Genomic DNA, 57,671 nt, shown 5'->3' with positions numbered 1-57,671 from the left:
AAGAACGTGAATTGGGTTTGGAACCGCTCCACCGTAAAGCCCTGAATGTAAATCTCTGTTTGGACCTTCGATCTCAACTTCAACATAGCTCAATCCTCTTAAACCTGTGGTTACCGTTGGCTGTTCATTACTATAAATATGAGTATCTGAAATTAAAATACAGTCGCATGATAATTTCTCTTTGTTTTCATTAACGAAATCTCCTAAGCTTACAGAGCCTACTTCCTCCTCACCTTCTAAGATAAATTTAACATTACAAGGAAGAGAATTGGTCTTCATCATCGCTTCAAAAGCCTTCAGGTGCATGAAGAACTGTCCTTTATCATCAGCAGAACCTCTTGCGAAGATTGCCCCTTCAGGATGAAGTTCAGTCTTCTCTATATATGGCTCAAAAGGTGGTTTTGTCCACAGTTCTAATGGGTCCGCAGGCTGAACATCATAATGTCCATATACCAAAACGGTAGGTAGGTTACTGTCTAAAAACTTCTCACCAAAAACAATAGGATACCCTTTTGTTTGGCATACTTCAACATTGTCGGCTCCAGCTTTTGTTAGATATTCTGCAACAACATCTGCACATTTCAATACGTCATCTTTATAAGCAGGGTCTGCAGAAATAGAAGGAATTCTTAGTAACTCAAATAATTCATCTACGAAACGTTGTTTGTTTTCGTTAATGTAATTTAATGTCTCTTGCATTGTAAAAATTTGTTTCGATAAAATTAGAAAATATGCACAGCAGGAGCAAATAAAAACATATGATTTTCTATAAGATAGTTAACTTTTGAAAGTTAAGCGTTTAACTAAATAAAAAATATCCTACATTTCTGCAGGATATTCTTTATATTTTTCTAAAATAATTAGTGTTCAGCTTTCGCTTTATCAGCTTCTGCAGGTTTTACAGCAGCTGTACTATCTGCTTTTGGAGCTTCAGCCCCGTGTTTTTCAGCGGTAGCCGCTTCTTTATGCTCTGCAGCACCTTCGTGACCGTGAGCTTCAGTACCTCCCTGGTGATCATCAGAATATCTTTCTGCTCCTTCTTCCAATTTAATGATATTCTTATTTCCTCCAGCTTGTATCTTTTTACAGCTTACAGCTACAGTTGCAATAGCTAAACATATAATTAATTTTCTCATGCCTAAATTTTTGATTGCCCAAAATTAAGAAAACTTGCTTTTTTCGGCAACATTTTTATATTGATTTTAAAATAATTTTACCTTTTTTGGATTGTGTAAAAATAAGGTAGTGCTCACCACCGTCTTTTAGTCCGTATTTCTTTTTGAGTTCTTCCGGTTTTAACGGGTAATTTTTAGAGATAATATTAAACTGCTCTTTCTTTTTAATCTCCTTACTATCAATTACTTTAACTTCAATTACTCTTCCAGGAAAATTATTTATTTTCTCGTCAGAGGTATAAAAATGACTATTAGGATGAAGTTTTTTCAGATTAAATTTTTCTGAGATCAAATTAAAAATTCCCGCCTTTAAAATAGAGTGATTAGGAATATAAATGAATTTTTCAGGTTCAGAATACGTTGCATTTGCATTTTCTTCATCTCCAAACTGATATTCAAGGTCAGATTCTCCGCTTTCTAAGTTGATACATTTACAAATAATCTTTCCAAAATTTTCATTGGATAAAAATACTACAACTTCTTTTACATCATTTTTCAATGCAATAATTTCAATTCTGAAAATATTCGGCAATACAGATACAAGATATTTCAAATCAATCAATGGAGATAGTTTAATCACCACTTCATTTGAAATCGAAAGTAATTTTTTTTGAATTTCAAGAATATTAGGCGAAAGATCTTCCAATAAAAAGACTTTGTTTTTATTATTATCCCTTCTTGCAGGGTCTAAATAAACAACATCAAAGCTTTCTTTATTTTTAGTAAGGAAATCTTCTAGTTTCTGATTGATAAATTTCGCTTTCTTTTCTAAGACAGTCCAATTATGTTCAACGATCTCCAAAAGCTCAGAATTCTGTTCAATGAGGGTAATTTCATCAAAATTTCGAGAAAGATAATAAGCATCAATTCCGAAACCACTGGTCAGATCAATGAACTTCTTTCCTTTTAAAATTTCAGATTTATACAACGCTGTTTTTTCTGAAGAAGACTGCTCCAAATTAAGCTGTGGTGGAAAAACAATCCCTTCTTTTAGTAAAAATGGAAATTTCCTCTGCGCGACTTGTTTTCCTTTGATTTGTTGAACAATTTCCTGCATAGAAACCTCAGGAAATGGAGATTTTTTTAATAACAGTGAATGCAAGTCTGTGGTTAGATTTGCATTGATGTAGTTTTGGGTTTCTTTGTTTAGTGTTTTATTTCCCACAGATCTCACAGATTTTCACAGATGATTGTGCTTATTTTTTAGAACGTTTCATTTATTTTTCGGAAAATATTTTTGTCAATATAATCGGTATTAAAATTGACTAATATTCCTAATTTTAATCCTGTTAGTTTTAAATATGTTAGTAGCTGTTTGTCGTGGACATTATTAATTTCCGGAATCTATTTTATTTCAATAATTACTTTTTCATTTACAATAATATCAGCAATAAAACTTGATTCTATAAAAATACCTTTATATTTTATTGGAATAGGAACTTGATAGTTAACATTTAATCCTAAATCTTTTAATTCATGAACTAATATTTTTTCATAAACCTTTTCTAATAATCCTGGTCCCAGCTCATTATACACAGAAAATATAGATTTTCTGATATAAAAACTTATTTCATTTTCAGTCATTCTTATATGTTTACAGCAAATGTGAAAAATCTGTGAAAATCTGCGAAATCTGTGGGAGTAAAATTTATCTTTTATAAAAAATATAATCCGTTAATATAGGAGCAATTCCGTTTTGTTTCAACAGAGCATTAATTTGCCCTCTATGGTATGTTGAATGATTGATGGCTTGAAAAAGCATTTCAAAAATAGTGTTTTCAAACTTTGTTCCTTTTGAATTTTGATATTCAATTCTCTGGTCAAAATCTGAACTTTCAATAATTTGAATGCTGTTTTTAAGGTTTTGCTGATTAATTTCCTGTAGATTTTCAAAAGGATTCATCTGCCAAACTTCGAAAGACGCTTCTCCTAAAACTCTTGAGTTCCAGATTTGCTGGGCATTTAAAGTATGATTAATTAAACTGATGGTCTTCTCATCTACTTTTGAGATATTTTCAGAAATAACTGTAATCATTTTTTGGTTAAAATGATAAGTATATTCAAATAAATCAATTAATTTTTCTTTCATTATTCAAACATTTCAGCCCAACGAACAGCCTTTATTTGCTTTTCGTCATACAGCTCAGTAATAGATTTTTTAACGTCTAATTTTGGATATAAATTAACTCCGATGATCTTTATCTTGCCTTCTTCTACCCATTTTTGCTCTTCAATAGCCTGATCGTAAATCTTTTTCTGAAGTGTTCCCTGCTTTAAAAGTTCCAGATACCCTCCTGCTTCTTCAATTTCTACAAAGAAAGCCCAAGACTTTTCTGCAATCTGCTGGGTAATATCTTCAACATAATAACTGCCGTTAGCAGCATCTTCAAAGACATTGATAATACTTTCATATGCTAAGACAATCTGTTGCTTGAAAGATATTTCTTCTGAATTTTCCGTACTTTTTTCAACAGCATAATTCGTACTGTAAACAGCATCAGCCCCTCCAATCATCGCAGAAGCAAGCTCTAATGTTGAGCGAATAAGATTATTTTCACTGTCTACAGTTGCTTTATTTCTCAATGAAGTTTCTGCAAAAATATAAGGAATCTCATCTAATCCATATTCTTTAGAAAGCTGGTTAAAAACCAGTTTAAAAGCTCTCAATTTCGCTGTTTCAAAGAAATAATTTCCTCCTACCGCAATTTTGAATATCAATTTATTTACAATTTCCTGTCCATAAACTTCTATCAGTTCTTTTGCTTTCGCCAAAGCAATCCCTAATTGCTGATAAATTGCAGCTCCGGCATTTTGATGAAGAGAAATATCAACGCAAATGTTTCTTTTAAATTCTTTTGCTAATAATTCTCTTGCCAGCTGATCATTAATTGTTCCATTTTTCTCATCAAATACATCAATCAACGAAAAATACTGATCGCTATCTTCAGGGCTTATATGTTCCGCCAGATCTTTATTATTAATGAAAATCGTTTTTTCATCAAGATTTTCAACATTATGATCCAATATAAAAGCGAAAACATCATCTTCTAAGCTTTCATGATACTTTGCCACCAAATGCGTACTTTCTTCAACTTTTGGAAGGTTTACTAAAGGTTTTTGAACCGAATCGTAAAAAGGTTTCACCTCAATTCCTTCTAAATTTTCTTTTTTCAGAATAGTGTAAATATCTTCTGTCTTAAGTTGCTTTTTTACTAAATTTTCCCAGTTGGGAAAAGTATTTGTATTTGACATATCAATTATGAGTAATAGGTAATTAGTAATCCAATAAATCTTTAAAAATTGACTAGCAAAACGAATTGACTCATCATCATTCGCTTTTTAAAATTATTTTTTAGCAACATTTGTGCTGTCAACAACCAAAATAAAGATTTCTTCATTTGGTTTTTTCATAAAATAATTTTCTCTTGCGTATTTTTCTTTTTCCGATTTATTGTTCATTAGCTTCTTATAAAACGTATCATTTTTTGCATATTCAGTTTTATAATATTCTAATTGTTCTTCGTATTTACTGATCTCACCATTGAGTTCATTAATAACCAAGAACGAAGTTTTATCAAAGAAAACCATCCAAACCAAGAAGAGACAGATCGTAAGCACGTACTTATTAAAAATATAATTCTTAATAAATATAAAAGTCTCTGACTTTGGTTTAATTTCTTTAATAAGTTTATTTTCTTCCATTTTAGTGTTTTCTCAACGAGTTTTTGATAACGGTAGTTAAAAAATCAATCGCTACGGAATTTTGTCTCATATTTGGAATAATAAGATCAGCCTCGTTTTTAGAGGGCTCAATAAATTCCTGATGCATCGGTTTTAAAGTAGTCTGATAACGGTGTAATACTTCACTCAGATCTCTTCCCCTTTCCTGGGTGTCTCTCCTGATACGCCTTATTAACCTTTCGTCCGAGTCTGCATGAACAAATACCTTCAAATCAAACTCTTTCAATAGTTCTTTATTCGTAAGTACTAAAATACCTTCTACCACCAATACATTTTTAGGTTCTACGGTAACATGATCTCCAGTTCTGGAATGGGTTACAAAGCTATAAATAGGCTGTTCTATTGCTTCATTGTTTTTCAGCGCTTTTACGTGCTTCAGCATGAGTTCAAAATCTATAGACTTTGGGTGATCATAATTCAGTGCTTCTCTTTCTGTTAGCGTTAAATTATGATTATCATGGTAATAATTATCCTGAGATAAAATATTCATTCCTTCGATATCAAGCTGTTGAATAATTTTATCCACAACCGTAGTTTTGCCGGATCCTGTACCTCCTGCAATTCCTATTACTAGCATTCTTTTTGTTTCTATATAGTTTTTACAAATATACCATTTTAGATCAATGCAAATAAAATAATGGTGACGGAATTTACCCAATAAAAAAATCCGATGCTCAAAACACCGGATTTCAATAGATATTTTACACTCTTATTTTTTGATAAATTTGGTAGATAAACCTAGTCCTTTACTACTCAAAATATAGTCACCTGTTTGAAGGTGAGAAACATTAATTGTATTTTTACCATTATTAATGGTTGTTTCTAAGACTTTTCTTCCTTCCATATTGTAGATCTCTACTTTTTCCTCTTTATTTATTTTCATTGAAATATTCAAAATATCAGAAACAGGATTCGGATAGATAGCAATTACTTCTTTTTTAGCAACATCATCTACGCTTAGTACACAATTGTACGCCGGTAAAACATATCCTGCAGCAGTAAATTCTTGGGTCATTGTTGTGATATCCCCACACGCGAATCCGAATTGCCCAAGCATATCAATAGCAGCCTGTCTTACTGCAATAGCTGCATTTTGCTGATTCGTACTTGAATCCGTCATTGTTAATCCTTCTAAAAAGGCTCTATCCGTTTTTGCTCTTCCAATCTTATCATATATTCTCATCAAAGCGGAAGCCCATATTTGCCCTCTTGTATGGATTGCTCCTGATCCCGGATACAAAACAGAATAGTTTGTAATTCTTCCTGACCAATATTCATTATGCCCATCCCAACTGAACATCCAATTATAAGCTGGTGTAGATGAAGGCCACTGACCTAAGCTTCTGCTGTATGATTGCGCCCAATAGTCTCCGCAGCCTTCACTTAGCCCCTGAACCTGAGACAAACTTCCATTGGTTAACCAATCGTGGAGCCCATGCCCTAATTCATGCAAAACAACGTCTGCATCTTCAGCATCATCTACCCCTCCTTCTCCAAAAACTAATCTTCCATTATTGTAATAAGAATTATCATCCCCATCCAAACCATGTGGATCATACCATAATATTCCTTCATTGGTTAATGGTTTACAAACAATATTTAATGTTTCATTAATGTAACGTAAGCTGTTATCGATATGCCAATAGGCATTTACAGCTTCAAATCCCTGATCATTTCTATTGAATAAGAATTGATTCGTAGCCTGAGTAAATAGCCCTGTAGAAGGTGTCTCAAGATCTTTAATTTCAGCATAAGATCCTTTTAACTTATATACTCCTGCTGTAAAATCTAATTCTGGAATGGTAACTAAAGATCTGGCCGCATCAAGGCTAGGATTGGTAGCATCATTATTATCTACATACTGCCCTCCATAAGCCATCTGCATTTTAGAAAGCGGATCCGGATTGAAAATATATCCCGAACCTGAAACAAGAACTTTCTTAGCGCTTATTTCTTTCTTTTGATTTTTTTTTGAAGGTTTTGGATTCTCATTTTTATCATGATGATAATTGGCGATATCTTTTACGCTCAATACATTTCCGTTTTGTGCATCTACAATTGTTTCCCAGCTTCCCGGATGATCATGAGAACTTGTAAGAACTCTGTAAACAAGCTTTGTATCACCTGCTTCTGTAAGATAAACGAACAGTTTGTTTTCTTCAAAAGTTATTTCTCCTTTCGTGTTTGAAGCTACATGAGCCTTCTTAAGAGCTTCTGAATTTGTAAAAGAAGGGTTTATATTAATATCTTTTATCTGTTTTTTCAAACTTTCCGAAGAAGTATATGTAATCTTTCCTTCTTTATTAAAATGTACTACAATTTCTGATTGAAAAACAGGCACATTTTTAATCATCTGCTGGAAGCGCAAAGTCTCGCCCGCATTTCCTTTCTTTACAAAGTTTAATTGTAGTTGGCTGAAGCTTTGAATACCCAAACTTCTCGAATTTTCATTAATCCATCTTTTTGCCGGAGCTTCTAAAGATGATTCCTGAGCTAGTAATCCTGAACAGGAAATAACACAACCCAAGATTAAAGAATTAATTTTTAATTTCATATAATGCTTTTTTAAGTACTCTAAAATAGTAAAACATTATTGAAATTCATTTATTTCAATAATATTATTTCACATAAAAATGAATTTAATTAAAAAAACAAAAAAACTCTAACAATTGTTAGAGTTTAGATTTATACGATTTCACTTGTTAATTCCCTCGAAAGCAGTCTTTCATGCATGGGTTTTAAAACATCCATAGATCCTGTTTTCACCGTGCATTTTCCTTTATAATGTATCAAAATAGTGCATTGTTCGGCTTGTTCTAAAGTATGTTTGCAAATTTCCATCAAACAATCAATCACATAATCAAATGTGTGAATGTCATCATTATGTAAGATTAGTTTATAAACATCATCTGTTTCATCTAGTACGAGGACTTCTTCTTCATATTGACGTTTCGGATCTTCGTAATCTTTTATACTGTTATAAAAAATCATTATTTAATTATTTTTAAGCTTCTCCTAATTTATCTGCGAGATCACTCACAGTGTTTGGTCCTTCGTAAACCAATTCTACAAGCTCTACGCTTTTATTATTCATTTTCAAAATTTTGAAATGATAATTCAACAAGTCAAATTCTTGGTTCTCTTCCGGGATATCTTGCAATTCATGAAGAATAAGACCGGCCAATGAGTTATATTCACTTTCTTCAGAAAGAGGTAATTTTTTAGGCAAATGCTCGTTGATCTCGTCTAAAGGTTGTGTAGCCTGTACCCAATATGTGTTTTCAGCAATCTTATCTACTAATTTTTCTTCATCATCCTCTTCATCCTGAATTTCGCCTACCAATTCTTCTAAAATATCTTCAAGTGTGATGATTCCTTCGGTACCACCAAATTCGTCAATTACAATAGCTAAATGCTGTTTCTTTTGTTGGAAAATCTTTAATAAATCAGAAATTTTCTTACTTCCTACCACAAAGAATGCATCACGCATCATTTCTTTCAGATCATCATGATTAATTTCGCCTTTTCTTTTAACAAACTCTCTGATAATTTCTTTTGTATATAAAATACCAATCACATTATCAATAGAATTAAGATAAACAGGAATTCTAGAATACCCGCTATCCATAATTTTATTAATTATTTCATCAATAGCTTCCTCAAAATCAATTGATGTAATATTCTGTCTGGGAACCATGATCTGCTTTGCAGAATGATCTGTAAAATCAAATGCATTTTTAATGATCTCATAGTTCTCTTCTTCAATTTCACCGCTATCAGCACTTTGTTTTACCAAAAGCTGAAGTTCTTCAGTAGAGTGAATTTCCTGTTCAGATGCAGGATGTATCTTTACTAATCGTAAAAAAGTATTAGACATTAAATTCATCAACCAAATAAATGGTTTAAACACTGTATAAAAAACTCTCAACGGAACTGCTGTTGCCATTGTAGTTGCTTCCGATTTTCTGATGGCAATTGATTTTGGAATAAGCTCTCCAAATACAATATGCATCACCGTAATTAAAACAAAACTGGTAACCACCGAAATTGTGGTGATTGTTGTTTGAGCCAATTCTACTTCCAACGTGTGGAAAATATTGTCTACAACATGGTGGAGAGCACTTTCTCCTACCCAACCCAATGCTAGCGATGCCAATGTGATACCTAACTGAGTAGCAGAAAGATATTCATCAAGATGCTTGATAATATGCTCTGCCTGCTTAGCCATAGAATTACCTTCGGCTGCTTTTAATTGGATTTGTGAATAACGAACTTTAACAATTGAAAATTCTGCGGCTACGAAAAAGCCATTAAGTAATACTAGAAACAAGGCTAACAAAAGCCTGACTATGTCCGAGTCCATTTAGAAATTATATATATTTAATTGACTACAAAGATATACAAAATAAAAATAACAAAAAAAGCATCGAGGATATCGATGCTTTAATAGTATGTTAAATTAATTCTTTACGAATTTTTCAAGGCTTCTGCTCCAGAAACGATCTCTAGGATCTCATTTGTAATAGCAGCCTGTCTTGCTTTGTTGTAATAGATTACTAAATCATTTTTCATAGATTGAGCATTGTCTGTTGCTTTGTGCATTGCAGTCATTCTCGCTCCATGTTCAGATGCTACAGAATCTAAAACACCTTTGAAAACCTGAGTTTTAATAGACTTTGGAATCAAATTATCTAAGATCTCAGCTTTGTTTGGCTCAAAAATATAATCTGTTTCTACTTGAGGTTTTGTTGCATCAACTTCTGCCATATGAATAGGAAGAACTTGCTCAGTAGTAACTTCCTGAGTAGCAGCATTAACAAATTTATTATAAATTAAATAAACTTCGTCAAACTTACCTTCCACGAAACTACTCATTACTGCTTCAGTAAGATTAGAAACTGCTTCAAAAGTCAAATTATCAAAAACATTACTTCCATTAGCATATACTGTACGAGTTCTTCTTACAGCATCATGAGCTTTTTTACCAATTGTAAGAACTTCAACATCGTATTGAGCGTTCTTATCAAACTGAATATTAAGTTCTTTTACAATAGATGAGTTGAAAGCACCCGCCAAACCTCTGTTTGAAGTAACAGCGATGAAAAGTACTTTTTTAACTTCTCTTTTTTGAGCATAAATAGAAACCTGATCAGGATCTGAACTAGAATTTACATTCTGGATAATCTCCTGTAGTTTTTCAGAATAAGGTCTTAACATTACGATTGCATCCTGTGCTTTTTTAAGCTTCGCTGCCGAAACCATTTTCATAGCACGCGTGATTTGCATCGTAGATGAAATTGAACTGATTCTTCCTCGTATTTCTTTTAAGTTTGCCATATTGGGTTAGTTGTTGGTTGTCGGTTGTTGGTTGCTAGTTTTAGAAAATTCCGTCAACTATCAACCAACAATCATCAACTAATTTTAGTTATATTTAGAAGCTAAATCGTTAGCCGCCTGCTTAAGAACAGCTGTAATATCGTTGTCGATCTTTCCAGCTTTAAGAGCAGCCATTGTTTCAGGATGCTTAGATCTTAAGAACGCGATATACTCAATTTGGAATTCTTTTACTTTTTTGATAGGAACGTTTCTCATTAAGTTCTCTGTACCGGCATAAATCATAGCAACTTGGCTATCTACAGGAAGTGGAGAATTTACTGGTTGCTTAAGAAGCTCTACGTTTCTTTCTCCTTTAGAGATAACTGCTAAAGTAGAAGCATCAAGATCAGAACCGAATTTAGCAAACGCTTCCAATTCTTTATATTGAGCCTGGTCTAATTTAAGAGTACCAGAAACTTTTTTCATTGATTTGATCTGAGCGTTACCTCCTACTCTCGATACAGAGATCCCTACGTTGATTGCAGGACGAACCCCTGAGTTGAACAAGTCAGACTCCAAGAAGATCTGTCCGTCAGTAATAGAGATTACGTTAGTTGGAATATACGCAGAAACGTCACCAGCCTGAGTTTCGATAATTGGAAGTGCAGTTAATGAACCACCACCTTTTACGATTGGTCTTAAAGACTCAGGTAAATCATTCATTTGGCTAGCAATTTTATCATCAGCGATTACTTTTGCAGCTCTTTCCAATAATCTTGAGTGAAGATAGAAAACGTCTCCAGGGTAAGCCTCACGTCCCGGTGGTCTTCTCAATAGAAGAGAAAGCTCACGGTAAGCTACCGCTTGTTTAGATAAATCATCATAAATGATTAATGCCGGTCTACCAGTGTCTCTGAAGAACTCACCAATAGATGCACCTGCCATTGCAGAATATACCTGCATTGGAACTGGATCTGATGCGTTAGCAGCAACGATTACAGTATACGCCAAAGCTCCTTTATCAGAAAGCGTTTTAACGATTTGTGCTACTGTAGAAGCTTTTTGCCCAATTGCAACATATATACAATATACTGGTTGCCCAGCGTCAAAAAATTCTTTTTGGTTGATGATCGTATCAATAGCAACAGTAGTTTTACCTGTCTGTCTGTCACCAATGATAAGCTCTCTCTGACCTCTTCCTACAGGAATCATAGAGTCAATAGCAACGATACCTGTTTGTAAAGGCTCAGTTACCGGCTGTCTGAAGATAACTCCAGGAGCCTTTCTTTCCAATGGCATTTCATATAACTCACCAGAGATAGGACCTTTCCCATCGATAGGATTACCAAGAGTATCAACTACTCTACCTAACATACCTTCTCCTACTTTAATAGAAGAGATTCTGTTTGTTCTTCTTACGGTGTCTCCTTCTTTTACTAATTTACTTTCACCAAGTAAAGCAACACCTACGTTGTCTTCTTCAAGGTTAAGTACAATACCTTCTACATCACTAGAAAATTTCACCAACTCTCCGTATTGTACGTTTTCTAACCCGTATACACGAGCAATACCATCACCGATGGTTAAAACTGTACCTACTTCCTCAACGTTTGATTGAGTATCGAAGTTGGCCAATTGCTGTTTTAAGATCGCAGATACTTCTGCCGGATTTATTTCTGCCATTGTATGGTTGTTTTTGTCTTAATTTAACTGAAAATCTTTTTTAATGTGATTAAGCTTAGTTTTCACAGAGGCATCTACCTGCTGATCTCCTACTCTTAAAATGTAACCTCCTAAAAGATCAGGATTTACATTTAGCTTCAAATCAAAGTTTGAACCTGCTTTTACTAAGTTTGTAGAACTTAATATCTGATCGATATTTTCTTTCGAAAGTTGAGTTGCAGTCGTAAGAGTTATTCTTTGTACCCCATTAATATCTTCAACTTTGTTGATGTATTCCTGAGCAATATTTTTCAATTGGTTTTCACGACCATGTCTGATAACCAATGTGATTAAATTTTGAGAAGAAGCCGACAAGCTTTTGAAAATCTCTTTTGCTACCTCTACTTTCTTTTTAGCATCAATGTAAGGTGTTAAGAAAAATTTGTTCAAATCCGTAGATTGAGACATCAATTTCGCAACATCTTTCATTTCAGAAAATACAGTAGCTGTTTGACCTGTTTCATTAGTGAACTCAAGCAAACCCTGCGCGTATCTTTTAGCTACTTTAGATGTAAGCATTCTTAGTTAAGATTAGATTTGTTTAAATAATTTTGAACCAACTCGTTCTGAGCTTCGTTGTTGTCTAATTTTTGCTTCAAAATAGATTCAGCAATGTTTACAGATAAAGTACCAATTTGAGATTTGATGTCTGCCATTGCAGCATTTTTCTCAGCATTGATAGTCTGTTTCGCAGCTTCGATCAATTTATCTCCTTCAGTTTTAGCAGCATCTTTAGCTTCACCTACGATTCTATCTTTAATTTCTCTAGCTTCTTTAAGGATAGCATCTCTTTCGATTTTAGCTTCGCGAATGATTCTTTCGTTATCTTCTTTTAATGTTTCCATTTCTTTTCTAGCCAATTTAGCTTGATTCAAAGCGTCAACAATAGAAGTTTCTCTATCATTAATAGATTTTAAAATAGGTTTCCAAGCGAATTTACCTAACAGAAATAATAGTGCTAGAAAAATAACAGACTGGATAATAAATAATCCTGATGAAAACTGATGAATTAATTCCATTATATTAATGTATAAAAAATTATTACTTTTTTCTTAAATAACCATTACCTGTAACCAACCGTTACGGGTAATGGTTTAATTTTAATTAGTTTACCGCGAAAAGAGCAGCAAACGCAACACCTTCAACAAGTGCAGCAGCGATAAGCATAGCTGTTTGAATTTTTCCAGATTGTTCTGGTTGTCTAGCGATAGCTTCTAGAGCAGCAGCTCCGATTTTACCAAGACCAATACCAACACCTAATACAACGATACCAGCACCTACAATTTTAGGAATTTCCATAATATATAATTTTAAAAAATTTGTTTTACTATTTTATTTAACTCTTTTATTAGTGAGCAGCATGGTGTTCATGCTCATGCTCTTGTACAGCCATTCCGATAAACAAAGCTGATAGCATTGTAAAGATATAAGCCTGTAAGAAAGCTACTAATACTTCCAATAAATAGATTACTAATGTTAAGAATGGGAATGCAACACCTGCTGCAAAATTCTTAAATACATAGATCAATCCGATCAAACTCATTACTACAATGTGTCCTGCGGTCATGTTTGCAAAAAGACGAATCATCAATGCGAAAGGCTTAGTTATTGTTCCCAATAATTCAATTGGTAACATGATCAATTTCATTGGTACAGGAACTCCCGGCATCCAGAAGATGTGTTTCCAATAATCTTTATTCGCAGAGAATGTAGTAATTAGATACGTAAGGATAGCCAAGAAGAATGTCATTGTAATATTACCTGTAACATTAATCCCGAAAGGCATTAATCCTAATACGTTTAAGAATAATATAAAGAAGAACACTGTTAATAAGTATCCCATGAATCTTTTATACTTATGTCCGATGTTTGGAATAGCAACTTCGTCTCTTACAAAGATAATCAATGGCTCGAAGAATCTAGCAGCTCCTGTAGGAACAACTGACTTCTTATATGACTTAGCCATTCCTGCGAATAAAACTAGCATAAAGATTGATACTACTATAAGGATAAGAACACTCTTTGTAATTGAAAGATCTAATGGTTTTTCATTAGTAGGATAACCATCCTTATCTAAATCTAGTTTTCCAGTTGCATCTGTTTTGTAGATTTTTTCGTGATGTAATACATAATGTGAACCATCAACTTCAGTAGGCTTACCGTGGATGAATCCTTCTTTACTATTACTCATGAAAGAGTGGAAACCGTTATCATAAAAAATAACAGGAAGTGGAAAACCAAGGTGGTGACCGTCTTTGTCAACCATCAATGTAAAATCGTGAGCATCCAACAAGTGATGATTGATGTACTCTCTGTTTTCTTTACTTACTTTGTCTTTTTCTGACAACTCTTGAGTTGGAGCAGCTACAGCATTCGTCTCGCCATGTTGCGCAGACACTAAACTTAATACAAAAATACTGTAGAATAAAACTGCAAATTTCTTTAACATTGATAGGTTTTTTTCGTTGTGCAAAAATAGAGTTTTTTTTCTATTTTCAATAAATAATTTTACTGTTTTTTGTCATGATTAATAAGCTTAATCGCATAATACGTAAGCAGCGTTGTCAGGACAAAATATGGTATTATAAAATGGAATTTGTACCCAGGAATCACTTCAAAATTCAATTTCTTCCTTATAAGGTACATTAATCCGAATTTTAAAAGGATCAATCCTATTACTGATAAGCCTAAAAATTCCGGTGCTACTCTATTAATTAAAATAATTAAAGTAATCATCATTGTAAACATTACACTTAAGAAAAGATAAAATTTAATAATAATGAGTTCATCTAAATGGTAAACAAATTTCCATAAAGAAAAATGAATTAAAAAAGTTAAAAAGAATACTAGTACAACTAGAATATTAGGATTAAGTTTCATTATAAAATTTATTTACAGTTTATAGAGGCTGTATAAACCGATACGTATTTCTATTTTGCGCAAAAATAAGATTTTTAATTATAATATAACAGCCTTTAACCACATGATTTTATCCTTATATATAATATTACGTGTTCTATACTTTACATCTACCAAAAATTCCTTATTTTTGCAACCTATAATTTACAAATAAATATGTTTAATAGTTTACAGGATAAATTAGACAAGGCGCTTCAAAATATTTCCGGACGTGGAAAAATTACAGAAATCAATGTTGCGGAAACCGTAAAAGAGATTCGTAGAGCATTGGTAGATGCCGATGTTAATTATAAAGTTGCAAAAGACCTTACGAAAAGAGTTCAGGATAAAGCTTTAGGACAAAACGTTCTTACGTCTCTTACTCCAGGACAATTGATGACAAAAATCGTTCATGACGAGCTAGTAGAACTAATGGGGGGTTCTCAGGAAGGAATTAACCTTTCAGGAAAACCATCTGTTATTCTTATCGCTGGTCTTCAAGGTTCCGGGAAAACTACTTTCTCAGGAAAATTAGCGAGTTATTTAAAAACGAAAAAAAATAAAAAACCTTTATTGGTAGCATGTGACGTTTATCGTCCGGCTGCTATTGAGCAGTTGAAAGTTTTAGGTGGACAAATTGGTGTTCCCGTTTTCACTGAAGAAGGTTCTACCAATCCATCTACCATTGCTGAAAATGCAATTGCTTTCGCAAAATCAAATGGTCACGATGTTGTTATTGTGGATACTGCAGGTCGTTTGGCGATTGATGAGCAGATGATGAACGAGATTAAATCTGTTCATTATTTCATCAAGCCTAGCGAAACTCTATTTGTAGTTGACTCTATGACTGGTCAGGATGCTGTAAATACAGCTAAAGCGTTCAACGATGCTTTAAATTTTGACGGGGTTGTTTTAACGAAATTAGATGGTGATACACGAGGTGGTGCTGCATTGACAATTCGTTCTGTTGTAGAAAAACCAATTAAGTTTATCTCTACTGGAGAAAAAATGGAAGCTTTAGATCTTTTCTACCCAGAAAGGATGGCCGACAGAATCTTAGGAATGGGGGACGTTGTTTCCCTAGTAGAAAGAGCTCAGGAGCAGTTTGACGAGGAAGAAGCTAAAAAGCTTCATAAAAAAATTGCTAAAAATGAATTTGGTTTTGATGATTTCTTAAAGCAAATCAATCAAATCAAAAAAATGGGTAATATGAAAGACTTGATGGGAATGATCCCGGGAGTTGGAAAAGCCATTAAAGATGTTGAGATCAGCGATGATGCATTCAAACATATTGAAGCAATTATTCATTCTATGACTCCGGATGAAAGAAGAAGACCTTCTATCATTAACTCCCAAAGAAAGCAGAGAATTGCAAGAGGTGCAGGAAGAAAAATTGAAGATGTAAACCAATTGATGAAGCAATTTGATCAAATGGGTAAAATGATGAAGATGATGCAAGGACCTCAAGGAAAGCAGATGATGCAGATGATGAGCAAAATGCCTAATATGCCTGGAATGGGCGGTATGATGGGAAAATAAAATATTGAAACAATATATAAAAGTAAAATCCGACTCAAAACTGAGTCGGATTTTTTATTTTTAATCTAAAATAAATCGATTATTTATCAGATTTTTGAGCTTTAGCTTTAATGAAATAAGAGAAACCTACATTTACACCAAAGTTATTTCTTGTTGTTTTAACTTCTGTGTTATAGTAAGTATTCTTAGTATAGAATTGGTCAAAACCAAGACCTAAGTTGATTCCTAAAGACTGCGTAGCCATATAAGTTACCCCAGCTTTAGCTTTCCAAGTTAAACCATCTTCTTTTGTGTTTGCATCAAAAAGTATTGGATCAACAATTGAATTTGAGAAGTTGTATTTTGTTTTGCTTGTAGCATATCCAATACCCGCTCCTACGAAAGGAAAAAATTTACCACCAGTATTGAAATAATAAGTTGCCGTTGGCATTACAGAAAACCTAGTATAAGTTCTCTTATCCCCTTCATACTTATTTGTTTCGCTGTCAAATCCAAGATCAATTCCTACAGCCAATCCGTCGATTACGAAATATCCAACAGATGGAGTGATAGAAAATTTAGAAATTTTAGGTCCGTCTTCAGACTTTCCGTTAGCCTTTACGGTAGAGCTTGTTGTATTGAAACCTAATCCTGTGTTCCCACTTACTACCCAGTCACCTTTAGTCATTTGAGCATTTGATAAGCTGAAAAGTGCAACTGCGCCAGCTACTAATAATTTTTTCATGTTTATTAATTTAAATTAAAGTTTTATTATAGAGAAAAAGCCCTAAGAAATATATCTTAGGACTTTATTTTTTGAATGCTTCGTTAATTATTTAGCGAAAACATATTTAACTCCGAAAGTTACTGAAGATAAGTTCAATCCAAAGTTATAGTTATTTGTTGCATCACCATCTTTTGGTTTGAAGTTACTGTAACCGAATTCACCGATTGTAGCTTCAATAGACCAGTTCTTGTTTAAGAAATAATCCAAACCTGGCTTAACAGTAACACCAATTTTAGTGTATTTAGCTTCAGTAGAAGTAGAGTTTGTAACTACTGAGTTTCCTGTAGTAGCAACAGAGCTGCTTTCTACTTCAGTTTTTCCAAACTGCATTGGTACTGCTAATTGTCCGAAAACAAATAATTTTTCAGATAAATTCCAGTATTTTCTTACGAAAGGAGCAACAACAAAAGCTGGCTTTTTAGTTACATTCTCGTTTACAACTGTAGTGTTAAATAAAGTTGTAGTAGTAGTTGCTGTATTTTTTTCAGTTTGGTAACCAATTCCAAGACCAACTGCTAAGTTTGTTCCTACGAAATATCCAACTGTAGGTAATACGTTGAAGTTTTCTTTTTTAAGATCACCATTGTTGCTTTCTTCTTGAGAATAACCAACTGATCCTGATAAATATGTAGTTCCTTTTGCAATTTGAGCATTAGATAAACCGAAAAGTGCAACAGCACCCGCTAATAATAATTTTTTCATTTTATAAAAATTTTAATACTTTCTGAGGGCAAATTTACAGCGGGCACCACGAATATTAAAATTTGTTAATGTGATTAATATCATTCCTAAAAATTGCCAATTTTAGATATAAAATACACTAAACACTTGTTTGCATTTTTTCAGCAATGTTTTTCATAAAAAAACTCCAATTCTGCAATCGGAGTCTTAAAAAGGTTCTATTTAAATATATTACTTTAAGAAGAAGTTAACACCAAAGTTAACAGCTCCAAAGTTAAATTTGTCATCACCAAACCAATAATGGTCATGGTTTTTATATTTGCTGCTGATATTTTGGAAGCCTAAATACAATTCTGTTCTTTTCATTTGATAACCCACTCGCGGCGCAATATACAAGCCACTATTGATATAATCTTTAGTAGAAATCGCTGCTCCTAAATCTAATCCTACGAAAAGAGGAATTTTAGCAAATTTATATTTTCCAGAAGCCGCAATAGGAATAAAACCAAAATCATCTACATGATCCTTCCCAAAAAAGTGAGAATATCCTGTAGTAACACCAATGTCTAGACCTTTGGTGATATTCCACATATAAGCAGCATCAACACCTATCGTAACACTTGCAGCATCTGAAGCATCACCCAGTGGAGCACCAACATGACCACCTAGTCTAAATCCTTCCTGAGCCTGTGCAGCACCTCCTAAAAGGGCAAAAGCTCCTAATAACAATAGTTTTTTCATTTTAATAATTTTAAATTACTTCATGCAAAACTACTAATTATTTTCTTTTTTTTAATTGAAGTCGTTTACCACATTCTTCATTATAAAGAAAAAGGCAAAACAAGTAAACCTGTTTTGCCTTTTATATTTTTTAACTATTTGGAAATATTAGTTCCCTCCAAATTTGAAACCTACACCTATTTGTAAGAAACTGTTAGTTGTTTTTTCTCCATCCATAGGATCTTTAGCTAAGTTAGAGATACCCATGTTATATCTAGCATCAAAGAATAATCCGTTTTCCAACATATATTCAGCACCAACGAAAGGCGCAATGTTCAATTTATTTGTTTGATCTTTGATATCACTTTCGTCACTACCACCAATTTCTAATCCAGGAACAATACCTCCCAAACCAAGATCACCAACTGTTTTAGATTTTGCAGAAAGAATATATCCGAAGCTAGCACCTGCAGAAACAGATAAACCTTCAGTAATAAAATATTTAGCAGAAACAGGAACCATTAAAGTACCGAAAGTCATTTTATTTTGAATTTTGAAAAAACCATCTTCATCTTCAACACTTTCAGTTATTTTACCTCCTAGTTGAGAATACAATATCTCTCCTTGAACACCAAATTTATCACTGATTTTATATTCTACCAAACCTCCAACATAGAAAGTATGTAGTGGATCTGTACTTGCAGAACCTGAATTATCTTTATATTTAAGAGTAGACATTGAATAACCTGCTTTAGGTCCAAATCTAAGTTCTTGTGCATTTGCAGAAATTCCCATAACAGCTAACACTGCAACTAGTAATAATTTTTTCATACTTATTAGTTTAAATTTTAAGATGCCGCAAAACTAATATTTTTTTCTCAATTAACAAATTTTAACAAAAAAAATATTTTTATCAATCACTTATTAACGAACAAACTCATTGTAATTTCCATAACCATAACCCTATTTTTCAACATTAACAACGCTTCAAAATACAAGGAGTTGCTTTTTATTCATTAAAAGCAACTCCTTGGTCTTTTTTCGTAATATGATAAATCACCTAAGTATATTCTAATAAATATTCTCAAGGTATTTTATATGATTAAAAAATTAATCTTTTAATCTCTTATCTTCTTCATTGTAAGCTAAAATAATCTTCCTTACTACCGGATGTCTTACAACATCTTCATCAGTAAGATATACAAAACCTATTTCCTTTACATCTTTAAGAATTCTCATTGCTTCTTTCAAACCAGATTGCTGCTTTGGAGGTAAATCTATCTGGGTTGGGTCTCCTGTAATGATAAACTTAGCGTTCATCCCCATTCTGGTTAAAAACATTTTCATTTGAGAATGAGTGGTATTTTGAGCTTCATCTAAAATAACAAAAGCATCATCTAACGTTCTTCCTCTCATAAAAGCCAAAGGAGCGACCTCAATAACCTTCTTTTCAATAAAACCTTCCAGTTTTTCATGTGGGATCATATCTCGAAGTGCATCATATAATGGCTGCAAATAGGGATCTAACTTTTCTTTAAGATCTCCCGGCAAAAAGCCTAAACTCTCCCCTGCTTCTACAGCCGGTCTTGTTAAAACAATTCTTTTAACCTCTTTATCTCTTAATGCTCTGGCTGCTAAAGCTACACTTGTATAGGTTTTACCTGTTCCCGCAGGACCAATAGCAAAAACCATATCTTTTTTCTCAGTTTCTTTTACTAATTTTTTAAGATTAGCCGTTTTAGCTTTAATTATTTTACCATTTACTCCTTTTACAATAATATCATGATCAAAAATCAATTGCTTTTCATTCTCGTCTTTTATTTTAAGAATGTTTTCAACATCTTTTAATTCTATAGAATTATTCTTAGAAATAAATCTTACAATATCGTCCAGTTTTAGTTTAAAAACATCTAAAGTTTCCTGGTTACCCATTGCAAAAATATAATGATCCCTTCCCGTAATTTTAAGTGTCGGAAAGCTAGATTTTATTAAATTGAAATATTGGTTATGAACGCCATAGAAGATCTTTGCATCAATACCTTCCAAATCAAATGTTAATTCAAACATGCAAATATTTTTTATTAGAATCTAAATTTAGAGTTTTTTTTCAAATACAACTTCATCTTTTCCCCCTTAATTGTGATTTTAATCATCATGTAACAAACACTGCTATCTAAGTAAAACAATATTAAATCATTATCTTTTTCATTCTAATAAAAATGAACTAAAATAAATTCTTCGTAAGTTTACAAATATGTATACAAAAACAAAGTGTATTATGTTAAAAGGTAAATTTTAAATCATTTTGTTTAAATTACACAAAGTTTAAAAGCTATTACATTCACCTTTAATTCAATATATTAAGAAATAATAATCTTCTATTCCTGCCATTTTTAGGATATTTTTAAGGATTTAAATCCTACTTAATTCCTTTATTTTAAATAAATTTGCAATACTATCATTCTACAAATACAAAATGTCAATCATTACCCTTACTTCGGATTTCGGAAATTTAGACTACAGAGTTGCTGCTATGAAAGGCAAGATTCTGTCTCTAAACTCGAAGGTTAATATTGTTGATATTACCCACGACATCCAGGCGTTCAACCTTATACAAACTTCATATATCTTTAGGAATGCTCACAAATATTTTCCTAAAGGCAGCATTCATATTTTATCCGTAGACAGTTTTTTTCATAAATCAAGAAAAAATATTGTGTACAAGTCGGACGGATCATATTTTTTGGCCGCTGATAATGGACTTTTAAGTCTTATTTTCTTCGATATTAAGCCCGAAGCAATTTATGAAATCACGCTAAACAGCAGATTTGATGACATCGTAAGCTTTACATCAACAGACATTTTTGTTCCTGCAGCGGTGCATTTAGCTAACGGTGGTCTTCCAGAAGTTATCGGCAGAAAAATAGATTCCGTAAAAGAACTTTTATTCCCGAAACCCGTTCATAATGAGTCGGAAAGAATGATCATTGGTGAAGTGATGTATATTGATAATTTCGGAAATATAATTTCAAATATCAACAAAGAAATTTTTGAAGTTGCCAGTAAAGGAGCTCAAAATTTCACGATAAAGTTCAGAAATCTAAGCCTTTCAAAAATCTTTTTAAGCCATACGGAAGTGGTTTCCGATTGGGAAAGAGAGACGGAGTACCATGGTCAGTCTGCTGCAATTTTCAATGACAGTCAGCTTTTGGAACTTACGATCTATAAAGGCAGCAAAAAAAACGGGGCAAAATCTTTGTTTGGATTAAATGTTGGAGAAAATATTTACATTGAATTTTTCTAAAATTATACATTCCATAAAAAAACCGATTTTTTTTATATATTTGTCAAAATCTAAAAATTAAAAATGGCAGAATACAAATTATTGCTTCCTTCCATGGGAGAAGGTGTTATGGAAGCGACAATTATCACTTGGTTATTCAATGAAGGTGATAGTGTAAAAGAGGATGATTCCGTAGTAGAAATTGCAACAGATAAGGTAGATTCAGACGTTCCGACACCAGTTTCGGGGAAAATTGTAAAAATCTTAAAGCAAAAAGACGAAGTTGCCAAAGTAGGTGAAGCCATTGCTATTTTAGAAATTGAAGGAGAAGGCGGAACTACATCGTCAGAAGAAGTAAAAACGGAGGCTCCAACTTCAGCTCCAGATACTGAAACATTAAAAACAATTGAAGGTGCTTTACAACCTACCGCTACTTCACATGTAGAATTCTCAGGAGATCTTTATTTATCACCTCTTGTAAAATCTATTGCTCAACAAGAAAATATTTCTGAAACTGAACTTAAAACCATCAAAGGAAGCGGTTTAGAAGGAAGAATTACTAAAGAAGATATTTTAGCGCATGTAGCTAACAGAGGAAATCAACCTCAAGCTGCTCCGGCTCAGCCAGCAGTTGTAGTAGCTAAACCAGTATCAGCTCCGGCCTCTACGGTTCCGGTTGCTGCAGGTGACGAGATCATTCCTATGGACAGAATGAGAAAAATCATCGCTGAAAACATGGTTAAAGCGAAACATATTGCACCACACGTTACCTCTTTCATTGAAACAGACGTTACCAACGTTGTAAAATGGAGAAACAAACATAAAGATATTTTCGAAAAACGTGAAGGAGAGAAATTAACTTTCATGCCAATTTTCGTAAAAGCAATCGTAAAAGCGATTCAGGACTACCCTATGATTAATGTTTCTGTAAATGGTGAGAATATCATCAAGAAGAAAAATATCAATATTGGTATGGCTACTGCCCTTCCAGACGGAAACCTTATCGTTCCTGTTATTAAAAATGCAGATCAATTATCTCTTTCAGGGTTAGCAAAAGCAATCAATGACTTAGCTTACAGAGCAAGAAATAAAAAATTAAGACCTGAAGATACTCAAGGGGCAACCTATACTATTTCTAACGTAGGAAGCTTTGGAAACTTAATGGGAACACCTATTATTCCTCAGCCTCAGGTAGCTATTTTAGCAATCGGAGCAATCGTTAAAAAACCTGCAGTTCTTGAAACTAAAGATGGTGACGTAATTGCGATCCGTCAGTTAATGTTTATGTCTCACTCATATGACCACAGAGTGGTAGACGGTTCTCTTGGAGGTATGTTCTTGAAACATGTTCATGATTATCTTCAGAACTGGGATATGAATACGGAAGTATAAATCAATACATGATTATTGATAAGTCATAAATGATACAATTATCATGTTGAGCTTATTGAAACATTCACATACAAACCTTCGAAATTTATTTTTCGGAGGTTTTTTTATTGCTTAATTTAGGCTTACCTAATATTAAAAAAAAATGGAACTTGATTTTAGAAAATTAGACGTCATTAAACTTTTTGATTTTTCTAAAGAGGAGGAAAAGTTAATTTTTGAAATTTATGACAAGCTAATTGAAAGCTATTCTATTTCTGTGATTAACATTGAAGATTCTCCCTATAATCAATTCATTTCTAAAAGTGAAAACCCTTTAATCATACCCAAAATCTGTTATTATATCACTAATAAAAACAATACAACCGGTTTTTATCTTTTTATAATCAACAAAATAGAGACAACCGTAAAAGGAGCTCGTACAAACAATAAATTTGATACTTTACAATGTTTAGGGTTTAAAAAATTAGATGAGGACTTTAATTTCATCTCAATCAATAAGAAAAAATTTGCAGATAAAATCGCAGGAATTTTTAGTAGTTTCAACATCAATTTTAAAGATGATCGAGACTTTAAAGATTTTTATGTGCTGGGAAGTGATAAATATAAAACAATGGAATTTTTAAATCCTACAAGAAAAGAAATTATCAAAAGCTTTCCGGACGAAGATTTTCATCTGGAAATTAAAAACGATATTTTAAGTTTTGCCATCCCGAAAAAACTTACCTTAAATAATGCTTTAATAATCTCGAATTTTCTCAAACAAATATAAATTTCGCATTTTTAACGTATTTTAGCATCTCAAATTTAACAAATGTTGAAAATTTTCACCCTCATTCGAAGAAGTCTCAAAAAATCCTTCGACAATATTCGAAACGAACAACTGAAGTACAACCTGCTTCAGGCGATTCCTTTTTGGATTGGATCTGTAATTACAGGTTTTGTCGCTGTAATGTATGCTAAAATTTTCGCTTGGGGAGAAAAACTATTGGAAATCATTCTTCATTGGCATGACTGGATGATCTTCATCATTGCTCCAATTGGCTTTGTACTTTCCTGGTGGCTGGTGAAAGAATTTGCGCCTAATGCCAAAGGAAGCGGAATACCTCAAGTAATGGCCGCTGTTGAATTAGCCAATCCAAAAGAACACACCAAAATAAGAAGTCTTTTAAGTCTTAAAATTATCTTTTTTAAAATCCTTTCCTCTGTTATATTAGTGATCGGCGGAGGCGCTGTGGGTAGAGAAGGACCAACAATCCAGATCGCAGGTTCAGTTTTTAGAAAGGTCAACGAATATCTTCCCCATTGGTGGCCCAAAATATCCAAGAAAAACATGATCATGACAGGCGCAGCAGCAGGTCTTGCAGCCGCCTTCAACACTCCGCTTGGCGGAATTGTATTTGCCGTTGAAGAACTCTCAAAAACGCATATTAATTACTTTAAAACAGCTCTTTTCACCGCAGTTATCATCGCAGGATTAACAGCTCAGACCTTTGCTGGATCTTATTTATATCTAGGCTATCCTAAAACGCATGATGTTTCTTTAATGGTGATGTTTCCGATTATTTTAGTGGCGGGAATTTCAGGAATTATGGCGAGTCAGCTTTCCGTAACCATGCTTAAAATGAATGACTGGAAAAAAAGAAAATTGAAAACCGACAGATCAAATGTTGCTTTCCTTATTGTATGCGCACTTTTTATAGCTTCAATAGCCTATTTTATTAATAGAGAAATTCTAGGCTCAGGAAAAGAAATTATGCAGCGTGTACTTTTCACACAGAATAAACATGAAGATTGGTATGTTCCCATTTTAAGAATGTTAGGTCCTGCCCTATCTTTCACTTCTGGCGGTGCAGGTGGAATTTTCGCACCCGCTTTAACTGCAGGAGCAAGTATCGGATCTGTAATTTCAGGAGCAATACATTTAACGCCAAACGAAAGCAACGTAGTTATTTTAGGAGGAATGGTTGCCTTCCTTACAGGAATCACACGTGCCCCGTTTACATCAGCCATTATTGTTCTTGAAATGACCGACAGACATTCTCTGATTTTTCATCTGATGTTAGCGGGAATGATTTCTTCTATTGCTTCCATTCTAGTAAGCAGACATTCATTGTATGATGTTATAAAAGCGAATTTCTTGACGGAGATTAGAAATAAGGAGGATTAGTGTTTTAGTGTTTTAGTGTTTTAGTGTTTTAGTGTTTTAGTGTTTTAGTGTTTTAGTGTTTTAGTGTTTTAGTGTGAAAAATAAATACAATTCTGGATTTTTCAATAAATAGATTCGATTATATATTAATTTTCAAAAAAATCACTATTCACGATTGATAATTAACCTTCTAGAATTCACTTTTTTTTCATAAATAATTAAGCCATATATTGTGTATTAGAAATAAAATACATAATTTTGCACCTCGAAATAATTAACAAATTCATTTAACATTATGAACAATTACGAAACTGTTTTCATTTTAACTCCCGTTCTATCTGATGCTCAGGTGGAGGAAGCAGTGAAAAAATTCGAAGATCTTATCAAAGAAAAGAACTGCGAAATCGTTGCCAAAGAAAACTGGGGACTAAAAAAATTAGCTTATCCGATCCAATTAAAAAAGAACGGATTTTACACTTTAATTGAATTTAAAGGTGAAGGTACTGTAGTTGCTGACTTAGAATTAGCATTCAAACGTGACGAAAGAGTAATTCGTTACCTTACTACAAAACTAGACAAGCATGCTGTAGAGTACGCTATCACTAGAAGAACTAAAGTAAAGACAGCTAAGGCTTAATATTAACCCAATTTTTTAAAAAAGACAAGACATGGCAATAGATGATATGGCTAAACAAGCCTCAGCTGGAGGAGAATCAGAAGTAAAATTCTTAACTCCCCTTGATATCAATACAAAATCTGAAAAGAAATATTGTAGATTCAAAAAATTCGGAATTAAGCACGTTGATTACAAAGATGCTGATTTCTTATTACAGTTTGTAAACGAACAAGGTAAAATCTTACCAAGAAGATACACTGGAACTTCTTTGAAATACCAAAGAAAAGTTTCTGCTGCTATCAAAAGAGCAAGACACCTTGCTTTGATGCCTTACGTAGCTGACTTGTTGAAATAAGCCACAACAAAAAATAAATAAAAGAAGAGAGCTTGCTTTCTTCTTTTGTTGCTGAATAAATAATTTTAATTCTAACTTGATTTTAGAGTGATCTAAAATCTAAAAAAGGACAACAACAATGGACATTATCCTAAAAAAAGACGTAGAAAACTTAGGTCTTGAATTCGATACAGTAAGCGTAAAACCAGGTTATGCTAGAAACTTCTTACTTCCTCAGGGAATTGCACTTTTAGCTACACCTAAAAACAAAGCAGCTCTAGAAGCTACTTTGGAAGCTAGAAAAGAAGAAGAAGCTAAATTAATCGCTACAGCTAACGGTGTAGTAGATCAATTGAAGAAAACTATAGTTATCATTCCTGCAAAAGTAGGTTCTGGTGATAAATTATTCGGATCTATCAACAATGCAGATCTTTCTGCTGCTCTTGCTAAAGCTGGAGTTTCTGTAGAGAAGAAATACATCAAAATCCCAGGAAACACTATTAAGAGAACTGGTAAAGTAACTGCTAACATCAGATTACATAGAAATGTTGAGTACAACTTCGAATTCGACATCGTATCTGACGCTCCAGTAGAAGCTCCTAAACCAGCTGCTCCTAAGAAAGTAGTTGCTGTAGAAGAAACTCCTTCTGAAGAAGCTTAAGATTCTAAAGAGATTTTCTCAAATATATAAACCACTTCGTTTGAAGTGGTTTTTTTTATGTCATTGCGAGGAGCGTAGCGACGAAGCAATCTCAAAAAAAACTCGATGTCACAACTTCACCACCCTCTTTGTCATTCCGCAGGAATCTAGACTCTTTTTGTAGAGACCAAATGGTAAAAATTATTGTTGAGATTCTTCCAGAATGACAAACTTCGTAAAAGTCCAATCATTGAGCTAATATTTTTTACAGTAAAAACTGCTTTGTCGCTACACTCTTCGCGATGACACTAAAATCCTCATACACTCCAACACTCCAACTCTCCCACTCACCTATTCCCCTTTAATTTCTGCTGATATTCACTCGGCGCAACCCCAATTACCTTTTTAAAAATATTGCTGAAAGAAGACAAGCTGTTATAGCCAACCATCATCGCAATCTCGTACATATTATACTTTCCTTCCAACATCAACTCTAAGGAACGGGTGATTCTTAAAGCACGCAGAAAACGAACGTAATTCATCCCTAAAATCTCTTTAAACTTTCTGGACAGGGTTCTTGTACTCATACCGAATTCTTTGGCAGTAGATTCAATCGTAAGAGGTTTTTCAAGGTTAGCATGAATATATTTAGCAATCTTCAACAAGGTTTCATCTTTTGGAAAAGGATGCTGCACCGGAAATGCTAAATTTTTGTCTCTCTTTTCAGGAAGAATACTTTTCAGCGCTTTGAGGAAATAATATTTCGAACTGTCATTTTTTGTGATTTTCCCATCCCAGTCTTTTGTATATAAAATCATCTCCCGAAGCAAATGACTTACCGAATACACATTAATTTCATCAAAAAAGCCATTTTCATTTTCTTCTTTTTTAAAATAAAAATTATATAAATCTACTTTCGGACTTGAACTAAAGATATAATGTGGAGTTCCGGCGGGAATCCACATAAAGCATCTTGCAGGAAGATACCAATGTTTTAAATCTGTAAAAACATGCACAATACCGCCCTCTGCATAGACTAATTGTGCAGATCCGTGATAATGAACATCCGTTGTTATACTTCCTGCAAGTACATTAAATACATAAAATTCGGCATCTTCTTCTTCTACAGCTCCAAAATGACTATCATTCATACAATAAAGGTAAGAAGAAAATCTCACATTGGCGTAAATGAACAAATCTTTTTCTGTTTTCACAAATCAGGTCTAGTGCTCTACCCCGTAACTTTGCACTATCAAAATCAATTTATCAAAAAACCTTCAATTAAATTATGAAAATGATATTTAACGCATGTAGATATCAAGGCATTGCGTTGTGCTTATTATTGATAAGCAGCTTTCTACACTCACAAATGATAGACTATCAATCCCTCAGCCTACAACAAGCTGTTGAATTGGGTCTAAAGAACAATAAAAATATTCAGATAAGCCATTTAAAACAACAAATGTCCGAAACCAAAGAGAAAGATCTCAAAATGGAAAAATTACCGGACATTGAATTTCATACAAGCTATACTCAGGTTTCCAATCTTTTTCAACATGAGAATGGCGTATTCGGAAAAGCCACTAAATATGATATTATTAATGGAATGTATGATTTCACGCTTTCAGCTTCGATTCCCGTTTACATGGGAGGAAAAATTAAAAATACCGAGAAAAAAGCATCCATTGATACCGAAATTTCAAGTTTAAAAACGCATCTCGATGAGAGACAGCTTACGATGGAAATTATCACTGCTTTTCTTCAGATCCATCATTTAAAAGAACAGCAAAGTTTGATTAATGATAAAATGAAAGAAGATTCTGTGAATATCAAACAGGTAAAAGCTTTAAAAGCAAACGGCGTCGTAACAGTGAATGAAGTATTGAGAACCTCTCTACAACTTTCTAATCACAAAATGAGCTGGACGGAATTAGATAATGATATTCAAATCGCAGAACATAAATTAAAAACAATTCTTTCCCTTCCGGAAAATCAGGAAATGCATGTTAATACAGAAGATCTAATTTCTGATAAAGCTGAAATTCCATATGTAGATGAATTAACAGAAACTGCTTTAACCAAAAACGAATCTGTTGAAATGACACACAAAAACCTTTCATTAAAACAACTGGATCAAAAAATAACAAGAGCGAATTATTTACCTAAAATAACAGCAGGCGGAGAATATTTTTTAAAATATCCGAATATGATGTTTTTCCCTCCTGAGCCTTATGCTTACCGCTTGGGAATGATTGGGGTGAATCTTACCTATCCTATTGAAAGTTTGTATAAAAATAAATACAAAATGCAGGAAGCAAAAGAAAATATAAGTTTAGCGAAACTTCAAATCGAAGAGAATGATGAAAACGTAAGACACAATGTCTATGAAGCGTATAAAAAGTTTGAAGAAACCGATCAAAAAATGAAAATTGCTGAAGAAGCTATTGATCAAGCGAAAGAAAACTACCGTATTGTAAGAACAAAATATATCAATAAATTAAGCTTAATTACTGAACTTATTGATGCAGACAACGCTAATCTGGAAGCACAATCTAATCTTATATCCGTAAAAATAAACCGACAACTTAAATATTACCAACTCCAATATACGATTGGTAACCTGTAAAAAACTATGGCACAGAAGCAATTAACACAAAAAGAAAAAAGAATCAATAAAACGATCACTTTATTGGCCTGGATCCTTATTATCAGCGGAATCACGGGAATGCTAAGTTTCTATCTTTTTTCGAGAAAAAATGTTACTACAAACGACGCGCAGATCGAACAATATATTACGCCTGTTTCCAGTAAAGTTTCAGGTTTCATTAAAACAATAAAATTCAACGAAAACCAATTCGTTCATAAAGGAGATACTTTAATCATCATTGATAACAGAGAATTTGTAAACCAAGTGAAAATGGCAGAAGCCAATCTTCACGCCAATTCTGAAAACATTACCACCATCCAAAGTGGGGTAAACACAAAAGAAAGTGACACCAAAATCATTGATGCTAAAATCGCCTCTGCAAAAATTGATATTTGGAGAACGGAACAAGATTTTAAGAGATATAGAAACCTGGTTTCAGAAGATGCCGCTACTGAACAACAGTTTGAAAATGTAAAAGCTTCATATGACCAGGCAAAAGCCAATCTTTTAGCATTAGAACAGCAAAAAAATGCTGTAAAAGCAAGTGCAAACGAACAGGAAACTAAAGTTGCTCCGGCGAAAAGCCAGATCCAACAAAGTTCTGCAAGCTTGAATAATGCTCAACTTTTCCTTTCCTACACAGTAGTTACAGCGCCTTATGATGGTTGGGTTGGAAAGAAAACAATTCAAGAAGGTCAGTTAATCAAAGAGGGTCAAGCCTTAGTTCAGATTGTAAGCAAAGAAAAATGGATTATTGCTAATTATAAAGAAACTCAGTTGGGACAAATTGATCAAAAACAAGAAATTACAATTACTGCAGATGCTTTTCCTGATGTTGAATTTAAAGGAAAAATTGTATCAATTTCACCTGCTTCGGGTTCTCAGTTTTCTTTAGTAAAACCAGATAATGCAACGGGAAACTTCGTTAAAATAGAACAGAGATTTCCAGTGAAAATTATTCTTGATAATAATCAGAATAACGAAAAATTACTTTCCGGAATGAATGTTCTGGTGAGTGCAAAGAAAATATAAAGTTTGAGAATATGAGGGTTTGAAAGTTTTATGTAGTAGTTAGATGTTATGTAAAGATGTAAGTTTTCAAATTCCCTCATTCTCAAATTTAAAATTAATCAGTTTACTTATTTTTCGACGAAAAGGCCGGACTGCAAAGCCGCAAAATTGCTAATTTTTTTCTTACGCATTTTTGCCATTTTACCTTTTACTTATTTTACATTTTGCTTTTCAGCCTTTTCGTTTTTATTCAAAAAAAAAATGCAACACAATTCAGTTTATTATAAATGGGTTCCGCAATGGTTGAAACTGCCACTTCTTATACTGGCATTGTTTCCGCACTTGATGTTACTATCAATACTGCATTCCAACAGTGCTTTTACGTCCTCTTTTATGGATGTAGATCCTGATGATATTCAGTATTTATTAATGATGATGTATGGAACATTTGTTGTAACCATGTTGGTATTGCAACGGTTTATGGCCTATTTTAGTGTGAAATACTACATTCTCTTGATGTCTTCCATTTCAGTCATCATTCTCTATATTTTATCCGTTACGAATGATTATCATGTTATTTTAGTCATCAGATTCTTAGAAGGAATTTTCGGACTAATGGAAGGTGCTATATTTCTCCCTTTAATTATTGCTGAATTAAAGACTAAACATGCCAAAATTATCACCTATCTTTTCATGTATACCATCATGTTAACGGGTGGAACGGTTACCACATCTTTACTAAAATCAAGCATCCAGGATTATGATTTTCAGCATATGATTTTAATGATTCTTTACTTTCATATTTTTGTTTTAATTATCGGGATTGCACTTTTCAACAGAAATAGATTCTTTCCTAAAAAGCCTTTATATCAATTAGATATTACAAGTTGGTTTCTCCTTTGGATTTGCCTACAGGCTGGAGCATACGCTATTGTTTATGGAAAAAGACTCATGTGGTTTGAATCTGATACCATTATTTTATGTCTGTTCGTATTTTTAATTTCAGGCGGCTTATTCATGCTAAAACAGAGAAATTCTAAACGTCCGATTTTCCACTTTGAAGTTTTCAGTTCAAAGAATGTAATCGTCGGAATGCTTTTATTTTTTATATTTTATTTAATTCGTTCTGGATTAAATAATGTCTACAGCATCATGGCAACCGTTTGGAAATGGCCTTGGGATTATATTGTCGACATTCAATACTGGAATGTTTTAGGAACCGTTATAGGCGTATTTTTATCCGGAATTTGTTTAATGAAAGGCGTTTCTTCAAGAATTGTATTCTTCACGGGATTTCTATTGTTGGCGATAGATTGTGCTTGGTTTACCTATACTTTTTATCCAGATACTACACTGTCAACAATTTGTCCGCCACTATTTTTACAGGGAATCGCACAAGGCTTATTATTTACGCCTTTGGTATTTTTCTTAATTTCGGGAATGCCTGAAGAATATGTTTCCAATGCCACCGCTTTGGGTACCTCTACCCGTTTCTGGACAACCGCAATTGGATATGCTTTAATGCAGAATTTAATGTTATTCTTAACCTTAAAACATTCAGATACCCTAAGTTCTCAGTTAACAGATACCAACCCTGTTTTCTATTCGCAATGGAGCCAAATCTTTGGAGCCAACATTGCCAAACTACCCATTAATGATTCATTATCAATGACGGCAGGTGCTTTTAAAGCAAAAATTGCTGCTCAGTCTATGCTACTTTCGAACATGGAAATATTCACAGGATTATTTTGGTTAGCATTCATTACCGCTTTGCTTTTATTACTGTATCATCCTGTAAAAATTGCCATTCGAAATATAATGTAATTTTTAGGCAGAAGATTTGCAATAATTCCTGAAATTTGATTTATGGAAATTCAGGAAATCGTATCAAAACAAAAAGAGTTTTTCAATACACAGAAAACAAAGAATCTAAAATTCAGGAAAATGTATCTTGAAAAATTAAGAGATCTTATTCTTGAAAACGAAAATCTTTTAAATGAAGCTATTTACAAAGATTTTGGTAAATCTAAATTTGATACGTTTACCACTGAAATTTCTTTTATTTTAAAGGATATCAATTATTATCTTAAAAATTTAAATGCCTTAGCGAAACCTAAAAAAGTAAGAACCAATCTATCTAACCAAATTGGGAATAGCAAGATTTACTCAGATCCGCTAGGCTGTGTTTTAGTGATCGGTGCCTGGAACTATCCTTATCAATTATCCCTCTCACCTATTATTGCTGCTTTGGCTGCAGGAAACTGCTGTATTTTGAAGCCAAGTGAAATTGCTGAAAACACCATGAAAGCAATGTCTAAAATCATCAATGAAAATTTTCCTCCCGAATATTTATATGTTTTTGAAGGAGGAATTGAGGAAACGACAGAACTATTAAAACTGAAATTCGATAAAATATTTTTCACCGGAAGTACCAAAGTTGGGAAAATTGTTTACCAAGCGGCGGCCGAACATTTAACTCTGGTAACCTTAGAATTAGGTGGAAAATCACCTGCCATTATAACTAAAGATGCTAATCTTGAAGTTGCAGCCAAGCGAATTGTTTGGGGTAAATTTCTAAATGCCGGACAAACCTGCGTTGCTCCTGATTATTTATTGGTGGAAGAATCTATTCATGAACAGTTTATTGAAATGCTTAGAAATCAAATTAAAGCGTTTGAATATGAACCCGGTTCTGAGCAATACACCAGAATTATTAATCAAAAGAATTTTCAGCGATTAATTCAATTAATCGATAAAGAAAAAATATACTTCGGTGGAAATTACAATGAAGAAAAATTATACATCGAACCTACAATTTTAAACAATGTACATTGGGAAGATAACGTTATGCAGGAGGAGATTTTCGGGCCTATTTTGCCTGTAATCTCGTTTAAAAGCTTCAATCAAACATTGAATTATCTAATAGAACTTGAAAAACCACTTTCAGCCTACTTATTCACCAATAATTCTGAAGAGAAAGAAGCTTTCACTCAAAAGCTTTCTTTTGGCGGAGGCTGTATTAATGATGTTGTGATGCATTTAGGCAATGACAATCTTCCTTTTGGAGGTGTTGGAACTTCAGGAATGGGAAATTATCACGGAAAGTTTGGTTTTGAAACCTTTTCACATCAAAAATCTGTTCTGGAAAAAGCAACTTGGGGAGAACCCAATATTAAATATCCACCTTATTCCGAGAAAAAATTCGGTTGGATTAAAAAGTTTTTATAAAAACAAAAAAACCGAGAAAATTTCTCGGTTTTAATTTTTATGATTTTGGAGCCCATTTGTCGAAAAACTCTTTTACTTTTTCTAAGCTGTATCCTTTTTCATGCTCTAAAACATCACTCTGCTGAATATGTATTTTTTTACCATTTTTATCTAGCACAATAAAAAACGGATATCCTTGTCTTTCTTTAGTATTAACATATTTGGCAAAGACTTTTTTATTTTCATTATCCGGAGAAAAATTCAAATGATAATATACATAGTTTTTGTCAACAATCTCCTTTAATTCAGGAGTTGTCTGTACAAACTGATTGAAACGAAGACACCAGATACACCAATTACCTCCTGCCTGAATAATAATATTTTTATTTTCCTTCTTAGCCTTAGCAATTACAGCATTAATATCTTTTTGCGCATCTGCTTTTGGATTATAAGGTTTAGGCAATTTTGCTTTCTCCTCTGTTGCTAATTTTTTCTTTTGTTCTAATACTGCAGCATCTTCTTTCACTTTTTCCGTCTGTGCATACGCCATAGATCCAAATGCCAAACATAAAGCCGCAAAATATTTTATTGATCTCTTTTTCATAGTATAAAAGTAAAAAATAATTACTTATTATCAGCAAAAATGAAACTATAATTTTTTTATCACTAAATTTGCATTCTTTATGAATTTCCTTATTAAAATACTTTACTTAATTTCTAAACTTCCACTGAAAATATTATACATATTCTCAGATGTAATATTCTTTCTAAATTATTATATCGTTGGCTATCGAAAAAAAGTAATTACCCAAAATTTATATAATTCTTTTCCTGAAAAAACAGATGAAGAAATTAAAGAAATTAGAAAAAAATTCTATCTTAATTTTTCTGATTATCTGGTAGAAACCGTAAAATCATTCAGTATTTCAGAAACGGAGGCAAGAGTGAGGATGCAGCATATCAATCAGGATGTATTTCACGAGGCTCAAAAAGAAGGAAAAAATATAATTCTGCTTGCCGGACATGTTTTTAATTGGGAATGGATTAATGCTTTAGCCAAAATCGTCCCTCAAAACCATTGTCATCCTGTGTACAGAAAGGTAAACAGTGATTTTTGGGAAAATCAAATGAAAAAAGTCCGAAATAAATTCGGGAATGAAGCTTTAGAAGCTAATGAAGTCATTCTTAATATTTTCAGAAATAAAAATGACGGAGATTCTATCTATATGTTTGTTGCAGATCAAACGCCACATTCTTCGCATGTAAACTACGGATTAGAATTTCTCAACCAAAGAACACCCGTTTTTGTAGGTTATGATAAGCTGGCGACCAGAATGGATCTTGCCATCATTTACTGTGAAATGAAGAAGGTAAAACGTAGCTTTTATCAGGTAAATTATCACAGAATTTATCCTGATGGAGAAAAGTTCGTTGAGCATGAGGTGGTGAAAAAATTCCACAAATTATTGGAAAACACTTTACGCAAAAGACCAGACAATTACCTTTGGTCACACAGAAAATGGAAATACCAAGACTCTATCAAAAATTTTGATTCTGAAAAAATATAGATATCTATGTCGAAAAAGTTAGCAGTTGCCATATTAAACTGGAATGGTAAAAATTGGCTTGAAAAATTTCTACCAAGTGTTGTTCAGTTTTCTCAAAATGCAGATATTTATGTCATCGACAATCTTTCAACAGATGATTCTATAGATTACGTAAAGACCTATTTTTCTTCAGTTAAAATCATTAAAAATAAGAAGAATTTTGGTTTTGCAGGAGGTTATAATGAAGGTCTGAAAGAAATTGAAGCTGAATATTATTGCTTACTCAATTCAGATGTTGAAGTTACTGAAAATTGGATAGAGCCTGTGTTGGAATTATTTGAAAAAAATTCTGAAATATCAGCAATTCAACCTAAAATATTATCTTTTACCAATAAAAAGTTCTTTGAATTTGCAGGCGCTGCAGGTGGTTTAATCGACAATCTTGGCTATCCTTATTGCAGAGGCAGAGTATTTGACGATTTAGAAGAAGATAAGGGCCAATACAACGATGAGACTGAAATTTTTTGGGCTTCAGGATGTTGTTTTTTCATCCGTTCCAAAGATTTTTGGGAGCAGAAAGGTTTTGATGAAAGATTTTTCGCTCACCAGGAAGAGATTGATCTTTGTTGGAGATTAATTAATTCCGGAAAGAAAATATTTTACACAGGAAAATCTACCGTATATCATGTTGGAGGCGGAACTTTAAATAAGCAAAGCGCCCAAAAGACCTATTTAAACATTAGAAATAATCTTTCTATGATGTTGAAAAACTTGCCTTTTCCTAAATTAATAGGATTGATATTCTTCAGACTTTGTTTAGATGGAATTGCAGGAATTTATTTTGGTTTTAAACACGGATTCCCCCATCTTTGGGCTGTTGTAAGAGCGCACTTTGGCTTCTATGCACAACTTCCCGGAACCTGGAAACTTCGTCAAAAATATCAAAAGGATAATTTCTATCAATCTAAATGGTTGATTTTTAAACATTTTCTCTAAGCTAAACTTATAATAAATTTTTCGAGTTTAGCTCTATTCGAAATTTAAAATAAATTCATACATTAAACTTTTAATTCAAACACTTAATCTACATCTTTTTTAAATGGATTTTTGCGCAATAGATTTCGAAACAGCCACTAATGACAGAAGCTCAGCTTGCGAAGTAGGAATCTGTGTTGTAGAAGATTCTAAAATTATTGAAACGAAGACATGGTTGATAAAACCTCCTAGCTTTCCTTATTTCAGTCAATATAACATTGATGTTCACGGAATTTTACCGGAAGATGTTAAAGACTCTCCTACTTTTGATGAGATTTGGTATGAGATCCAAGATATGATGTACGGAACATTAATGATTGCTCATAACGCGAGTTTTGATGCAGGGGTTTTAAGAGCATGCCTGAATCACTATGGAATATTTACTCCTAAAATTGACTATTTATGTAGTATTCAGCTGGCAAAGAAGTCTTGGAATTACCTCCCTAAATACGGATTAAAACATCTAGCCGAATATCATCAAATAAAGTTTAAACACCATAGAGCAGGTGCGGATGCAGAAGTATGTGCAAAAATATCTTTACTAGCCTTTGAGAAGTTATTCATCACTAGCAACGAAGAAGTTTCGGATTATATGAAACTGAAGATTAAAAAGCTTTAACTTGAATAAAAAAACAGCTCAAATCTCGCATACAATAATGTTTTAATTTAAGCTATTATTCTCGATCTTTCTTATTAAGCATATTCAAAATTAATTACTTAAAACTTCAGAAAGTAGACTAAATTTAGGAATATCAATCTCAAAACTTTCCTGAGTATCCAAATTCTTTACTAAGTATTTTCCACTCATATTACCTACTCCGGAACGTAACATTACGTTTGAAAAGTAAGCGAAATTTTCACCTACAGGAATCTCCGGTGTCAATCCTATTACACCATCGCCTGTAATCTCTGTATATCCAAATCCTACGTCAAAAATTAACCATTTTCTTTTAAGAATTTTTATAGGAAAACCTCCGTCGTTTTCTATCGTTATGCTGTATTTGAAAACATAACGGTTTTCAGATGGATAACTGTTTTTACTATCATATTCAGGTATTACTGAAACTTTGATATTTGAAGTCATTTTTGAGAACATCATTTTTGTATTTGCTAAATATATACAAAAATCTCGCCTTTTTTAAGGCGAGATTATAAGATTATATTAAATTATTTGTAATTATAATTCTAAACCTCTTCTTTCGTCACCTCCCATTAATATTTCAACAGGGTTGTCGATACCTTCTTTTACTGCTACCAAGAATCCTACAGACTCTTTTCCGTCAATAATTCTGTGGTCATAAGACATCGCAACATACATCATTGGACGAATTACTACTTGTCCGTCAACCGCAACCGGTCTTTGAATAATGTTGTGCATTCCTAAGATTGCAGATTGAGGTGGGTTGATAATTGGTGTAGATAACATAGATCCGAAAGTACCACCATTTGTAATAGTGAATGTACCACCAGTCATTTCATCAACAGTGATTTTCCCGTCTCTTACTTTAACAGCTAGATCTTTAATGTTAGCTTCTACTCCTTTGAAAGACATGTTTTCAGCATTTCTTAATACCGGAACCATTAATCCTTTAGGACCTGAAACAGCAATTGAAATATCGCAGAAATCATAGTTAATTTTGAAATCTCCGTCAATTGATGCATTTACATCAGGATATAATTTTAACGCTCTTGTAACCGCTTTAGTAAAGAAAGACATGAAACCAAGTCCTACTCCGTGTTTTTGAGCAAATTCTTCTTTATATTGCTTTCTTAGTCTAAAGATTTCAGACATGTCAACTTCATTGAAAGTAGTTAACATTGCTGTTTCATTCTTCACAGAAACTAATCTTGAAGCGATCTTTCTTCTAAGAACAGAAAGTTTAGTTGTTGTTGAAGCTCTAGAACCTGTAGCTGTTAATGAATTTCCTCCCATTGCAGGAACAGCAGCCAATTCGGCGTCAGTTTTAGTGATTCTTCCGTCTCTACCTTGTCCAGCAACTTGTGATGCATCAATACCCTTTTCATCAAGAATTTTCTTAGCAGCAGGAGATGGAGCTCCAGAAGCATACGTTTGAGGTGCAGCAACTGGTGCAGCTGGTTTTGGAGCTTCTGTTTTAGCTGGTTCAGCAGCTTTAGGAGCCTCTTCTTGTTTTGGAGCAGCCGGCGCAGCACCTTCTGGCTTAGCAGCATCCATATCAATTAAACAAACTACCTGACCTACTTGTACTACATCACCTTCTTCAGCTTTTAAAGTAATAATTCCACTTTGTTCTGCAGGTAATTCAAGCGTTGCTTTGTCTGAGTCTACTTCAGCGATAGGTTGATCTTTTTCTACATAATCACCATCGTTTACAAGCCAAGTTGCAATTTCAACTTCTGTAATTGATTCGCCCGGTGAAGGAACTTTCATTTCTAAAATTGACATATTGAGTATTTTTTTATTTTTTAATTGAGTATTATTTTAATTAAGCTGTTACAGGTCTTTTAGCAGGAGCATCGTCTCTGTCGAAAACTCTGTTGATCACTGCATTCTGGTTTTTCTCGAACATTTTATGACTTCCCGGAGCCGGAGCACCACTAGGAACAGGAGAAATAACCTGAATTCCTGTATCTCTGAAGTTTCTTAAGATGTAAGACCAAGCCCCCATATTTTCTGGTTCTTCCTGAGCCCAAACAATTTCTTTTTTGTTCTCATATTTATTGAAGATCGCCTCGATTGCATCGTTTTGTAAAGGATACAACTGTTCAAATCTTACCAAAGCAATATTTTCAGCGTTTAATTCTTCTTTTTTAGCCAATAATTCGAAGTATAATTTACCTGAACAAAGAACTAATTTTTCTACTTTTTTAGGATCAGCAGTTGGATCGTCTAAGATCGGCTGGAAACTTCCTGTAGCAAAATCTTCTAATGGAGAAACTACTTTTGGATGTCTCAATAGAGATTTTGGACTCATCACGATCAATGGTTTTCTGAAAGTCCATTTTAGTTGTCTTCTCAACAAGTGGAAATAGTTAGCAGGCGACGTAATATTCGCTACCACCATATTTTCGTTTGCACAAAGCGTTAAGAATCTTTCTAATCTTGCTGAAGAGTGTTCTGCACCCTGACCTTCAGATCCGTGAGGTAATAACATGACCAAACCATCCTGAATTTTCCATTTTTCTTCTGCAGCAGCTAAATATTGATCAACAATAATCTGAGCTCCATTTACGAAATCTCCAAACTGAGCTTCCCAAATTGTTAATGTATTAGGAGAAACCATAGCATAGCCATAATCAAATCCTAGAACACCATATTCAGAAAGGTGAGAATTGAAAACATCAAATCTGCTTTCAGAAACGTGTCTTAACGGGATGAATTCTTCTTCAGTATCTTCAGTTTTTACAACTGCGTGTCTGTGAGAGAATGTTCCTCTTTCAACATCTTCCCCAGAAAGTCTTACGTTGTGACCTTCAGTAAGCAATGTAGCATATGCTAACCACTCTCCTAATGCCCAATCTAAAGAATTTCCGTCGATTGCTTTAAGACGGTTTTCGAAAAGTCTTGTAATTTTATTAATAAACTTTTTATCAGCCGGAAGTGTTGACATTTTGATTGCCAATTCTTTCAACTTCTCTAAGTCATATTTTGTATCAACAGGTAATTGAACAGCGCCTCTTTTTCCAATAGGATAGTTTACCCAATCTTCAGACATAAACAAGTCCATTACATTTTTCTCGATCTCTTTAGAAGCATCAAAGTCTTTATCTAAAAGCGCTTTGAAATCAGTTTCCATTTTCTTAAGAACATCGTTAGAAATAATGCTGTCGTTGATTAATTTATCTTTATAAATCTCTCTTGGATTCGGGTGCTTAGAAATTAGTTTATATAAATTAGGCTGTGTAAATCTTGGTTCATCCCCTTCGTTATGACCATATTTTCTATATCCCAATAAATCAATATAAACGTCTTTTCCAAACTTCGCTCTGAAATCAGCAGCAAAATGAATGGCATGTACTACCGCTTCAGCATCATCAGCATTTACGTGCATTACAGGAGATTCTGTAACTTTAGCAATGTCTGTACAATACGTTGAAGATCTTGCGTCTGCAAAGTTAGTTGTAAATGAAACCTGGTTGTTTACTACGATATGAACAGTTCCTCCTGTTCTATATCCTTCCAACGTCATCATCTGAGCAACTTCATATGCAATACCTTGTCCTGCCAATGCACCGTCACCGTGAATTACGATTGGTAAAATTTTAGAACTGTCTCCTTTGTATTTGTCATCTATTTTAGCACGACAAATCCCCTCCACAAGAGCAGAAACTGTTTCTAAGTGAGATGGGTTTGGAGTAAGGTTAATTGCTACTTCTTCTCCAGAAGCTGTTTTTATTTTTTTAGATGAACCTAAGTGATATTTAACATCACCAGAGAATACATCTTCTTCAAATTCTTTTCCTTCAAATTCTGAGAAAATCTGCTTGTAAGACTTCCCGAAAATATTAGATAAAACATTCAGTCTACCTCTGTGAGCCATTCCTAGAACAACTTCATCAACTCCTAACTGAGAAGATCTTGAAATCAATTGATCCAACGCAGGAATCAATGTTTCACCTCCTTCAAGAGAGAATCTTTTTTGTCCCACAAATTTTGTGTGAAGATAGTTTTCAAAAGCTACTGCCTGATTCAACTTCAATAAAATATCAGTTTTCTCGTTAGCAGAAAGACTTGGATGGTTTTCGTTTACCTGTAACCATTTTTTGATAAAGTCTTTTTCTTCAACATTGTTGATGTAGGTATACTCAACACCAATAGAATCACAATAAATACTTTCTAAATGTTTGATAAGCTCCTGTAAAGTTGCAGGCTCTTTCATTCCTGTTTCAACAGCACAGTTGAACTTTGTATTTAAATCAGCCTTATCAAGACCAAAATTTTCGATATCTAAAGTTGGAGTGTAGTGTCTTCTTTCTCTAACAGGGTTTGTTTTTGTAAACAAATGGCCTCTCGTTCTGTAAGCCTCAATAAGGTTTACTACTTTAAATTCTTTTTTGATATGCTCAGGAACTTCGCCGTTAGCTGCTGCCTGAGATATTTGCTGTACTGCTGGAGCAGCACTAGCCGGAGCTTGGATATATTGGATGTTATCGCCTTCCCCGTAGTTCTCCAAAGCAAAATCGAATCCTTGAAAGAAGGATTTCCATGATGGTTCTAAAGAGTCCGGGAATTTTAAATACTGTTGGTATAAATCCTCAATTAATTGAGAATGAGCTGCGTTTAGGAATGAAAATCTGTCCATTATTACAGTTTATCTATTATTAAATTTTGTTTGTAGAATTAATGCTCAAATTTAATAAAAAAAACCGAGGTGGGACAGCCTAAAACTCTTAAAAAAACTATAAAAGAAATAAATACAATGAATTTACTTATAAACAGATAATGAGAGCTTCATATTTACGTTCTGATCTTCCATAGGACGCTCGATAAAAGTCTGGCGAATATCACCAAAACGCATCTCGTCTTTTTTCGCTTTTTGAATCAATTGCTGCACAGCTTTAACCCTTCCTTCATACGTTCCTTTATAATACATCACATAGTTTTCAGTTGGGTTTACTGACCTGAAATTAAAGTTATTATCTGTAACGCCGAACTTTTTAGACAAAGGAATTCCAAGAAAATAAGAGACTTCTTTATCTTTATAATTATCAGCATCCGTGATCATAATTGGATACCCAAATTCGTCATCTTTTTTACCTAAATCCATCGTTACATAATTATAAACTTTGTTATAATTCATCACAATATTTTTATAAAACGCATCTTTTTTATTTGATGTACTGACGTTAATTCCCAATAAAAGTTTGTCTTCTTCCTTCTCAACCATCAAACTATCGTACTTTATGGCCGCCATTTGGTTATCTTTTTCCACTTTATTCCCTAGCACATTCTTCAAAGTAGCCATACTTTTATTGATATTCTCTGCAAATCGGTCTTCTGTCCAGAAATTTTCCACTCTTTTCAGTACAGATAATTTAGGGGTGTGTACATACCAAATGATTTTTGTTTTTTCAGCAGAAACAGGCTTAAATTTAACATCCACCAATGTGGGATTTTCATTCTTATCCTCAAAAAGCTGATACCTTAATGTCTTATTAGGGTTTTCATATCGGATGAACATTTCTCCATCTGTATCGTTTTTCGGGTCTACATAGCTAATAGAGCTACCCTGCCCTTCATAAGGCGTATAATAATCTATATCAATAGAAGTTGAACTTTTAAAGAAATTATTCCAACGGGTGAAGTTCTGTAGATTATTGAATTGAGAAAAGACTTTATCTACCGGATAATCTATTTCTTTTTCTATGGTAAAGCTCTTACTTTCATCCACAAAGTAATACATGGAAGCCGCATAAGCTCCTCCCAATACTATCGCAATTATTGCTATGATTTTAAAAAAACGCATCACACAAAAGTAAGACAAATAAAAAAAGTGACCAATATATTGATCACTCTAGTTTTATGTTTATGAAAACTATCCGATATGCGTTCCCGGAGGAATCACGGCATCTTTTTTCACGACTACAATTCCATCCTGTATAGAGTGTGTCCCAAAATCACCATCGGGAAGATGTTTTCCTCCAATGATTCTTACGTTATCACCAATATAACAGTTCTTATCTAAAATTGCTTTCTCGATATAACAGTACTTTCCGATCCCCATATTGGGTTTACCTTTTCTATCGTTCATCACAATTTCTGTGGTATTTTGGTAGAAATCTGCTCCCATTACATAAGAATTGACGATTGTACTTCCTTTGTCAATTCTCGTTCTGTTTCCAATCACTGAATTTTCAATCTTATCTGCCATGATGATACAACCGTCTCCAAAAACAGCTTTGCTGACATAAGAACCGTTGATCTTAGACGGCGGAAGCATTCTCGCTCTTGTGTAAATAGGTGAAGATGAAAACAAATTAAACTGAGGAAAATCCTGACATAGATCTATATTCGCTTCGTAAAAAGACTCAATAGTTCCGATATCTGTCCAATATCCTTCAAACTGATAGCTTAATGTGGTATATTTCCCGATAGAATTTGGGATAATATCTTTTCCGAAATCATCTCCGGCACCATCATCAAACATCTTTTTAAGAATTGTCTTTGTGAATATATAGATCCCCATTGACGCCAGATATTCTTTTCCAGCTTCTTTATTCACTTCAGATACTTCAGACTTCAAACCTTCTAATATATCGTAACCTGGTTTTTCAACGAAAGAAGTAATGTTTCCTTCGTCATCAGAACTTAAAATTCCAAAACCTGTGGCATCTTTAGCATTCACGGGAATGGTTGCAATGGTAACGTCGCCTCCATGCTCAATATGGAAATCTAACATCTCCTTGAAATCCATCTGATACAGCTGATCTCCTGAAAGAATTAAAATATATTCATAATCATACTTTTCAAGATGCTTCATAGACTGGCGCACAGCATCAGCTGTTCCTTGGTACCAACTTTCGTTTTCCACATTCTGTTCAGCTGCCAAAATATCAACAAAACCTTTGCTGAAAATATCAAAGTGATAAGAGTTTTTGATGTGCGAGTTCAAAGAAGCGGAATTGAACTGTGTAAGAACCAGAATTTTATTTAATCCTGAATTTAAACAATTCGAAATAGGAATATCAACCAATCTGTATTTTCCTGCAATAGGAACAGCCGGTTTTGATCTTGTATACGTTAAAGGAAATAATCTTGTTCCTCTTCCTCCTCCTAAAACAATGGAAATAACATTGCGATTCATAATTTATCCTGCGTTTTTATATTTTAATTTTTTATCCTTCTTATTAAAATTTCATTCTCACTGCTTTTGTTGAGCTACAGCAATTCGAGACTCCAACAAATCTATCCGTTTTTGCATAGTTTGTTTATCTTTCTGAAGCATACGTATCTTATTTCGATTTCTTTCAACCTTTTTAAGAAGCTTTTCTTTATTTTCAGTTTTTTCTAAATCAAGTTCTTGCAATGTAATTTCTTCTTCAACTTTCCTTATTCTTTCATCTACTCTACCCACCTGCTTCTTACTAACTTCAAGATCTTTTTCAATAGAAAACATTCCGTTGCTATTATTCATTACTGATGAAAGCTGCTGATTACTCCTCATCATCTGCTGACTTTGTCTCATTAAGGTTTGACTTGTCATCTGCGTTGCGCTCTGAGAGTAAACGTTAATTGAAACAAATAATATGAAACCAAAAGATAGATTTTTTAAACTCAATATCATTACAACTACTTATTATATAAAGTTATGTATTTTTCGGCAGACTTCTCCCATGCAAAATCAAAACTCATATTCGCATGTATCAAATTTTCCATCACACCTTTTTGATTGTAGATCGCTAATGCTCTATTCATTGCATGAACGATGTCATCTACTCCGGAATAGGTGAAATTGATTCCAGCTCCACCCGTAGAAATATCCTCTACAGTATCTCGTAAACCACCTGTATATCTTACAATAGGAACAGTTCCATATCTCATAGAATACATTTGATTCAACCCACAAGGTTCTACTCTTGAAGGCATTAATAAAAAGTCTGCCGAAGCATATATTTGATGCGAAAGAAATTCTTTGTATCCAACATCCAACGCAAAATTAGAATAGGTGTAATCGTATTCTTTCAATTTATTCTCAATGTAAGAGTTTCCAGAGCCTAAAATCATGATGTTTAAAGCCCCATAACTCTGTTTAATACTATTCCAAACAACATCAGGAAGCAAATCCGCTCCTTTTTCTGTGGCAAATCTTCCGATAAAAGCAAATAAAGGAAGTTCAGGTTTTAAGCCATATTCTTTACAAAGCTTTTCTTTATTCTTCTTTTTCTGTTGGATTGCGTTTTTGCTGTTGAAATTAAAATTCAACATAGGGTCAGTTTCAGGATCCCAAACTTCGGTATCAATTCCGTTGATGATTCCGTAAGCTTTTGAAAATTCATCACGAACCAAGCTTTCCAATCCTCTGAAGCTCACGAAAAGCTCTTCAAGATATCCTTGCGAAACAGTTGTAAAAGCGGTTGAACATTTAATCATGCTCGCCAGCGGATTGATGTATCCATTCCAATCTAACAATCCCCATTTGTAGCTGTCAAAAGAAGGCATATAATTCACCATTTCCCAACTCATCATTCCCTGATATTCGCCATTATGAATAGTTCCTATGGTTTTTACACCTTTTAAGAACTCAAATTCACGGCAATTTTCTATCATAAAAGGAACCAATCCTGTGTGATAATCGTGGCAATGTAAAACATCTGGGCGAATTTTCATGGAACTCAACCAATGTAAAACTCCATGCTGAAAAGCCAAAAACTGAAAACTTTCATCCTGATATCCATAAGGGTTATCTCTGTCTAAAAGTCCGGGAATTTTAATCATGTATAATTCAAATCCCAAAACATCCGTTTTCTCCTTCAACACCTGAACCTGAAGCATGTTTTGTCCCTGATGAATAAATCCGTCAAAAACAACATCAAACTCATGATCATAAACAAAAGCTTTGTTGTACCAAGGCATTACCACCTTTGCATCAACTCCTTTTATTTTATTCTGATACTTTGGCAACGCTCCTACCACATCTGCCAACCCTCCTACTTTTGCTACCGGATAACACTCGGTGCTAAGATGATAAACTATCATTTTTTATCTTTTGTGTAATTTAATTCTATGTAATTTATACTTTTTATCTTTTTCCATTTTTAAAACAACTCCTGCAAGCGGGGGAAGTTTTAAAATGATTGAATTAGGCCGATTCATCCAGCGTTCAGATTGTTCTTTGATAACTTCAGCTTTCACACCACTTCCATTGTATTTCTCATCATCAGAATTGAAAACTACTTCCCAATGTGTCCCTGCATTTACCCCAATTTTATAATCTAAAACTCGTGGAGTAAGATTTAAAACCACCATAAAACAATCATCTTTTCTTTTCCCTTTCCTTATATAAGTAAAAACAGAATTTTCAAGATCATCAGCTTCAACCCATTCAAAACCGGTTTTATCAAACTGATTTTCATAAAATGCAGGTTCATATCTATACAAATGGTTTAGGTCTTTTACCAAAGTCTGCAATCCTTTATGAACTGGATATTTTAACAAATGCCAATCTAAACTTTGTTTAAAATTCCATTCACTTGTTTGTCCGAATTCATCTCCCATAAACAGAAGCTTTGCTCCAGGATGGGTAAACATATATACATACAGCGACCGAAGATTGGCAAACTTTTGCCATTCATCACCTACCATCTTATAGATTAAACTCGCTTTTCCGTGGACTACTTCGTCGTGAGACAGAGGCATCATATAATTTTCATTATACATATACATGGAAGCAAAAGTAAGTTTATGATGATGAAATTTTCTGCCTTCATAGTCTTCTTTAAAATAATCCAGCGTATCATGCATCCATCCCATCATCCATTTCATGCCGAAACCAACTCCTCCGTCGTGAACAGGTTTTGTGAGCATTGGAAAATCTGAACTTTCTTCTGCAATGGTGATGATATTATCTCCAAATTCTTTATAAACAGCGGTATTAAATTCCTGTAAAAAAGTTTTCGCTTCAAGATTCACATTTCCTCCGTATATATTAGGTTCCCATTCGCCTTCATTTCTAGAATAATCGAGATGAAGCATTGAGGTTACTGCATCCACACGCAATCCATCAACATGATAACGATCTAGCCAAAACATGGCGTTTGAGATTAAGAAAGACTTTACTTCATTTCTCCCGTAATTGAAAATATAAGACTTCCAATCGGGATGAAATCCTTTTCTCGGGTCTTCATGTTCATATAAATAAGAACCATCAAAACGGTGCAAACCATTAGCATCACCCGGAAAATGAGAAGGAACCCAATCTAAAATAACGCCAATACCATTGTTATGTAGTTCATTAATTAAAAACATTAAATCCTGTGGCGAACCAAAACGTGATGTCGCCGCATAAAAACCAGTAATCTGATAGCCCCAGCTCGGATCATAAGGAAACTCCATTACAGGCATGAATTCCACATGGGTAAACCCCATTTCTTTGATATATGGAACAAGCTTTTTGGCAATATCCCGATAATTTAAAAATCGCTTAGGATCATCCACATCTCTTACCCAAGAACCCAAATGCATTTCATACACCGAGATCGGAGCATTAAGACTGTTTACTTTCCAGCGATTGTTAAGCCATTCTTTATCATTCCATTCATACCAAGTAGTGGCAACTAATGAAGCAGCCTGTCTATTTTGTTCCCAGCTTAAAGCATAGGGATCACTTTTTTCTAAAATTTCTCCGTGTGGCGTTTCAACAGCATATTTATATAAAGTTCCTAATGGTAATGCGGGAATAAAGCCTTCCCAAATTCCCGATTCGTCCCAGCGAGGGAACAAAATATGGTCTTTATCATTCCAATTATTGAAATCTCCTATCACAGAAACCTTTTTCGCGTTGGGAGCCCAAACCGAAAAATAAACTCCTTGAATTCCTTCTTTTTCTACAGAATGCGCACCAAACATATCGTATAGCTTATAATGCTTCCCTTCTTTAAAGAGATAAACATCATGTTCAGTAAAAAGCGTATACGTTTTAACAGAATTCATCAAGTCTTTGATTAATTTTTATATAATTCTTGAAGCTACAAAAAATATCTACAAACACAGTTAACTATTATTGAAATAATTATTATGTTAATCCTCCTCACTCCCCTTCCTATCAAATATATAAATTTAAAATATCAATTATTATGAATTTAAAATATTGCCATAAAAAGATTTTTTATAAATTTAACTGTTAAAACTTATTACACACACATGATGAAGTTTGAATTATACACTGAAGAAAGTGATGATAGACCAATATATATCACAGGAAATTTCAATAATTGGAATCCAAAAGATTTTAATTACCAACTTAAACAACTGGATCCTCAAAGGTATTATATCGAAATTGATGATCAGGTTCTCCCCTCAGCCATTGAATATAAATTTACAAAAGGGGGTTGGGAAAATGTAGAATTAGACAAATATGGAAGCATTACTCCTAATAGAAAAGCAAACAAATCTTTAGGAAAAACCTCCAATATTGTTGAAAAATGGAGACTCAATTGGGGACCTTTTAAAGATGAATATTTCCCGATAGCAGAAATTATTTCGGAAGAATTTTACATCCCGCAGCTTGACCGTTACCGTAAAGTCTGGGCGTTACTGCCGTACGATTACTACTTCTCCAATAAAAACTATCCTGTTTTATATCTTCAGGATGCTCAAAATCTCTTCAATGAAGGAAGTGGATACGGGAATTGGGAAATCGATAAAAAGCTCTCTATTCTTGCAGAATACGGACGTGGTGATGTTATTGTAGTAGCTATAGAACATGGTAGTGAAGAAAGAATTAAAGAATATATTTTTGACAATGATCATGTAGCTCATGGTTCTGAAGGAAAAAAATATATTCGTTTTATCACCGATACCTTGAAACCTTTCGTTGATGAAAATTACCGCACCAAAAAAGACAGAGATAATACAGGAATCGGAGGAAGTTCTCTTGGAGCATTAATAAGCCTTTACAGCGGTTTTCTGTATCCCGAAGTCTATTCTAAATTATTAATTTTTTCGCCTTCTCTTTGGGTTGAACCGAATAATAATTTCCCGATGATGAATTTCAGAACCCCTTTTACCACAAAAATATATTTATACGGTGGCGCACAGGAAGGATCTAAAATGGTAAAAAGAATTCGCATTTTTGAAGAATATTTAAAAAAATGGGAGGAAAAAAAACTGTTTGATTTCGAGTTTAAAACAAGCATTAATCCTGAAGGAACCCATAATGAATTTTATTGGTCACAGGAATTCCCCAGAGCTATAGAATGGTTGTTCTATGATAATACAGAAAATCCTGTAGAAGTAAAACCACAACAAAAAAGTATTAAAAACTAACAGATAAGCAGACAAAAAATTTCTAATGTCAGCATCAAAATAAATTATTATAGGACTTATGGAATTAATTAATAAAAAAAACAAAATATACACTCAAGTCTTCCAATTATTCACAGAAGAAGAGTGGACAAAGAAAGAAGGAAAATTTAATAAAAATATTTCCACTTTTTTCACAGGAAAGAAAAACGAGGTATTTATAAATGCCCATGAAGAAGGCGTTACCTATTTCATTGGTTTGGGAAAATCTACGCTTCAGAATTTTGAGGTACAACAAGTAGCCCATAAGTTTTCTCAAAGTCAGAAAAAGAATTTACAACCGGTTGCCACATTGCTTTTAGCAGATTTCATCACAGATAAACAATTTGAAGAGTTTGTGAAAGGTCTATTAATAGGAACTTATAACTACCCGTTCGATAAAACCCATCCTTTCTGGAATCCAAAATTTGAAATCCATTTTGAAAACGTAAGCCAGAAAAAATTAAATGCAATAAGCGAAAGAGCTGAAGCATTATGTAACGGGCAAATTGCTTGTCAGGATTGGCTGAATAAACCTGCAAATCTTAAAAATCCTGATATTTTTAATTTATATCTTAAAAACTTAGCCAAAAAGAAGGAACTAAAATACACAGTCTTCAATAGAAAAAAATGTGAGGAGTTAGGATTGGGGGCTTATCTTTCCGTAAATCAAGGAAGTGCTTATGATGCTGCTTTTACCATTTTAGAGTATAAAACAACCGTTAAAAATGCCAAAACCATTGGCTTAGTCGGAAAATGCGTATTGTTTGACACCGGAGGTATTTCGTTGAAAAATCCTGATAATATGCACTATATGAAATCTGATATGGGGGGAGCGACTGCCGTTTTGGGTGCTTTGATTTATGCTTCGGAAATGCAACTTCCAGTAAATATTGTAGCAATTTTACCCATTACAGACAATGCAATTTCTGAGAAAGCTTTCCTTCCAAGTGATGTGGTCACTGCTTACAACGGAAAAACAATTGAAGTTTTAAATACTGATGCAGAAGGCAGAATGATCTTGGCAGACGGACTTTCTTATATGGCTAAAAATTTCAAAACAGATATATTGATTGATCTTGCTACTTTAACAGGAAGTTCAGTAAGAATGTTTGGTGATACTTGTGGAGCCCTTTTTTCTAATAATGAAGACCTGAAAAACCTTTTAATAAAAACGGGTGATAAAACCAATCAAAGACTTTGGAATTTACCATTATGGGATATTTGGAAAGACGATATACAATCTGACGTGGCCGATTTGAAAAACATTTCAATGAAACCTATTGGAGACTGTATTATTGCAGCAAAATTCTTGGAACAGTTTATTGAAGATCATCCAAAGTGGGCCCATTTAGACATCGCGGGAGTTGCCTTTGGAAGTGTTGGATACGCCAAAGAAAAAGCTGCAACAGGCTTTGGAGTGCAGTTATTGGCCGATTTAATCGAAAATTATCACTAAAAATTAGTTTTTTACAAAAAATGTCTGTATAATTGATATAGTGATTTTCAAAAACACAACAATAGACTAGTTTATACAATAATTAATCAACAAAGAATCTATTTTATTTTTGAATATTTACTAAAAATTAAAAAACATTATATGGAGGAGAAAACAATAGTATGTATTTCGTGCTATTACAAGGGCTATGATTTCATGGATGAAATGAAGAAGCTCGGTAATAAAATAATCTTAGTAACATCTGAAAAGCTTAAAGAAAAAAATTGGCCCTGGGAAGCCATTGATGAAGTATTTTACATGCCGGAGCTTAAGCCTTCTGTTTGGAATCTTGATCATCTTATTCAAGGATTTTCCTATTTAATGCAAACCAGGAAAGTAGATGCTGTAGTAGCTTTAGATGATTATGATGTTGAAAAAGCAGCACTTATAAGAGAAACGTTCCGTATTCCGGGAATGGGCCAAACCACTCACCGTTATTTCAGAGATAAATTGGCGATGAGACAAAAGGCAAAAGATTCAGGCATTAACGTCCCTGAGTTCACAGCAGTTTTTAATAATGATGAAGTGAATGCATTCGTTGAAAAAGTTCCGGCACCATGGGTTTTAAAACCACGTTCGGAAGCCTCTGCTTCAGGAATAAAAAAAATAACCAACAAAGAACAACTTTGGGAAGCTTTAAATGAGCTCGGAGAAGAGCGCCATTTATTTTTATTGGAAAGCTTTAAGCCAGGAGATGTTTATCATGTGGACAGCTTAACATTTAACCAAGAAATTGTATTTACTTCAGCATCCAAATATTTGGCTCCACCTATGGAGGTATCTCACGAGGGTGGTGTTTTTAGAACGAAAACCTTAGGAAGATATTCTGATGAGTTTAAAGCGCTAGATGAAGTTAATTCAAAAGTAATTTTAAGTTTTGGGTTGTTAAATGGTGCTACCCATACAGAATTTATCCGAAGTAAAGAAGATGGGAAATATTACTTCCTGGAAACTTCTTCAAGAGTTGGAGGTGCTCACATTCCCGATCTGGTGGAAGCTTCAAGTAATGTTAACATATGGAGAGAATGGGCAAAGATTGAAGATGCTCTTTTGAAAGGTAAAAAATATCAGGTATCAAAACCTACAGCTTATTATTCAGGGTTAATCATTGCTTTAATTAAAGATAGAGAGCCAGATTATAATCAGTTTGAATGTGAAGAAGCCGTGCAGTTTTTACCAATAGAATACCACGTTGGCATTGTATACAAATCTAGCGACTCTACCGTTGTAGAAGAAAGACTAGATTATGCTGCGAAAAAAATATATGCAGAATTACTGAATATCATCCCTCCTAAAAGCAAACCAACTTCATAATTCAGTAATGAATAAAGACATTAATATCCAAGAAGTTATTGATCTTATCAAAACAAAAATTCCGGAAAATCTGAATCTGAATAAAGCTTTAGAAAATGCCAAAAACGGAGACTGGGAAAGCAAAGCGTATTATAAATTCATAGATGCAACAAATGCCAATAAGCCCGGTGCAGAATGGCAGTTTAAAGAAAATATAATCGTGGAGCATCCAACTTTGGGAACTATCGTTCTCGATATCCTGACAGAGGATCGATTGGGCGGAATTGAATTTGTAGAATTAACATAATTCTTGTTCGATAGTAATGAAATAAAATAGTAAAACTCAAATAAGAAAAAAATGCCTCAGATAGAACATACTGATTACTATTCAAATATATTAGGAATGAGCCTTAAGGTAGAAGTAACCGGACATTATGGACATCCCATTATCATGTTCCCAACTTCACAAGGGCAATATACCCAAAACCATGATTTCCATCTTAATGGAAGTATTAATTGGTTTATTGAACAAGGAAAAGTAAAATTATATAATATTCAAACCATTGACAGCTGGAGCTTTTATGATGACACAATATCGCCCCAGCAAAGGATTAAAAATTATGACCGATACGTACAGTTTCTCATTCAGGAATTTGTCCCGTATATCCAAAAACTACACAAGACACATCGTGTAGCATTTGCAGGAGCTAGTTTTGGAGGATATCATGCAGCTAATTTTGCTTTCCGATTTCCTGATGTAGTTTCTCATTTATTCTGCCTTTCGGGAGCCTTCAGTATCCGTAACTTTATGGATGGATATTCTGATGAATTGGTATATTTCAATTGCCCAAAAGAGTTTGTAAAAAATGATGAAGCTTGGAAATACAAACACATGCACATTGTGTTAAGCACCTCCGATCAGGACATCTGCAAAGATAAAAACTTAGAGATGGCAAGCATCTTAAGATCAAAAGGAATCGATTTCTGGTATGATGAAAGAAAATGGATCAACCACGATTGGGTTCTTTGGCGAATGGTCTTTCCTAAATTTATAGGAGCTTTCTTTTCTTAACATTTTATAGAAAATTAAATAGTATAAAAACATTAAAAACAACAATTATGGCAAAAAAAGTTGGAATTCTATTTGGGATGGAAGATACATTTCCTTGGGCATTCATAGACAAGGTAAATGAATTAGGAGGTGGAGAGATTATTGCTGAAGCAGTGACCATTGACAAATTAGAACAAGGTGCTGATTATGGATATGCAGTAATTATAGACAGAATTTCGCAAGATGTTCCTTTCTACAGAGCGTATCTTAAAAATGCAGCATTGAACGGAACGTATGTTATCAATAATCCTTTTTGGTGGAGTGCAGACGAAAAGTTTTTCAATAATGCATTGATGTCTAAACTGGGAATCCCTCTTCCAAAAACAGTTTTATTGCCCTCTTCTGAAAGACCTACAGACACTTCAGAAACATCATTCCGAAACTTAAAATTCCCTCACGACTGGGATTATATTTTCGAATATGTAGGCTTCCCTGCTTATATGAAGCCTCACGATGGTGGTGGTTGGAAAAGTGTTTACCGAGTAGAAAATCCGGAAGACCTTTGGAATAAACTGGGAGAAACCGAGCAATTGGTAATGATGGTTCAGGAGGAGATCGTTTTCGAAGATTATTACAGAGTGTATTGTTTAGGCCAGAAATATGTTCACATTATGCCTTACGAACCAAGAAATGCACCTCATTTAAGATATGAAACGACGCATCAAACAGAAGGCGAGGAATTGAAAAAACTACTAAAAGTAATTCATGATTATACCATCAAAATGAATGAAGCTCTAGGATATGATTTCAATACCGTAGAATTCGCTATTAGAGATGGAATTCCTTATGCTATAGATTTCTGTAATCCAGCTCCAGATGCAGACAGAAATTCTGTAGGTGAAGAAAATTTCGCATGGATCGTAGAACATTCGGCTAAATTAGCGATTGAAAAAGCAAAAGAATACGTCCCTGGAAAACCTAACATCTCTTGGGGAACTTTTGTAAAAGATTCCGTAAAATAAAAAAACAAAAAAACACCGAAAAAAAATGCATCAATTTACGATTGGTATCGAAGAAGAGTACCAAATTATAGATGTTGAAAGCAGAGATCTAATCTCTCATGTTTCAAAAATTATTGAAGGCGGAAAAGCTGTTTTAAGTGAAAACTTAAAGCATGAAATGCATGAGTCCATGATCGAAATGGAAACCGGTATTTGTCAGAATATTCAGGAAGCACAGGCTGAGCTTACTAATTTAAGAAGGCATCTTATTAAAACAGCCCACGACCAGGGACTTCGGGTTTCGGGAGGGGGAACGCATCCTTTTTCAAATTGGGAACATAATACCATCACCAATGGCGAGCGTTACAACAAAATTGTAGACGATATGGGAGATGTTGCCCGTGGAAATCTTATTTTTGGACTGCATGTACATATCGGAATTCCAAACCGTGAAGAAGGTGTTAGAATTCAAAATGTCATGCGTTATTTCTTGCCTCATGTATATGCTCTTTCTACCAACTCACCTTTCTGGATCGGAAGAAATACAGGTTTTAAATCTTACAGACAAGAGGTTTTTGTAAAGTTTCCAAGAACAGGAATTCCGAGTTTCTTTAATTCGGTGGCAGAATTTGACAGTTATGTAAATCTTTTGATAAAAACCGGAACCATAGACAATGCCAAGAAAATCTGGTGGGATCTACGAGTACATCCATTCTACCCTACCATTGAGTTTAGAATCTGTGATATGCCTTTAAGAATTGAGGAAACCGTCTGTATGGCTGCCATCATGCAAAGCTTAGTGGCAAAGATTTATAAACTTCATCAACAAAATTTAAGCTTTAGAAGCTACAGAAGATTATTATTGAATGAAAATAAATGGAGAGCTTCGAAAGACGGAATACATTCACATTTAATTGATTTCGGAAAAGAAGAAGCCGTTCCTTATCCTCAACTACTAAAAGAACTTCTTGAGTTCATTGATGATGTTGTGGATGATTTAGGATGCAGAAAAGAAGTTGAATACGCCTGGACAATTTTAGAAAACGGAACAGGGGCCGACAGACAGCTTAGAATATTTAAAGAGACTGGTGATCTTACAAAAGTAGTAGACTATATGATCTCTGAAACGGAGTATGGCATAACACATGGCGAAACTGCTTCGTAATATTTTTGGTAACTTTGTAAAAAATATGAAGTCGTATGAAAGATATTAGAATCGCTTTATTGGATATGAATAACAACCATGTTAATCAAGGCTTTAGAAATATTAAAGAAATTTCTGAGACTTTCCAACAAAAGTCTGAAGAGAATGTAACCATCACTGTATTTGACGTAAGATATAAGAACGAAATTCCTAATGTGGAGGATTTTGATATTTTCATTTCCTCGGGAGGTCCCGGAGATCCGCACAGAGAAGGTCTTGAATGGGAAAGTAAATTTGCAACATTTCTAGATACTGTTTATGATCATAACAAATACAATGATGATAAAAAATATCTGTTCCTTATCTGCCATTCATTTCAATTGGCGAGCATTCATTGGGAGCTAGGAAATATCTGCAAAAGAAAATCTTATTCTTTCGGGGTAATGCCAATTCATAAAACAGATGAAGGAAAGCAAGAGTTTTTATTTAAGAATCTTCCGAATCCTTTTTATGCGGTAGATTCAAGAGCATTTCAGTTCATTGAACCAAACCATGACCGTTTTGAGGAATTAGGAATGAAAATCGTTGCTATTGAAAAATTCCGTCCGCATATTAATTTGGAAAGAGCCATTATGGCAATCCGCTTTTCAGAAGAGATTTTTGGAACTCAATTTCATCCTGAAGCTAACCCTGCAGGCATGGTTGAAAACCTAAAAGACGAGAAGAATAAAGTAGCCATGATAGAAAACTTCGGAATGGAGAAATATCTTGAAACCGTAGACAGAATGGATGATGAAGATAAGATTGTTCTTACACAGGCTCAGATTCTTCCAAGGTTTTTGCAATTTGCAAAAAAAAACATTTTGAAGGGCTCTGAAGCAATGGTTTAATAACTTTAATATTGATGCTTTGACTCCGTTCAAAAGCTGAAATAAACTAAAAAATCAATACACAAATCGAGCAATATTGCTCGATTTTTTAAAATCACAAAGAAAAAGAATATGATCCCAACATACAGAAAACAATTTAATCAGGAATTTTCTCAGGAAAAATACAGTCAATTTAAAGAGATTTTAAAACAGAAAAGCGGCATAGAGCCTTCTTTTAGAATTTCTGAAAGCCCTCTTTTTCTGACCAATGAATTTAAAGATAAACTTATTGATGCCAGCGAAAGTATTATTGATCAGATTAAAGCTTTATCACCTGAAACTTTACAAAAAGCCATTCCTGAAAACTGTAAAGTTCCGAACGATACGAATCAACCTCATTTTTTTACAATAGACTTTGGAATCTGTAAAAGTGAAAACGGACAAATTGAGCCTCAATTAATAGAGCTTCAAGCATTTCCTTCATTATATGCTTTTCAAAAAGTGTATGAAGATACCTTTTGTGAAGTTTACCCTTTCTTACAGGAGATCAGAAACAAAATGCCTCAGGAAGAATTTGCAACGTATGTAAAAGAATTAATTGTAGGCGATGAAAATCCCGAAAATGTAATTCTTCTCGAAATTTTTCCGGAAAAGCAGAAAACCCTCATAGACTTCATTCTTACCGAAAAGTTACTCGGAATAAAAACCGTTTGCTTAACGAAAGTAAAGAAACAAGGAAAGAAATTATATTATGAAAATGAAGGAAAATTAGTTGAGATCAAAAGAATCTATAACCGTGTCATTTTCGACGAATTAGACAGAATTCCAGATCTTACAACTGAATTTGATTTCCGTGAAGAGGCAGATGTTACTTGGGTTACCCATCCCAATTGGTTTTTTAAAATTTCAAAATTCCTTCTTCCCATGCTAAAACATCAGTTTGTTCCGAAAAGCTATTTCTTACATGAATTTCCTGAAACTGAAAATCTTGAAAACTTTGTTTTAAAACCTCTATTTTCATTTGCAGGAAGTGGAGTTAATTTAGATCCGACAAAAGAAATTACAGATGCTATCGAGGATAAAGAAAATTATATTTTACAGAGAAAAGTAAATTACGCTCCTCTTTTTGAAGATATCAATGGGGAATTTTCAAAAGCCGAGATCCGATTATTGTATATTTGGAGAGAAAATGATGAGCGCCCTATCCTATTGGAAAATTTGGGAAGAATGACTAAAGCCGCTATGGTAAACGTTGACTTCAACAAAAAAGATGCAATCTGGATTGGAAGTTCTAATGCTTTTTTTGTGGAAGAATAGTATAAAATAAAGACACTATCCCATGAAGTGTGTAAGTTAAAAAGTTAGGGCTTGGATTTTATAATCTGAGCCTTTTTTCAAAAATAAGGATAAATTGGTTTAA

Annotated in this window: 55 protein-coding genes and 1 pseudogene (1 of these 56 running past the window's edge); 24 read left to right on the top strand and 32 right to left on the bottom strand. The window is 33.7% G+C overall.

The annotated features are described in order from the left end of the window. From BUB80_RS14245 to atpB, 17 genes and pseudogenes are all read right to left on the bottom strand, one after another. Positions 1 to 699: the 5' portion of a dipeptidase gene (locus BUB80_RS14245; protein ID WP_073293952.1), read on the bottom strand. It extends 681 nt beyond the left edge of the window; the window shows 699 of its 1,380 coding nt (coding positions 1–699); the start codon lies at positions 697 to 699; its stop codon lies off the left edge, out of view. A gap of 161 nt (positions 700 to 860) precedes the next feature. Continuing rightward, positions 861 to 1,136, bottom strand: coding sequence for a hypothetical protein (locus BUB80_RS14240; protein ID WP_073293950.1), 276 nt, complete (start codon positions 1,134 to 1,136; stop codon positions 861 to 863). A gap of 55 nt (positions 1,137 to 1,191) precedes the next feature. Beyond that, positions 1,192 to 2,340, bottom strand: a complete 1,149-nt coding sequence (locus tag BUB80_RS14235; protein ID WP_073293948.1) for a class I SAM-dependent methyltransferase — start codon at positions 2,338 to 2,340, stop codon at positions 1,192 to 1,194. A gap of 38 nt (positions 2,341 to 2,378) precedes the next feature. Continuing rightward, a pseudogene (locus tag BUB80_RS14230) lies at positions 2,379 to 2,759 on the bottom strand (GxxExxY protein). 64 nt (positions 2,760 to 2,823) lie between these two features. After that, complete coding sequence (locus tag BUB80_RS14225; RefSeq protein ID WP_073293945.1) at positions 2,824 to 3,264, bottom strand: DinB family protein; 441 nt, start codon at positions 3,262 to 3,264, stop codon at positions 2,824 to 2,826. Next, entirely contained in the window at positions 3,264 to 4,427 is a 1,164-nt protein-coding gene (locus BUB80_RS14220; protein WP_073293943.1) for a methylmalonyl-CoA mutase family protein, read from the bottom strand. The genes BUB80_RS14225 and BUB80_RS14220 overlap by 1 nt, the downstream gene beginning before the upstream one ends. A 93-nt stretch (positions 4,428 to 4,520) precedes the next feature. Continuing rightward, the gene (locus BUB80_RS14215) at positions 4,521 to 4,877 is read right to left on the bottom strand and encodes an FtsB family cell division protein (RefSeq protein ID WP_073293941.1); all 357 of its coding nucleotides are present in this window, start codon (positions 4,875 to 4,877) and stop codon (positions 4,521 to 4,523) included. Between the two features lies 1 nt (position 4,878). Then, positions 4,879 to 5,493, bottom strand: a complete 615-nt coding sequence (gene udk, locus BUB80_RS14210; protein WP_054509163.1) for a uridine kinase — start codon at positions 5,491 to 5,493, stop codon at positions 4,879 to 4,881. Positions 5,494 to 5,625: 132 nt separating this feature from the next. Beyond that, positions 5,626 to 7,470: a T9SS type A sorting domain-containing protein gene (locus BUB80_RS14205; protein WP_073293939.1), complete on the bottom strand. Its 1,845-nt coding sequence runs from the start codon at positions 7,468 to 7,470 to the stop codon at positions 5,626 to 5,628. Positions 7,471 to 7,601: 131 nt separating this feature from the next. Next, positions 7,602 to 7,907: an ATP-dependent Clp protease adaptor ClpS gene (locus BUB80_RS14200; protein WP_073293937.1), complete on the bottom strand. Its 306-nt coding sequence runs from the start codon at positions 7,905 to 7,907 to the stop codon at positions 7,602 to 7,604. A 13-nt stretch (positions 7,908 to 7,920) separates the two neighbouring features. Continuing rightward, on the bottom strand, positions 7,921 to 9,279 hold the full coding sequence (locus BUB80_RS14195; protein WP_073293935.1) for a hemolysin family protein: 1,359 nt from the start codon (positions 9,277 to 9,279) through the stop codon (positions 7,921 to 7,923). 104 nt (positions 9,280 to 9,383) lie between these two features. Beyond that, positions 9,384 to 10,253 carry an ATP synthase F1 subunit gamma gene (atpG, locus tag BUB80_RS14190; RefSeq protein ID WP_073293933.1) on the bottom strand — a complete coding sequence of 290 codons (870 nt, stop codon included), beginning with the start codon at positions 10,251 to 10,253 and terminating at the stop codon, positions 9,384 to 9,386. An 84-nt stretch (positions 10,254 to 10,337) separates the two neighbouring features. Further along, positions 10,338 to 11,915: a F0F1 ATP synthase subunit alpha gene (atpA, locus tag BUB80_RS14185; RefSeq protein WP_073293931.1), complete on the bottom strand. Its 1,578-nt coding sequence runs from the start codon at positions 11,913 to 11,915 to the stop codon at positions 10,338 to 10,340. A gap of 18 nt (positions 11,916 to 11,933) precedes the next feature. Continuing rightward, positions 11,934 to 12,473, bottom strand: coding sequence for an ATP synthase F1 subunit delta (gene atpH / locus BUB80_RS14180; protein WP_054509169.1), 540 nt, complete (start codon positions 12,471 to 12,473; stop codon positions 11,934 to 11,936). 2 nt (positions 12,474 to 12,475) lie between these two features. Further along, the gene (locus tag BUB80_RS14175; protein ID WP_054509170.1) at positions 12,476 to 12,973 is read right to left on the bottom strand and encodes a F0F1 ATP synthase subunit B; all 498 of its coding nucleotides are present in this window, start codon (positions 12,971 to 12,973) and stop codon (positions 12,476 to 12,478) included. Positions 12,974 to 13,058: 85 nt separating this feature from the next. Then, a complete protein-coding gene (gene atpE / locus BUB80_RS14170) occupies positions 13,059 to 13,253 on the bottom strand; it encodes an ATP synthase F0 subunit C (protein ID WP_002979108.1) in 195 nt (64 codons plus the stop codon). A 49-nt stretch (positions 13,254 to 13,302) separates the two neighbouring features. Beyond that, positions 13,303 to 14,403, bottom strand: a complete 1,101-nt coding sequence (gene atpB / locus BUB80_RS14165) for a F0F1 ATP synthase subunit A (RefSeq protein ID WP_073293929.1) — start codon at positions 14,401 to 14,403, stop codon at positions 13,303 to 13,305. A 626-nt stretch (positions 14,404 to 15,029) separates the two neighbouring features. Here atpB and ffh point away from each other — a divergent pair. Beyond that, on the top strand, positions 15,030 to 16,391 hold the full coding sequence (gene ffh, locus BUB80_RS14155; protein WP_073293925.1) for a signal recognition particle protein: 1,362 nt from the start codon (positions 15,030 to 15,032) through the stop codon (positions 16,389 to 16,391). A gap of 79 nt (positions 16,392 to 16,470) precedes the next feature. Here the strand turns inward: ffh and BUB80_RS14150 are convergent, their stop codons facing one another. The 5 genes from BUB80_RS14150 to BUB80_RS14130 all read right to left on the bottom strand — a co-directional run bounded on the left by BUB80_RS14150 (position 16,471) and on the right by BUB80_RS14130 (position 20,625). Then, a complete protein-coding gene (locus BUB80_RS14150; RefSeq protein ID WP_073293923.1) occupies positions 16,471 to 17,115 on the bottom strand; it encodes an outer membrane beta-barrel protein in 645 nt (214 codons plus the stop codon). An 87-nt stretch (positions 17,116 to 17,202) separates the two neighbouring features. Continuing rightward, a complete protein-coding gene (locus tag BUB80_RS14145) occupies positions 17,203 to 17,859 on the bottom strand; it encodes an outer membrane beta-barrel protein (RefSeq protein ID WP_073293921.1) in 657 nt (218 codons plus the stop codon). Between the two features lie 210 nt (positions 17,860 to 18,069). Then, on the bottom strand, positions 18,070 to 18,579 hold the full coding sequence (locus BUB80_RS14140; protein ID WP_073293919.1) for a hypothetical protein: 510 nt from the start codon (positions 18,577 to 18,579) through the stop codon (positions 18,070 to 18,072). Positions 18,580 to 18,726: 147 nt separating this feature from the next. After that, positions 18,727 to 19,389: a porin family protein gene (locus BUB80_RS14135; RefSeq protein ID WP_073293917.1), complete on the bottom strand. Its 663-nt coding sequence runs from the start codon at positions 19,387 to 19,389 to the stop codon at positions 18,727 to 18,729. 279 nt (positions 19,390 to 19,668) lie between these two features. Further along, on the bottom strand, positions 19,669 to 20,625 hold the full coding sequence (locus tag BUB80_RS14130; protein WP_073293915.1) for a PhoH family protein: 957 nt from the start codon (positions 20,623 to 20,625) through the stop codon (positions 19,669 to 19,671). 409 nt (positions 20,626 to 21,034) lie between these two features. On the opposite strand from BUB80_RS14130, the gene BUB80_RS14125 reads away from it, so the two are divergent. The 7 genes from BUB80_RS14125 (at position 21,035) to rplI (ending at position 26,990) form a co-directional block, all read left to right on the top strand. Next, the gene (locus BUB80_RS14125) at positions 21,035 to 21,862 is read left to right on the top strand and encodes an SAM hydrolase/SAM-dependent halogenase family protein (protein WP_073293913.1); all 828 of its coding nucleotides are present in this window, start codon (positions 21,035 to 21,037) and stop codon (positions 21,860 to 21,862) included. Positions 21,863 to 21,925: 63 nt separating this feature from the next. Beyond that, entirely contained in the window at positions 21,926 to 23,233 is a 1,308-nt protein-coding gene (locus BUB80_RS14120; RefSeq protein WP_073293911.1) for a dihydrolipoamide acetyltransferase family protein, read from the top strand. 142 nt (positions 23,234 to 23,375) lie between these two features. After that, positions 23,376 to 24,002, top strand: coding sequence for a hypothetical protein (locus BUB80_RS14115; RefSeq protein WP_073293909.1), 627 nt, complete (start codon positions 23,376 to 23,378; stop codon positions 24,000 to 24,002). Positions 24,003 to 24,044: 42 nt separating this feature from the next. Then, positions 24,045 to 25,400 (top strand): chloride channel protein, encoded by a 1,356-nt coding sequence (locus tag BUB80_RS14110; RefSeq protein ID WP_073293907.1) that lies wholly within the window; start codon positions 24,045 to 24,047, stop codon positions 25,398 to 25,400. Positions 25,401 to 25,674: 274 nt separating this feature from the next. Then, entirely contained in the window at positions 25,675 to 26,016 is a 342-nt protein-coding gene (rpsF, locus tag BUB80_RS14105; protein WP_066758064.1) for a 30S ribosomal protein S6, read from the top strand. Between the two features lie 31 nt (positions 26,017 to 26,047). Next, positions 26,048 to 26,350, top strand: a complete 303-nt coding sequence (gene rpsR / locus BUB80_RS14100) for a 30S ribosomal protein S18 (RefSeq protein ID WP_027382072.1) — start codon at positions 26,048 to 26,050, stop codon at positions 26,348 to 26,350. A 118-nt stretch (positions 26,351 to 26,468) separates the two neighbouring features. Then, the gene (gene rplI / locus BUB80_RS14095) at positions 26,469 to 26,990 is read left to right on the top strand and encodes a 50S ribosomal protein L9 (protein WP_073293905.1); all 522 of its coding nucleotides are present in this window, start codon (positions 26,469 to 26,471) and stop codon (positions 26,988 to 26,990) included. 326 nt (positions 26,991 to 27,316) lie between these two features. Here rplI and BUB80_RS14090 read toward each other — a convergent pair whose 3' ends face one another. Then, positions 27,317 to 28,183: a helix-turn-helix domain-containing protein gene (locus BUB80_RS14090; RefSeq protein WP_228433825.1), complete on the bottom strand. Its 867-nt coding sequence runs from the start codon at positions 28,181 to 28,183 to the stop codon at positions 27,317 to 27,319. A gap of 74 nt (positions 28,184 to 28,257) precedes the next feature. Between BUB80_RS14090 and BUB80_RS14085 the strand changes: the two genes are divergently transcribed. The 4 genes from BUB80_RS14085 (at position 28,258) to BUB80_RS14070 (ending at position 33,855) form a co-directional block, all read left to right on the top strand. Then, positions 28,258 to 29,595, top strand: coding sequence for a TolC family protein (locus tag BUB80_RS14085; RefSeq protein WP_228433823.1), 1,338 nt, complete (start codon positions 28,258 to 28,260; stop codon positions 29,593 to 29,595). A gap of 6 nt (positions 29,596 to 29,601) precedes the next feature. Next, positions 29,602 to 30,648: an HlyD family secretion protein gene (locus tag BUB80_RS14080; RefSeq protein ID WP_054509188.1), complete on the top strand. Its 1,047-nt coding sequence runs from the start codon at positions 29,602 to 29,604 to the stop codon at positions 30,646 to 30,648. A gap of 240 nt (positions 30,649 to 30,888) precedes the next feature. Then, the gene (locus BUB80_RS14075) at positions 30,889 to 32,451 is read left to right on the top strand and encodes an MFS transporter (RefSeq protein ID WP_139262697.1); all 1,563 of its coding nucleotides are present in this window, start codon (positions 30,889 to 30,891) and stop codon (positions 32,449 to 32,451) included. 42 nt (positions 32,452 to 32,493) lie between these two features. Then, entirely contained in the window at positions 32,494 to 33,855 is a 1,362-nt protein-coding gene (locus tag BUB80_RS14070) for an aldehyde dehydrogenase (RefSeq protein WP_073293897.1), read from the top strand. Positions 33,856 to 33,892: 37 nt separating this feature from the next. Here the strand turns inward: BUB80_RS14070 and BUB80_RS14065 are convergent, their stop codons facing one another. Continuing rightward, positions 33,893 to 34,384 (bottom strand): thioredoxin family protein, encoded by a 492-nt coding sequence (locus BUB80_RS14065; protein ID WP_228433827.1) that lies wholly within the window; start codon positions 34,382 to 34,384, stop codon positions 33,893 to 33,895. A gap of 133 nt (positions 34,385 to 34,517) precedes the next feature. On the opposite strand from BUB80_RS14065, the gene BUB80_RS14060 reads away from it, so the two are divergent. The 3 genes from BUB80_RS14060 (at position 34,518) to BUB80_RS14050 (ending at position 37,035) form a co-directional block, all read left to right on the top strand. Further along, on the top strand, positions 34,518 to 35,402 hold the full coding sequence (locus BUB80_RS14060; RefSeq protein ID WP_073293893.1) for a lysophospholipid acyltransferase family protein: 885 nt from the start codon (positions 34,518 to 34,520) through the stop codon (positions 35,400 to 35,402). Positions 35,403 to 35,408: 6 nt separating this feature from the next. Further along, entirely contained in the window at positions 35,409 to 36,377 is a 969-nt protein-coding gene (locus BUB80_RS14055; protein ID WP_073293891.1) for a glycosyltransferase family 2 protein, read from the top strand. Positions 36,378 to 36,480: 103 nt separating this feature from the next. Further along, positions 36,481 to 37,035: a 3'-5' exonuclease gene (locus BUB80_RS14050; protein ID WP_073293890.1), complete on the top strand. Its 555-nt coding sequence runs from the start codon at positions 36,481 to 36,483 to the stop codon at positions 37,033 to 37,035. A gap of 90 nt (positions 37,036 to 37,125) precedes the next feature. On the opposite strand, the gene apaG is transcribed toward BUB80_RS14050, so the two are convergent. The 8 genes from apaG to glgB form a co-directional block, all read right to left on the bottom strand. Continuing rightward, the gene (gene apaG, locus BUB80_RS14045) at positions 37,126 to 37,500 is read right to left on the bottom strand and encodes a Co2+/Mg2+ efflux protein ApaG (RefSeq protein ID WP_228433821.1); all 375 of its coding nucleotides are present in this window, start codon (positions 37,498 to 37,500) and stop codon (positions 37,126 to 37,128) included. 93 nt (positions 37,501 to 37,593) lie between these two features. Then, positions 37,594 to 38,841 carry a 2-oxoglutarate dehydrogenase complex dihydrolipoyllysine-residue succinyltransferase gene (gene odhB, locus BUB80_RS14040; RefSeq protein WP_054509196.1) on the bottom strand — a complete coding sequence of 416 codons (1,248 nt, stop codon included), beginning with the start codon at positions 38,839 to 38,841 and terminating at the stop codon, positions 37,594 to 37,596. A gap of 40 nt (positions 38,842 to 38,881) precedes the next feature. After that, on the bottom strand, positions 38,882 to 41,698 hold the full coding sequence (locus BUB80_RS14035) for a 2-oxoglutarate dehydrogenase E1 component (protein ID WP_073293886.1): 2,817 nt from the start codon (positions 41,696 to 41,698) through the stop codon (positions 38,882 to 38,884). Between the two features lie 123 nt (positions 41,699 to 41,821). Then, entirely contained in the window at positions 41,822 to 42,862 is a 1,041-nt protein-coding gene (locus tag BUB80_RS14030) for an SRPBCC domain-containing protein (RefSeq protein ID WP_073293884.1), read from the bottom strand. A 69-nt stretch (positions 42,863 to 42,931) separates the two neighbouring features. Then, on the bottom strand, positions 42,932 to 44,200 hold the full coding sequence (locus tag BUB80_RS14025; RefSeq protein ID WP_073293882.1) for a glucose-1-phosphate adenylyltransferase: 1,269 nt from the start codon (positions 44,198 to 44,200) through the stop codon (positions 42,932 to 42,934). A gap of 57 nt (positions 44,201 to 44,257) precedes the next feature. Beyond that, on the bottom strand, positions 44,258 to 44,599 hold the full coding sequence (locus BUB80_RS14020; protein ID WP_073293880.1) for a hypothetical protein: 342 nt from the start codon (positions 44,597 to 44,599) through the stop codon (positions 44,258 to 44,260). Positions 44,600 to 44,685: 86 nt separating this feature from the next. After that, the gene (locus BUB80_RS14015; protein WP_073293878.1) at positions 44,686 to 46,092 is read right to left on the bottom strand and encodes a glycogen synthase; all 1,407 of its coding nucleotides are present in this window, start codon (positions 46,090 to 46,092) and stop codon (positions 44,686 to 44,688) included. Positions 46,093 to 46,095: 3 nt separating this feature from the next. Then, positions 46,096 to 48,045, bottom strand: a complete 1,950-nt coding sequence (gene glgB / locus BUB80_RS14010; RefSeq protein ID WP_073294008.1) for a 1,4-alpha-glucan branching protein GlgB — start codon at positions 48,043 to 48,045, stop codon at positions 46,096 to 46,098. Between the two features lie 210 nt (positions 48,046 to 48,255). On the opposite strand from glgB, the gene BUB80_RS14005 reads away from it, so the two are divergent. The 9 genes from BUB80_RS14005 to BUB80_RS13965 all read left to right on the top strand — a co-directional run bounded on the left by BUB80_RS14005 (position 48,256) and on the right by BUB80_RS13965 (position 57,568). Beyond that, positions 48,256 to 49,380, top strand: coding sequence for an alpha/beta hydrolase (locus tag BUB80_RS14005; protein ID WP_228433819.1), 1,125 nt, complete (start codon positions 48,256 to 48,258; stop codon positions 49,378 to 49,380). Positions 49,381 to 49,438: 58 nt separating this feature from the next. Further along, positions 49,439 to 50,854: a M17 family metallopeptidase gene (locus BUB80_RS14000; RefSeq protein ID WP_073293876.1), complete on the top strand. Its 1,416-nt coding sequence runs from the start codon at positions 49,439 to 49,441 to the stop codon at positions 50,852 to 50,854. Between the two features lie 141 nt (positions 50,855 to 50,995). After that, positions 50,996 to 52,207 carry an ATP-grasp domain-containing protein gene (locus tag BUB80_RS13995; RefSeq protein WP_073293874.1) on the top strand — a complete coding sequence of 404 codons (1,212 nt, stop codon included), beginning with the start codon at positions 50,996 to 50,998 and terminating at the stop codon, positions 52,205 to 52,207. A gap of 7 nt (positions 52,208 to 52,214) precedes the next feature. After that, positions 52,215 to 52,493, top strand: coding sequence for a hypothetical protein (locus BUB80_RS13990; RefSeq protein ID WP_073293872.1), 279 nt, complete (start codon positions 52,215 to 52,217; stop codon positions 52,491 to 52,493). 51 nt (positions 52,494 to 52,544) lie between these two features. Beyond that, positions 52,545 to 53,258, top strand: a complete 714-nt coding sequence (locus BUB80_RS13985) for an alpha/beta hydrolase-fold protein (RefSeq protein ID WP_073293870.1) — start codon at positions 52,545 to 52,547, stop codon at positions 53,256 to 53,258. Positions 53,259 to 53,305: 47 nt separating this feature from the next. Beyond that, complete coding sequence (locus tag BUB80_RS13980) at positions 53,306 to 54,259, top strand: ATP-grasp domain-containing protein (protein ID WP_073293868.1); 954 nt, start codon at positions 53,306 to 53,308, stop codon at positions 54,257 to 54,259. Between the two features lie 25 nt (positions 54,260 to 54,284). Further along, positions 54,285 to 55,403 (top strand): carboxylate-amine ligase, encoded by a 1,119-nt coding sequence (locus BUB80_RS13975; protein ID WP_073293866.1) that lies wholly within the window; start codon positions 54,285 to 54,287, stop codon positions 55,401 to 55,403. A gap of 35 nt (positions 55,404 to 55,438) precedes the next feature. Next, positions 55,439 to 56,272 carry a type 1 glutamine amidotransferase gene (locus BUB80_RS13970; protein ID WP_073293864.1) on the top strand — a complete coding sequence of 278 codons (834 nt, stop codon included), beginning with the start codon at positions 55,439 to 55,441 and terminating at the stop codon, positions 56,270 to 56,272. 111 nt (positions 56,273 to 56,383) lie between these two features. After that, positions 56,384 to 57,568, top strand: a complete 1,185-nt coding sequence (locus BUB80_RS13965) for a hypothetical protein (RefSeq protein ID WP_073293862.1) — start codon at positions 56,384 to 56,386, stop codon at positions 57,566 to 57,568. Positions 57,569 to 57,671: the final 103 nt, after the last annotated feature.

Source organism: Chryseobacterium polytrichastri (assembly GCF_900142445.1).
GTDB lineage: Bacteria > Bacteroidota > Bacteroidia > Flavobacteriales > Weeksellaceae > Chryseobacterium > Chryseobacterium polytrichastri.
This window is presented reverse-complemented; position numbering and strand designations above follow the sequence as displayed.

What these genes read in the sequence shown, in the direction of transcription:
- BUB80_RS14175 (WP_054509170.1), bottom strand. Translation starts at nt 12,973, where the DNA reads ATGGAATTAATTCATCAGTTTTCATCAGGATTATTTATTATCCAGTCT.
- BUB80_RS13970 (WP_073293864.1), top strand. Translation starts at nt 55,439, where the DNA reads ATGAAAGATATTAGAATCGCTTTATTGGATATGAATAACAACCATGTT.
- BUB80_RS14115 (WP_073293909.1), top strand. Translation starts at nt 23,376, where the DNA reads ATGGAACTTGATTTTAGAAAATTAGACGTCATTAAACTTTTTGATTTT.
- BUB80_RS14130 (WP_073293915.1), bottom strand. Translation starts at nt 20,625, where the DNA reads ATGTTTGAATTAACATTTGATTTGGAAGGTATTGATGCAAAGATCTTC.
- BUB80_RS14110 (WP_073293907.1), top strand. Translation starts at nt 24,045, where the DNA reads ATGTTGAAAATTTTCACCCTCATTCGAAGAAGTCTCAAAAAATCCTTC.
- BUB80_RS14060 (WP_073293893.1), top strand. Translation starts at nt 34,518, where the DNA reads ATGAATTTCCTTATTAAAATACTTTACTTAATTTCTAAACTTCCACTG.
- BUB80_RS14050 (WP_073293890.1), top strand. Translation starts at nt 36,481, where the DNA reads ATGGATTTTTGCGCAATAGATTTCGAAACAGCCACTAATGACAGAAGC.
- udk (WP_054509163.1), bottom strand. Translation starts at nt 5,493, where the DNA reads ATGCTAGTAATAGGAATTGCAGGAGGTACAGGATCCGGCAAAACTACG.
- BUB80_RS14065 (WP_228433827.1), bottom strand. Translation starts at nt 34,384, where the DNA reads ATGGCGTATGCACAGACGGAAAAAGTGAAAGAAGATGCTGCAGTATTA.
- BUB80_RS14150 (WP_073293923.1), bottom strand. Translation starts at nt 17,115, where the DNA reads ATGAAAAAATTATTAGTAGCTGGCGCAGTTGCACTTTTCAGCTTATCA.
- rpsF (WP_066758064.1), top strand. Translation starts at nt 25,675, where the DNA reads ATGAACAATTACGAAACTGTTTTCATTTTAACTCCCGTTCTATCTGAT.
- atpE (WP_002979108.1), bottom strand. Translation starts at nt 13,253, where the DNA reads ATGGAAATTCCTAAAATTGTAGGTGCTGGTATCGTTGTATTAGGTGTT.
- BUB80_RS14225 (WP_073293945.1), bottom strand. Translation starts at nt 3,264, where the DNA reads ATGAAAGAAAAATTAATTGATTTATTTGAATATACTTATCATTTTAAC.
- BUB80_RS13990 (WP_073293872.1), top strand. Translation starts at nt 52,215, where the DNA reads ATGAATAAAGACATTAATATCCAAGAAGTTATTGATCTTATCAAAACA.
- ffh (WP_073293925.1), top strand. Translation starts at nt 15,030, where the DNA reads ATGTTTAATAGTTTACAGGATAAATTAGACAAGGCGCTTCAAAATATT.
- odhB (WP_054509196.1), bottom strand. Translation starts at nt 38,841, where the DNA reads ATGTCAATTTTAGAAATGAAAGTTCCTTCACCGGGCGAATCAATTACA.
- BUB80_RS14035 (WP_073293886.1), bottom strand. Translation starts at nt 41,698, where the DNA reads ATGGACAGATTTTCATTCCTAAACGCAGCTCATTCTCAATTAATTGAG.
- BUB80_RS14215 (WP_073293941.1), bottom strand. Translation starts at nt 4,877, where the DNA reads ATGGAAGAAAATAAACTTATTAAAGAAATTAAACCAAAGTCAGAGACT.
- BUB80_RS14205 (WP_073293939.1), bottom strand. Translation starts at nt 7,470, where the DNA reads ATGAAATTAAAAATTAATTCTTTAATCTTGGGTTGTGTTATTTCCTGT.
- atpB (WP_073293929.1), bottom strand. Translation starts at nt 14,403, where the DNA reads ATGTTAAAGAAATTTGCAGTTTTATTCTACAGTATTTTTGTATTAAGT.
- glgB (WP_073294008.1), bottom strand. Translation starts at nt 48,045, where the DNA reads ATGAATTCTGTTAAAACGTATACGCTTTTTACTGAACATGATGTTTAT.
- BUB80_RS14075 (WP_139262697.1), top strand. Translation starts at nt 30,889, where the DNA reads ATGCAACACAATTCAGTTTATTATAAATGGGTTCCGCAATGGTTGAAA.
- BUB80_RS14055 (WP_073293891.1), top strand. Translation starts at nt 35,409, where the DNA reads ATGTCGAAAAAGTTAGCAGTTGCCATATTAAACTGGAATGGTAAAAAT.
- BUB80_RS13985 (WP_073293870.1), top strand. Translation starts at nt 52,545, where the DNA reads ATGCCTCAGATAGAACATACTGATTACTATTCAAATATATTAGGAATG.
- rpsR (WP_027382072.1), top strand. Translation starts at nt 26,048, where the DNA reads ATGGCAATAGATGATATGGCTAAACAAGCCTCAGCTGGAGGAGAATCA.
- atpG (WP_073293933.1), bottom strand. Translation starts at nt 10,253, where the DNA reads ATGGCAAACTTAAAAGAAATACGAGGAAGAATCAGTTCAATTTCATCT.
- BUB80_RS14080 (WP_054509188.1), top strand. Translation starts at nt 29,602, where the DNA reads ATGGCACAGAAGCAATTAACACAAAAAGAAAAAAGAATCAATAAAACG.
- BUB80_RS14030 (WP_073293884.1), bottom strand. Translation starts at nt 42,862, where the DNA reads ATGCGTTTTTTTAAAATCATAGCAATAATTGCGATAGTATTGGGAGGA.
- BUB80_RS14120 (WP_073293911.1), top strand. Translation starts at nt 21,926, where the DNA reads ATGGCAGAATACAAATTATTGCTTCCTTCCATGGGAGAAGGTGTTATG.
- BUB80_RS13975 (WP_073293866.1), top strand. Translation starts at nt 54,285, where the DNA reads ATGCATCAATTTACGATTGGTATCGAAGAAGAGTACCAAATTATAGAT.
- BUB80_RS14070 (WP_073293897.1), top strand. Translation starts at nt 32,494, where the DNA reads ATGGAAATTCAGGAAATCGTATCAAAACAAAAAGAGTTTTTCAATACA.
- BUB80_RS14015 (WP_073293878.1), bottom strand. Translation starts at nt 46,092, where the DNA reads ATGATAGTTTATCATCTTAGCACCGAGTGTTATCCGGTAGCAAAAGTA.
- rplI (WP_073293905.1), top strand. Translation starts at nt 26,469, where the DNA reads ATGGACATTATCCTAAAAAAAGACGTAGAAAACTTAGGTCTTGAATTC.
- apaG (WP_228433821.1), bottom strand. Translation starts at nt 37,500, where the DNA reads ATGACTTCAAATATCAAAGTTTCAGTAATACCTGAATATGATAGTAAA.
- BUB80_RS14005 (WP_228433819.1), top strand. Translation starts at nt 48,256, where the DNA reads ATGATGAAGTTTGAATTATACACTGAAGAAAGTGATGATAGACCAATA.
- BUB80_RS14240 (WP_073293950.1), bottom strand. Translation starts at nt 1,136, where the DNA reads ATGAGAAAATTAATTATATGTTTAGCTATTGCAACTGTAGCTGTAAGC.
- BUB80_RS14135 (WP_073293917.1), bottom strand. Translation starts at nt 19,389, where the DNA reads ATGAAAAAATTATTACTAGTTGCAGTGTTAGCTGTTATGGGAATTTCT.
- BUB80_RS14200 (WP_073293937.1), bottom strand. Translation starts at nt 7,907, where the DNA reads ATGATTTTTTATAACAGTATAAAAGATTACGAAGATCCGAAACGTCAA.
- atpH (WP_054509169.1), bottom strand. Translation starts at nt 12,473, where the DNA reads ATGCTTACATCTAAAGTAGCTAAAAGATACGCGCAGGGTTTGCTTGAG.
- BUB80_RS14085 (WP_228433823.1), top strand. Translation starts at nt 28,258, where the DNA reads ATGAAAATGATATTTAACGCATGTAGATATCAAGGCATTGCGTTGTGC.
- BUB80_RS14140 (WP_073293919.1), bottom strand. Translation starts at nt 18,579, where the DNA reads ATGAAAAAACTATTGTTATTAGGAGCTTTTGCCCTTTTAGGAGGTGCT.
- BUB80_RS14145 (WP_073293921.1), bottom strand. Translation starts at nt 17,859, where the DNA reads ATGAAAAAATTATTATTAGCGGGTGCTGTTGCACTTTTCGGTTTATCT.
- BUB80_RS14220 (WP_073293943.1), bottom strand. Translation starts at nt 4,427, where the DNA reads ATGTCAAATACAAATACTTTTCCCAACTGGGAAAATTTAGTAAAAAAG.
- BUB80_RS13965 (WP_073293862.1), top strand. Translation starts at nt 56,384, where the DNA reads ATGATCCCAACATACAGAAAACAATTTAATCAGGAATTTTCTCAGGAA.
- BUB80_RS14195 (WP_073293935.1), bottom strand. Translation starts at nt 9,279, where the DNA reads ATGGACTCGGACATAGTCAGGCTTTTGTTAGCCTTGTTTCTAGTATTA.
- BUB80_RS13980 (WP_073293868.1), top strand. Translation starts at nt 53,306, where the DNA reads ATGGCAAAAAAAGTTGGAATTCTATTTGGGATGGAAGATACATTTCCT.
- BUB80_RS14020 (WP_073293880.1), bottom strand. Translation starts at nt 44,599, where the DNA reads ATGACAAGTCAAACCTTAATGAGACAAAGTCAGCAGATGATGAGGAGT.
- atpA (WP_073293931.1), bottom strand. Translation starts at nt 11,915, where the DNA reads ATGGCAGAAATAAATCCGGCAGAAGTATCTGCGATCTTAAAACAGCAA.
- BUB80_RS14000 (WP_073293876.1), top strand. Translation starts at nt 49,439, where the DNA reads ATGGAATTAATTAATAAAAAAAACAAAATATACACTCAAGTCTTCCAA.
- BUB80_RS14125 (WP_073293913.1), top strand. Translation starts at nt 21,035, where the DNA reads ATGTCAATCATTACCCTTACTTCGGATTTCGGAAATTTAGACTACAGA.
- BUB80_RS13995 (WP_073293874.1), top strand. Translation starts at nt 50,996, where the DNA reads ATGGAGGAGAAAACAATAGTATGTATTTCGTGCTATTACAAGGGCTAT.
- BUB80_RS14025 (WP_073293882.1), bottom strand. Translation starts at nt 44,200, where the DNA reads ATGAATCGCAATGTTATTTCCATTGTTTTAGGAGGAGGAAGAGGAACA.